General features: G+C 32.8%; 60 protein-coding genes, 1 riboswitch and 1 other annotated feature (1 of these 62 running past the window's edge). Of the genes, 18 read left to right on the forward strand and 42 right to left on the reverse strand.

What is annotated here, in order from left to right; translation table 11 throughout:
* Positions 1-137: 137 nt before the first annotated feature.
* Together J2Z35_RS06365 and J2Z35_RS14785 are read right to left on the reverse strand one after the other, a co-directional pair.
* Entirely contained in the window at positions 138-713 is a 576-nt protein-coding gene (locus tag J2Z35_RS06365) for a hypothetical protein (protein WP_209660551.1), read from the reverse strand.
* 180 nt (positions 714-893) lie between these two features.
* Positions 894-1,028, reverse strand: a complete 135-nt coding sequence (locus J2Z35_RS14785) for a hypothetical protein (protein ID WP_281063625.1) — start codon at positions 1,026-1,028, stop codon at positions 894-896.
* Positions 1,029-1,171: 143 nt separating this feature from the next.
* On the opposite strand from J2Z35_RS14785, the gene J2Z35_RS06370 reads away from it, so the two are divergent.
* Both J2Z35_RS06370 and J2Z35_RS06375 read left to right on the forward strand, forming a co-directional pair.
* Entirely contained in the window at positions 1,172-1,855 is a 684-nt protein-coding gene (locus tag J2Z35_RS06370; RefSeq protein ID WP_209660552.1) for an MgtC/SapB family protein, read from the forward strand.
* A gap of 9 nt (positions 1,856-1,864) precedes the next feature.
* Positions 1,865-2,602, forward strand: a complete 738-nt coding sequence (locus J2Z35_RS06375; protein ID WP_209660553.1) for a TraX family protein — start codon at positions 1,865-1,867, stop codon at positions 2,600-2,602.
* Positions 2,603-2,704: 102 nt separating this feature from the next.
* Here the strand turns inward: J2Z35_RS06375 and J2Z35_RS06380 are convergent, their stop codons facing one another.
* Complete coding sequence (locus J2Z35_RS06380; RefSeq protein WP_209660554.1) at positions 2,705-3,376, reverse strand: ATP-binding protein; 672 nt, start codon at positions 3,374-3,376, stop codon at positions 2,705-2,707.
* Positions 3,377-3,634: 258 nt separating this feature from the next.
* On the opposite strand from J2Z35_RS06380, the gene J2Z35_RS06385 reads away from it, so the two are divergent.
* On the forward strand, positions 3,635-4,144 hold the full coding sequence (locus J2Z35_RS06385) for a C-GCAxxG-C-C family protein (RefSeq protein ID WP_209660555.1): 510 nt from the start codon (positions 3,635-3,637) through the stop codon (positions 4,142-4,144).
* A gap of 38 nt (positions 4,145-4,182) precedes the next feature.
* On the opposite strand, the gene J2Z35_RS06390 is transcribed toward J2Z35_RS06385, so the two are convergent.
* The 7 genes from J2Z35_RS06390 to J2Z35_RS06420 all read right to left on the reverse strand — a co-directional run bounded on the left by J2Z35_RS06390 (position 4,183) and on the right by J2Z35_RS06420 (position 11,613).
* Positions 4,183-5,100: a DUF523 domain-containing protein gene (locus J2Z35_RS06390; protein ID WP_209660556.1), complete on the reverse strand. Its 918-nt coding sequence runs from the start codon at positions 5,098-5,100 to the stop codon at positions 4,183-4,185.
* Positions 5,101-5,123: 23 nt separating this feature from the next.
* Positions 5,124-7,061 carry a diguanylate cyclase gene (locus J2Z35_RS06395; protein WP_209660557.1) on the reverse strand — a complete coding sequence of 646 codons (1,938 nt, stop codon included), beginning with the start codon at positions 7,059-7,061 and terminating at the stop codon, positions 5,124-5,126.
* Between the two features lie 165 nt (positions 7,062-7,226).
* Positions 7,227-7,622 carry an RrF2 family transcriptional regulator gene (locus J2Z35_RS06400; RefSeq protein ID WP_209660558.1) on the reverse strand — a complete coding sequence of 132 codons (396 nt, stop codon included), beginning with the start codon at positions 7,620-7,622 and terminating at the stop codon, positions 7,227-7,229.
* 49 nt (positions 7,623-7,671) lie between these two features.
* Positions 7,672-9,096: a cardiolipin synthase gene (gene cls / locus J2Z35_RS06405; protein WP_209660559.1), complete on the reverse strand. Its 1,425-nt coding sequence runs from the start codon at positions 9,094-9,096 to the stop codon at positions 7,672-7,674.
* A 195-nt stretch (positions 9,097-9,291) separates the two neighbouring features.
* Positions 9,292-9,942, reverse strand: a complete 651-nt coding sequence (locus J2Z35_RS06410; protein ID WP_209660560.1) for an acetate uptake transporter — start codon at positions 9,940-9,942, stop codon at positions 9,292-9,294.
* An 85-nt stretch (positions 9,943-10,027) separates the two neighbouring features.
* Positions 10,028-11,026 carry a PTS transporter subunit IIC gene (locus J2Z35_RS06415; protein ID WP_330623402.1) on the reverse strand — a complete coding sequence of 333 codons (999 nt, stop codon included), beginning with the start codon at positions 11,024-11,026 and terminating at the stop codon, positions 10,028-10,030.
* A gap of 65 nt (positions 11,027-11,091) precedes the next feature.
* Positions 11,092-11,613 (reverse strand): transcription repressor NadR, encoded by a 522-nt coding sequence (locus J2Z35_RS06420; RefSeq protein WP_209660561.1) that lies wholly within the window; start codon positions 11,611-11,613, stop codon positions 11,092-11,094.
* 118 nt (positions 11,614-11,731) lie between these two features.
* Here J2Z35_RS06420 and J2Z35_RS06425 point away from each other — a divergent pair, with 118 nt between their 5' ends.
* Positions 11,732-12,112 (forward strand): VOC family protein, encoded by a 381-nt coding sequence (locus tag J2Z35_RS06425; RefSeq protein ID WP_209660562.1) that lies wholly within the window; start codon positions 11,732-11,734, stop codon positions 12,110-12,112.
* Positions 12,113-12,209: 97 nt separating this feature from the next.
* Here the strand turns inward: J2Z35_RS06425 and J2Z35_RS06430 are convergent, their stop codons facing one another.
* From J2Z35_RS06430 to J2Z35_RS06440, 3 genes are all read right to left on the reverse strand, one after another.
* The gene (locus tag J2Z35_RS06430) at positions 12,210-12,584 is read right to left on the reverse strand and encodes a response regulator (protein ID WP_209660563.1); all 375 of its coding nucleotides are present in this window, start codon (positions 12,582-12,584) and stop codon (positions 12,210-12,212) included.
* Positions 12,568-14,250, reverse strand: a complete 1,683-nt coding sequence (locus tag J2Z35_RS06435; RefSeq protein ID WP_209660564.1) for a transporter substrate-binding domain-containing protein — start codon at positions 14,248-14,250, stop codon at positions 12,568-12,570. Before J2Z35_RS06435 ends, J2Z35_RS06430 begins: the two co-directional genes overlap by 17 nt.
* Positions 14,251-14,330: 80 nt before the next feature.
* Positions 14,331-15,632 (reverse strand): DUF2254 domain-containing protein, encoded by a 1,302-nt coding sequence (locus tag J2Z35_RS06440; protein WP_209660565.1) that lies wholly within the window; start codon positions 15,630-15,632, stop codon positions 14,331-14,333.
* Positions 15,633-15,779: 147 nt separating this feature from the next.
* Here J2Z35_RS06440 and J2Z35_RS06445 point away from each other — a divergent pair, with 147 nt between their 5' ends.
* A complete protein-coding gene (locus J2Z35_RS06445) occupies positions 15,780-16,193 on the forward strand; it encodes a VOC family protein (RefSeq protein WP_209660566.1) in 414 nt (137 codons plus the stop codon).
* Positions 16,194-16,288: 95 nt separating this feature from the next.
* On the opposite strand, the gene thiC is transcribed toward J2Z35_RS06445, so the two are convergent.
* The 5 genes from thiC to J2Z35_RS06475 all read right to left on the reverse strand — a co-directional run bounded on the left by thiC (position 16,289) and on the right by J2Z35_RS06475 (position 21,920).
* Positions 16,289-17,593 carry a phosphomethylpyrimidine synthase ThiC gene (thiC, locus tag J2Z35_RS06450; protein WP_209660628.1) on the reverse strand — a complete coding sequence of 435 codons (1,305 nt, stop codon included), beginning with the start codon at positions 17,591-17,593 and terminating at the stop codon, positions 16,289-16,291.
* 83 nt (positions 17,594-17,676) lie between these two features.
* Positions 17,677-18,303: a thiamine phosphate synthase gene (gene thiE / locus J2Z35_RS06455; RefSeq protein WP_209660567.1), complete on the reverse strand. Its 627-nt coding sequence runs from the start codon at positions 18,301-18,303 to the stop codon at positions 17,677-17,679.
* Entirely contained in the window at positions 18,296-19,930 is a 1,635-nt protein-coding gene (gene thiM, locus J2Z35_RS14890; RefSeq protein WP_330623403.1) for a hydroxyethylthiazole kinase, read from the reverse strand. Before thiM ends, thiE begins: the two co-directional genes overlap by 8 nt.
* A gap of 25 nt (positions 19,931-19,955) precedes the next feature.
* The gene (thiW, locus tag J2Z35_RS06470) at positions 19,956-20,453 is read right to left on the reverse strand and encodes an energy coupling factor transporter S component ThiW (RefSeq protein ID WP_209660568.1); all 498 of its coding nucleotides are present in this window, start codon (positions 20,451-20,453) and stop codon (positions 19,956-19,958) included.
* A gap of 119 nt (positions 20,454-20,572) precedes the next feature.
* Positions 20,573-20,679, reverse strand: a riboswitch (TPP riboswitch).
* Positions 20,680-20,738: 59 nt separating this feature from the next.
* The gene (locus J2Z35_RS06475; protein ID WP_209660569.1) at positions 20,739-21,920 is read right to left on the reverse strand and encodes a GNAT family N-acetyltransferase; all 1,182 of its coding nucleotides are present in this window, start codon (positions 21,918-21,920) and stop codon (positions 20,739-20,741) included.
* 221 nt (positions 21,921-22,141) lie between these two features.
* Positions 22,142-22,377 (forward strand) — a binding site (T-box leader).
* Between the two features lie 77 nt (positions 22,378-22,454).
* Between J2Z35_RS06475 and J2Z35_RS06480 the strand changes: the two genes are divergently transcribed.
* From J2Z35_RS06480 to ilvB, 4 genes are all read left to right on the forward strand, one after another.
* Positions 22,455-22,655, forward strand: a complete 201-nt coding sequence (locus J2Z35_RS06480) for an ACT domain-containing protein (protein WP_209660570.1) — start codon at positions 22,455-22,457, stop codon at positions 22,653-22,655.
* A 76-nt stretch (positions 22,656-22,731) separates the two neighbouring features.
* Entirely contained in the window at positions 22,732-23,715 is a 984-nt protein-coding gene (ilvC, locus tag J2Z35_RS06485) for a ketol-acid reductoisomerase (protein ID WP_209660571.1), read from the forward strand.
* Between the two features lie 2 nt (positions 23,716-23,717).
* Positions 23,718-25,364, forward strand: a complete 1,647-nt coding sequence (gene ilvD / locus J2Z35_RS06490) for a dihydroxy-acid dehydratase (protein ID WP_209660572.1) — start codon at positions 23,718-23,720, stop codon at positions 25,362-25,364.
* Positions 25,365-25,391: 27 nt separating this feature from the next.
* Complete coding sequence (gene ilvB, locus J2Z35_RS06495) at positions 25,392-27,026, forward strand: biosynthetic-type acetolactate synthase large subunit (protein WP_209660630.1); 1,635 nt, start codon at positions 25,392-25,394, stop codon at positions 27,024-27,026.
* An 87-nt stretch (positions 27,027-27,113) separates the two neighbouring features.
* Here ilvB and J2Z35_RS06500 read toward each other — a convergent pair whose 3' ends face one another.
* Genes J2Z35_RS06500 through J2Z35_RS06515 form a run of 4 tightly spaced genes read right to left on the reverse strand, consistent with a single transcriptional unit; the run spans position 27,114 to position 32,784 of the window.
* The gene (locus J2Z35_RS06500) at positions 27,114-28,460 is read right to left on the reverse strand and encodes an MBL fold metallo-hydrolase (protein WP_209660573.1); all 1,347 of its coding nucleotides are present in this window, start codon (positions 28,458-28,460) and stop codon (positions 27,114-27,116) included.
* 18 nt (positions 28,461-28,478) lie between these two features.
* Positions 28,479-30,674, reverse strand: coding sequence for a transglutaminase-like domain-containing protein (locus J2Z35_RS06505; protein ID WP_209660574.1), 2,196 nt, complete (start codon positions 30,672-30,674; stop codon positions 28,479-28,481).
* Between the two features lie 5 nt (positions 30,675-30,679).
* Complete coding sequence (locus tag J2Z35_RS06510) at positions 30,680-31,867, reverse strand: DUF58 domain-containing protein (protein WP_209660575.1); 1,188 nt, start codon at positions 31,865-31,867, stop codon at positions 30,680-30,682.
* Positions 31,868-31,869: 2 nt separating this feature from the next.
* Positions 31,870-32,784, reverse strand: a complete 915-nt coding sequence (locus tag J2Z35_RS06515) for an AAA family ATPase (RefSeq protein WP_209660576.1) — start codon at positions 32,782-32,784, stop codon at positions 31,870-31,872.
* A gap of 214 nt (positions 32,785-32,998) precedes the next feature.
* Between J2Z35_RS06515 and J2Z35_RS06520 the strand changes: the two genes are divergently transcribed.
* A complete protein-coding gene (locus tag J2Z35_RS06520; RefSeq protein WP_209660577.1) occupies positions 32,999-33,229 on the forward strand; it encodes a glutaredoxin family protein in 231 nt (76 codons plus the stop codon).
* Positions 33,230-33,271: 42 nt separating this feature from the next.
* On the opposite strand, the gene J2Z35_RS06525 is transcribed toward J2Z35_RS06520, so the two are convergent.
* The 3 genes from J2Z35_RS06525 to J2Z35_RS06535 form a co-directional block, all read right to left on the reverse strand.
* The gene (locus tag J2Z35_RS06525; protein WP_209660578.1) at positions 33,272-33,778 is read right to left on the reverse strand and encodes an SEC-C metal-binding domain-containing protein; all 507 of its coding nucleotides are present in this window, start codon (positions 33,776-33,778) and stop codon (positions 33,272-33,274) included.
* A 155-nt stretch (positions 33,779-33,933) separates the two neighbouring features.
* A complete protein-coding gene (gene thiT, locus J2Z35_RS06530; protein ID WP_209660579.1) occupies positions 33,934-34,470 on the reverse strand; it encodes an energy-coupled thiamine transporter ThiT in 537 nt (178 codons plus the stop codon).
* 285 nt (positions 34,471-34,755) lie between these two features.
* The gene (locus J2Z35_RS06535) at positions 34,756-35,025 is read right to left on the reverse strand and encodes a hypothetical protein (protein WP_209660580.1); all 270 of its coding nucleotides are present in this window, start codon (positions 35,023-35,025) and stop codon (positions 34,756-34,758) included.
* A gap of 297 nt (positions 35,026-35,322) precedes the next feature.
* On the opposite strand from J2Z35_RS06535, the gene J2Z35_RS06540 reads away from it, so the two are divergent.
* The gene (locus tag J2Z35_RS06540; protein ID WP_209660581.1) at positions 35,323-36,681 is read left to right on the forward strand and encodes a sodium-dependent transporter; all 1,359 of its coding nucleotides are present in this window, start codon (positions 35,323-35,325) and stop codon (positions 36,679-36,681) included.
* A gap of 218 nt (positions 36,682-36,899) precedes the next feature.
* A complete protein-coding gene (locus tag J2Z35_RS06545; RefSeq protein ID WP_209660582.1) occupies positions 36,900-37,544 on the forward strand; it encodes a hypothetical protein in 645 nt (214 codons plus the stop codon).
* Between the two features lie 94 nt (positions 37,545-37,638).
* Here the strand turns inward: J2Z35_RS06545 and J2Z35_RS06550 are convergent, their stop codons facing one another.
* The 9 genes from J2Z35_RS06550 to J2Z35_RS06590 all read right to left on the reverse strand — a co-directional run bounded on the left by J2Z35_RS06550 (position 37,639) and on the right by J2Z35_RS06590 (position 45,028).
* On the reverse strand, positions 37,639-39,147 hold the full coding sequence (locus tag J2Z35_RS06550) for a DUF1846 domain-containing protein (protein WP_209660583.1): 1,509 nt from the start codon (positions 39,145-39,147) through the stop codon (positions 37,639-37,641).
* Between the two features lie 29 nt (positions 39,148-39,176).
* The gene (locus J2Z35_RS06555; RefSeq protein WP_209660584.1) at positions 39,177-40,619 is read right to left on the reverse strand and encodes an aminotransferase class I/II-fold pyridoxal phosphate-dependent enzyme; all 1,443 of its coding nucleotides are present in this window, start codon (positions 40,617-40,619) and stop codon (positions 39,177-39,179) included.
* Entirely contained in the window at positions 40,616-41,995 is a 1,380-nt protein-coding gene (gene scfB / locus J2Z35_RS06560; RefSeq protein WP_281063626.1) for a thioether cross-link-forming SCIFF peptide maturase, read from the reverse strand. Before scfB ends, J2Z35_RS06555 begins: the two co-directional genes overlap by 4 nt.
* Before the next feature lie 114 nt (positions 41,996-42,109).
* Positions 42,110-42,256 (reverse strand): six-cysteine ranthipeptide SCIFF, encoded by a 147-nt coding sequence (scfA, locus tag J2Z35_RS06565; RefSeq protein ID WP_209660585.1) that lies wholly within the window; start codon positions 42,254-42,256, stop codon positions 42,110-42,112.
* An 89-nt stretch (positions 42,257-42,345) separates the two neighbouring features.
* Positions 42,346-42,672, reverse strand: coding sequence for a DUF1904 family protein (locus J2Z35_RS06570; RefSeq protein WP_209660586.1), 327 nt, complete (start codon positions 42,670-42,672; stop codon positions 42,346-42,348).
* A gap of 138 nt (positions 42,673-42,810) precedes the next feature.
* A complete protein-coding gene (locus J2Z35_RS06575; RefSeq protein WP_209660587.1) occupies positions 42,811-43,062 on the reverse strand; it encodes a GlsB/YeaQ/YmgE family stress response membrane protein in 252 nt (83 codons plus the stop codon).
* Positions 43,063-43,245: 183 nt separating this feature from the next.
* Positions 43,246-43,881 (reverse strand): cyclase family protein, encoded by a 636-nt coding sequence (locus tag J2Z35_RS06580; protein ID WP_209660588.1) that lies wholly within the window; start codon positions 43,879-43,881, stop codon positions 43,246-43,248.
* A 107-nt stretch (positions 43,882-43,988) separates the two neighbouring features.
* On the reverse strand, positions 43,989-44,546 hold the full coding sequence (locus tag J2Z35_RS06585; RefSeq protein WP_209660589.1) for a permease: 558 nt from the start codon (positions 44,544-44,546) through the stop codon (positions 43,989-43,991).
* Positions 44,546-45,028, reverse strand: a complete 483-nt coding sequence (locus J2Z35_RS06590) for a permease (protein ID WP_209660590.1) — start codon at positions 45,026-45,028, stop codon at positions 44,546-44,548. The genes J2Z35_RS06585 and J2Z35_RS06590 overlap by 1 nt, the downstream gene beginning before the upstream one ends.
* 164 nt (positions 45,029-45,192) lie before the next feature.
* On the opposite strand from J2Z35_RS06590, the gene msrA reads away from it, so the two are divergent.
* Entirely contained in the window at positions 45,193-45,759 is a 567-nt protein-coding gene (gene msrA / locus J2Z35_RS06595; protein ID WP_245330791.1) for a peptide-methionine (S)-S-oxide reductase MsrA, read from the forward strand.
* A gap of 215 nt (positions 45,760-45,974) precedes the next feature.
* Positions 45,975-47,363 carry a rhodanese-like domain-containing protein gene (locus J2Z35_RS06600; RefSeq protein ID WP_209660591.1) on the forward strand — a complete coding sequence of 463 codons (1,389 nt, stop codon included), beginning with the start codon at positions 45,975-45,977 and terminating at the stop codon, positions 47,361-47,363.
* Positions 47,364-47,832: 469 nt separating this feature from the next.
* Here J2Z35_RS06600 and J2Z35_RS06605 read toward each other — a convergent pair whose 3' ends face one another.
* Positions 47,833-48,519 carry a cyclic nucleotide-binding domain-containing protein gene (locus tag J2Z35_RS06605; protein ID WP_245330792.1) on the reverse strand — a complete coding sequence of 229 codons (687 nt, stop codon included), beginning with the start codon at positions 48,517-48,519 and terminating at the stop codon, positions 47,833-47,835.
* Positions 48,520-48,688: 169 nt separating this feature from the next.
* Between J2Z35_RS06605 and J2Z35_RS06610 the strand changes: the two genes are divergently transcribed.
* The 4 genes from J2Z35_RS06610 (at position 48,689) to J2Z35_RS06625 (ending at position 51,288) form a co-directional block, all read left to right on the forward strand.
* Positions 48,689-49,111 (forward strand): DMT family transporter, encoded by a 423-nt coding sequence (locus J2Z35_RS06610; RefSeq protein ID WP_209660592.1) that lies wholly within the window; start codon positions 48,689-48,691, stop codon positions 49,109-49,111.
* Between the two features lie 24 nt (positions 49,112-49,135).
* Positions 49,136-49,612 carry a DMT family transporter gene (locus tag J2Z35_RS06615; protein ID WP_209660593.1) on the forward strand — a complete coding sequence of 159 codons (477 nt, stop codon included), beginning with the start codon at positions 49,136-49,138 and terminating at the stop codon, positions 49,610-49,612.
* A 68-nt stretch (positions 49,613-49,680) separates the two neighbouring features.
* Positions 49,681-50,199, forward strand: a complete 519-nt coding sequence (locus J2Z35_RS06620) for a nitroreductase family protein (RefSeq protein ID WP_209660594.1) — start codon at positions 49,681-49,683, stop codon at positions 50,197-50,199.
* Between the two features lie 363 nt (positions 50,200-50,562).
* Positions 50,563-51,288, forward strand: a complete 726-nt coding sequence (locus J2Z35_RS06625; RefSeq protein ID WP_209660595.1) for an outer membrane lipoprotein-sorting protein — start codon at positions 50,563-50,565, stop codon at positions 51,286-51,288.
* 124 nt (positions 51,289-51,412) lie between these two features.
* On the opposite strand, the gene J2Z35_RS06630 is transcribed toward J2Z35_RS06625, so the two are convergent.
* The 7 genes from J2Z35_RS06630 to rnr all read right to left on the reverse strand — a co-directional run.
* The gene (locus J2Z35_RS06630; protein ID WP_209660596.1) at positions 51,413-51,814 is read right to left on the reverse strand and encodes a thioesterase family protein; all 402 of its coding nucleotides are present in this window, start codon (positions 51,812-51,814) and stop codon (positions 51,413-51,415) included.
* A 31-nt stretch (positions 51,815-51,845) separates the two neighbouring features.
* A complete protein-coding gene (locus J2Z35_RS06635; RefSeq protein ID WP_209660597.1) occupies positions 51,846-52,310 on the reverse strand; it encodes a YbaK/EbsC family protein in 465 nt (154 codons plus the stop codon).
* On the reverse strand, positions 52,292-53,242 hold the full coding sequence (locus J2Z35_RS06640) for a DMT family transporter (protein WP_209660598.1): 951 nt from the start codon (positions 53,240-53,242) through the stop codon (positions 52,292-52,294). Before J2Z35_RS06640 ends, J2Z35_RS06635 begins: the two co-directional genes overlap by 19 nt.
* Before the next feature lie 146 nt (positions 53,243-53,388).
* Positions 53,389-55,509 (reverse strand): beta-propeller domain-containing protein, encoded by a 2,121-nt coding sequence (locus J2Z35_RS06645; RefSeq protein WP_209660599.1) that lies wholly within the window; start codon positions 55,507-55,509, stop codon positions 53,389-53,391.
* Positions 55,510-55,668: 159 nt separating this feature from the next.
* Positions 55,669-56,121 carry an SsrA-binding protein SmpB gene (gene smpB / locus J2Z35_RS06650; protein ID WP_209660600.1) on the reverse strand — a complete coding sequence of 151 codons (453 nt, stop codon included), beginning with the start codon at positions 56,119-56,121 and terminating at the stop codon, positions 55,669-55,671.
* Positions 56,122-56,138: 17 nt separating this feature from the next.
* Positions 56,139-57,332: an FprA family A-type flavoprotein gene (locus J2Z35_RS06655; RefSeq protein ID WP_209660601.1), complete on the reverse strand. Its 1,194-nt coding sequence runs from the start codon at positions 57,330-57,332 to the stop codon at positions 56,139-56,141.
* 87 nt (positions 57,333-57,419) lie between these two features.
* Positions 57,420-57,671, reverse strand: the 3' end of a protein-coding gene (gene rnr, locus J2Z35_RS06660; protein WP_245330793.1) for a ribonuclease R. It continues 1,872 nt past the right edge of the window; the window shows 252 of its 2,124 coding nt (coding positions 1,873-2,124); its start codon lies off the right edge, out of view — the gene reads right to left on this strand; the stop codon is at positions 57,420-57,422.

The following is a 57,671-nucleotide window of genomic DNA, read 5'->3' on the forward strand; positions in this document are numbered from 1 at the left end:
TACTTTTTTAAAGTCATTGACTAGGTTATACTAGTTTTATAGAGGGGGTCAAATTTATTCGTAATTGGGGGTCAATATTAAGTGTAAATCAACACCAGTTTTAAAATTTGGGTAGTTTTTTATATATTTATAGTTTTTTAAGTTTTTAAAGAACCTTCTAAATGATTTTCTATTATCCTATTGACCTGATCAGCTACCTTCATATCATTGATTTTGTATGCAAGTCTAAAATTCAGCATAAGTATATTATATTGATAATGAATAGTTAACTCTCCCATATCCTTTTCCACTTTTTTTACTTCACGCCAATTGAAGGCCAATTTGTCACTTACAATTCCCTTTGTTGTGATTCTTTCCTTTGATAAATAGGACAGACCTATCAATACCATAATCAAAAGTGGTGCAAGGTTTAAAAAAAGCTTTAGAAACAAATAGCTTTTCTGTATATCATAATAACCATAAAAAACAGCCTTTGTTATTTGAAATTTTATATCTATGATTATTGTAACAAGATAAGCAGATGCAATAATTAGATTAATAAAAAAAAATAATTTAGAGTATTTTTTTTGAAATGTTTTTTCCCTTATATAGATTATGGGATTGCCAAAAAATAGTATTCTGTATATTTGTTTTATTATTAAAATTATTATAGTTGTATAAAAAATTATAAGGATAAGACTAAGAAAAATATCTCCAAACTTAAAGTTCTCCATTAATTCCTCCACGGACATTCATCCAAAATAATATTTCAAACTTTAGTTTCTCCATATATTAGATTACAATCTATGAATATCAAAAGAACCAACCCGATTAAGTTCGAGTTGGTCCCCTCTTTGATAAATCCCGATCAAAGATCCCCCTGGTGAATTCTCTATCTTACCCCATTAAAAACCTTAAAAATCAACTCTTTCGCTATAAATTCTAGGTATGTCCTCAGGTGCTGCAAAGCCTATTGCTGGATTAAGTAAAATTATAGAGCATGCTAATAAAAGTGTCAGAACGGTAACCTTAAACGATTTTTTGACCATTTCTCATCACTCCCTTACATTTATTTATAGTTTAATGGATAATATGAAAATATAAAAGCCGCATGAATGTCGCATTAATGAATATTGACTTTTTGATATTTTTTATTTCTAAAATGATATAATATATCAAAAGGAGGTGCTTCATGGATGCTTATATTATAATACAGAGGCTTTCATATGCATTTTTGTTTGGACTTATAATAGGATTAGAAAGGCAGTTTAGACATAGAATGTCAGCTGTAATAACTAATGTCCTTGTAGCACTTGGTGCCTGCCTTTTTCTTATGTTTGGATTTAATGAGGGTGCAAACGAAAGGGCAAGACTAGCTTCTCAGGTAATCTCAGGAATAGGATTTCTTGGCGGAGGAGTAATAATTAGAGACGGCTTTACAATAAGGGGATTAAATACAGCTGCAACTCTTTGGTGCTCTGCTGCTGTTGGAGTCCTTACAAGTCAAGGCTATATAGTTTGGGCTTTTATAGGTAGTCTTTTTATAGTTGGAACAAATCTTCTTTTAAAGCCCTTGGCTCTTAGGGTAGAACATAGTAAATATGGAAATAGAGATACAGAGTATAATTACAAAATAAAACTAGTATGTTCGATTGACCAAGAGGATATAATTGTACAGGGTTTTAGAGATGCTATTAGTAATAAGACTATAACTATCAAAGGTCTTGAAAGCAGATCGTCTGATGAAAAGGATACTGCAAATATCAAAATATATATAATAACCTTTGGTCAAAAAGAAGAGGATATTGGAAAAATATTGGGAAGCCTTAAAAGCCAGTTCCATATAACCTCATATAGCTACGATCTTGAAAACTAAGGAGATAATATGTTAAAACTAACTGCTGTTTTACTTATGCTTATAGACCATATAGGTGCAAGTCTTTATCCTGAAATCTTTTGGCTGAGGCTAATAGGGCGACTTTCTTTTCCTATATTTGCTTTTCTTATAGCCCAAGGAGCAAAAAAAACCAGAGACATATCAAAGTACCAAAATAGACTTCTTATATTTTCAATAGTTTCCCAGCCTCCGTTTGTATATTTTTCAAGACGAGTATCTTTAACGACTGTAGGTAATCTTGAATTTATCTTAAAATCCTACATTCCAAATATAGATATGCTCGCTGAATATTCCTTACAGGGACATCCAGGATTTAATGTTGGATTTACTTTTTTATTTGCGCTTATCTCCATCAGACTTTTAAAAACTGTATATGGAGAAAAAGGCTCTTCAAACTCAGGTTCAAACATACTTGCTCATTTATTTATATTTCTATTAATGGCTTTTTCTATTATAGTTAACACCGATTACTCAGCTTATGGCATTGCTATGGTTATAATATTTTATGTGACAGATATTTATAACAATAAAATATTTTTAAGACTTCTTGGGATTCTATTATTTTTATTAAACCCGTTTTCAATGATAATTCAAAGCCTCACGATTTTTTCTGTTTTAATAATTCGTAAGATAAAAGATAAGAAGCCATTCATTCTTCCCAAATTCTTTTTTTATGGCTTCTATCCGATACACCTTCTGATTTTGGGCTATATCATGAGGCTTTAAAACTTAAAGAAAATATAAAAAGTCCCTAATGATAAATAAAATGAATCCTATATAAAGGACATTTTAAATATCTCTTGGGACTTTTTTTGAAAATGGTAGTAGTTATTTTATTAATCTTCCATCTGTAGTTACTGTTATTTCACTATAAGGAACTATATTTTCTGATTTTAGCATTGCCTCTTTAACCGCATAAGTAATTCCACTACAACATGGTACTTCCATTCTTACTACAGTTATACTCTTGAAGGTGTTGATTTTGAACATTTCTGTGAGCTTTTCTATATAGTAGTTTGTATTGTCAAGCTTTGGACATCCTACAAGTACTACCCTTCCTTTAATAAAATCTTCATGAAATCTTGAGTATGCAAATGCAGTACAATCAGCTGCAACCAACAGGTCTGACCCTTCAAGATAAGGTGCTCTTGTATGCACAAGACTTAGCTGTACAGGCCATTGTCTGAGTTCTGAACCCGTATTTAGTGATATATCCTTAAACTGAGGAGGAGTATTTTTTAAATCTAATTTTTCTTTGGCAATTTCCTTCATTCTTTCTTCTACTAGCTCCTTATCAAAAGCTTTAGCCTCTCTTTCGTCCATAGTTATAGCATCTGTAGGGCATTCAGGGAGACAGTCCCCTAGTCCATCACAATATTCATCTGAAAGAAGCTTTGCCTTTCCGTCTACCATTACTATGGCTCCTTCATGACAGGCATCTACACAAAGCCCACATCCGTTGCATTTTTCTTCATCTATTGTTATTATTTTTCTTATCATTTTTTTCATCCTTTCATTATTTAAATCTAATATAAACCTCTTATGACTCTATTTTATATTATAATCCTTTTAAATTCTGTAACCATTGTTACTTTTAAACATTTATTTCTAGATTTTCAGGATATTTCTATAAACAAAATCTATAAGTTCAATAAAAAATCCAAATACATCTTTTGTTGTTATTTTATAAAGTTCAGTATTTTGAACTACTAATCTTGTATAATTAATTTATAAAATAAAATTGGAGGGTGTTTAGATATGCTTGGTAAATTGTTCAAAAAACAAATAATTCCTAATAAAAGTACTAATAAAGATGAAATAAGTATAGAGAGAATCAAACAAATTTCAGAAAAATACTATAGAGATGGAGATTTCTTTTGCTCAGAGGCAGTTGTAAAAACCATACGAGATGAGTTTGAGCTAGATGTAAGTGATGACGCCATAGCTATGGCTTCAAGCTTTCCAGTTGGCGTAGGAGGAGCCGAATGCATCTGCGGGGCTGTTGTTGGAGGCAGCATGGCTATAGGAATGGTATTTGGGAGGACAAAGGCTAAAGACAAATCTGTTCAAAAAAGCATGAGCTTATCTAAAGAGCTTCATGATACATTTAAAGAGAGAAATAAAACTCTATGTTGCAGAATCCTAACCAAAGGCATGAAAAAAGGTGATAAGGAGCATATGAAGCAGTGCATCAGATTTACAGGAGAGGTCGCAGCTGATACTGCAAGAATAATGGCAAGGGAAATGAATCTCAAAATCATAGATTAGTACATAAAAAATCGGCTAGTAATATAGCCGATTTTTACTTATCTTCCTTTATAAAGAATTGGTGCAGCTCCAAAGAGTATTCCCGCTTCAAGGGATTTTCTTTCCATCATGATTAGCTCGTCGGCTATATGATTCATATTCCTCATATCTGTTGGCTCCATGATGTTTTCTATCTCTTCATTTGTATTTCTTTTAAGGAAGATATAATGTTTCCATAATCTATTTTTTATTTTTTCCAAGCTAGATGGTTTTCTTAAAATAAGGAGAGCTTCATTTCTTATGACTTCTGTAAAATCTCTATCAAATCCTTTAGGTGACTCTGCAATTTTTTTACCTATTTCTCTTGCTTTTATTTCATCTATTTCTTGGCATAAAAATTTTATAATATGCCACATTTCAAATAAATCATTTTTTGTATTTATCTCAACTTCTTTTAGCCATGCAAAAGCATGAAGCCTTCTTCTCCAGTCCCATCTTCTTACAGGGCTCTGAAGATCTGCAGCCGGAATCAAAAAGAATCCCTCTTCAAGAAGCATTGCTCCAAAAACCCCTGGTGGCTTTCCAAGCCTTTTATTTTTGAGAGTGGTTCTATAAACGCCACAAGAAGGACTTCCTTCCATGTAAACATATGCATATACTCCAGCTCTTTTTAGGGTATCCATACAAGAATTACATCCTGCAAGGAGACTTTCTGTAACATCCTTTCCCTCTCTGTTTTTTATTACCGCATTTTTAGTTAGTACATCTGCACCACTGTCTCCAACTACTCTTATAGGACTTCTAGGGATTCCCATTCCTGACATGGTCTCTGGACACACAGGGTGCCAAGTGAAATAAGTCTGCTCTCTACCAAAGAGATCCGCCATATTCCACCCTTTTTTATTATATCTAACTTTACATCCAAACATACATGCGCTTATGCCCAGCTGTATTTTTTCCTTCAAAATCGTCTCCATAATATTTCCCCCAATTTCATAAGTTAAATTTTTATTTTAATATTATTTCGCCCAGAAGTCTTAGCTTCATATAAAGCCTCATCAGCTTTTTTCACTAATTCCTCCAATGTGTTCTCCTGACTTAATCCTGCTATTCCAACACTTACAGTATATGTGATTTTTTTGCCATCAGACACCACTTCTTGAGACTGTACTTCTACTCTTATTCTTTCTGATACTTTACAAGCTCCTTCTAAAGAAGTATTTTCAAGTATAAGGAGAAATTCTTCACCACCTATTCTTCCTACTACATCATTTGACCTTACAGACCTTTTGAGAATTTTAGAAAAGTTTCTTAGTACATCATCTCCAGCAGCATGGCCATAAATATCATTGATGGATTTAAAATGGTCTATATCTATCATCATAGCACAGACAAGCTCTGGACTCTCGTCTTTTTTATCAATAAAAATCTTTGTGCCCTCTTCCATAGCCTTTCGCCTATTATAGACCCCGGTAAGGAAATCTGTATATGACATTTCTTCAAACTTTTTGGCTAACTCTCTTTCTTTAGTTATATCCTCTCTTATTGCAACAAAATTGATGATTTTATCCATTTCATTAAATATTGGTGATATTGAGGCTCTCTCCCAATATAGAGTGCCATCCTTTTTTTTGTTTAAAAACTCACCTTTCCATGTTAATCCAGAGTTTATTGTATCCCATAGATTTTTATAAAAAGCATCATCATGATGTCCGCTTTTAAATATTTTTCCGCTTTTGCCCTTTACCTCTTCAAAATCATATCCTGTAACCCTAGTAAAAGCTGGATTTACTTTTTCTATAAGTCCATTTACATCAGTAATTAGGACCACAAAATTGCTAGCTTCAAAGGCACTTTTATATTTTTTTAGCTCAGTTGTTAGAGTATATTTTTCAGTAACGTTGTTTATTGATATCAAGTGATCTTTGGATTTTGTTTTCTCAGATTCCCTTGTAGTATTTCCTATTTCAATAATCATTTCCCTGCCTGATTTTCCTTCAATCTTATAAATTGCAGATTTGTCAGTAATATTTTCAATATTTCCTGATGGAAAATATGTTGAAATTGTCTTTTCTATATCTTTGCCAATAACATTACAATCACTTCCACCTATTTCATTAAATATAGAAATTGCAGTCTTATTTAAATCAAGTATTCTTCCTTTCACGCTTACGGAAATAATTCCATAATCCACAAGGTCCATAATTTTGTCTCTATCCGAAGGAAGTATATTTAAAATGTCATATTTTTTAACTCCAAATAAAAAAAATATATTCGCTAAAAGGAGTAAATAAGCCATAAGATCTATATACATTAAAAAAGGTGAAATTTTTAAGGTTTCAAATACTATGAAAAAGCTCCCTACAAAGGGACTAAGTACCATAAGGAGTACAAGTAATACCCCTTTTCTCTCCTCATCTCTTGATTTGAAAATTTTGGGTAATAAAATCAGCATCCCAGAAATAGCAAATATATAGTTTATAAAATACGTTATATTAAGCAATAAACCTGGACGGACTGCATAAAAACTATATCCGTTTATTTTTAATAAACTATATTCCCTAAAAACAAGGTTAGGATTTATTTTTAACCACATTACAAATCCTATATTTATTATTGGCCAAATTATTAAAAATTTCAAAAGATGTTTATGAGTCCAATCGATGGAGTCTGTATATTTTACTATGTATAAAAATATCCCAACTATAATAATACTAATAGCAAGATATTTCATTGCTCCGAAAAAAAGCCCCACGCTTATTGTATTTGACCGAATTTCAAAATAATAAAAAACTGCCCAAAGAAATTGTCCAATTATAGCTATTGATATCTCAGGAATCTGTATGTTTTTAATATTTTTATATATATAGTTGCCCACATATATACTTATACTAATGGATAGAAAAAGTATAAAGAAAATTATATTCGTTATTTCCAAGCTAATTCCTCTTCTTTCTTCATTAAATCATAGTTCGCTTTGTAGAATATTATTTATTTAAAAATTATTTACTTTTATATTATATCCGATAATTTGAATTTATAAATACTAAATTAGTGTTTTTTTAAAAAAGCATCCTGTTATTTTAAGACAGGATGCTTTTTCTTAATTGTCCCCAAATTTGGCACTTTCTAATTCCTTATCCAAAAGTTGTTGTATTTTAACTAATTTTTTATGCATAGGGCATTTTTCAGACGCATCTCTTGTACATCCACTTTTATCCGCTATACATTTATTTAAATATATATCTCCTTCTATTGCTACAATTACATCCTTATATGAAATAGTTTCAGGTTTTTTTGCCAAAGAATACCCTCCGGATACTCCTCTATAAGCTTTTGTAATCCCTGCAGCATTTAATTTTCTTAATATTTTAAGTGCAAATCTTAGTGGAACCTTTTGCTTCTCAGCGATTATTGATGCTCCTACTGTACTTTCTTCACTAATAGATAAAAATTGAATTATTCTAAGTGCATAATCCGATTCTTGAGTTATTTTCATATATTCTCCTCCTATATTACTCCTTTAGGACTTTGGCTAGACTTTATAATTACATTACTGGAGATAAAAGCCTACATATAGATTCTCCTGCTTTTTGTAAAAATCCTCTTCTCATAAATTCATCATACTTTATTTCGTCAGATAATTCCATGTCTTTTCTAAAAATTTCTCCGTACTTTCTAGAAGATTCAGTATCGTATATAAAAGCATTCACTTCAAAATTAAGGCTAAAGCTTCTTATATCTATATTTGTTGTTCCAATAGAAAGTACTGCATCATCTATAACTAAAGTTTTGGCATGTAAAAATCCTCTATAGGTGTATACTTTAATTCCACATTTAAGTAAATATTCAACATAGGAAATACTACCCATATAAACAAATTTTTTGTCTGGTATTTTAGGTATCATTATTCTAACATCCACACCTGACATAGCTGATATTTTTAATGCCTCTAAAAAGGCGTCATCCGGTATAAAATATGGTGTTTGAATATATACATAATCCCTTGCTTCATTTATCATCTTAATATATCCATATTTCACCTGTTCATCTAATGAATCTGGTCCACTTGAAACTATTTGGACTCCAATATCACCTGCTGGTTTTTTTATTTCAGGATAGTGTCTTTCTAGGGAGTAATCTGCCCCCTTAAAGGAATGCCTAAAATCCATCATAAATCTAAGCTCTAGAGCATAAACACTACTGCCTTCAAGTTTAAGGTGTGTATCTCTCCATGGGCTCATTTTTTTGTTTTTTCCAAGATATTCATCACCTATATTAATCCCACCTACATATCCTATATTTCCATCTATAACAACTATTTTCCTATGATTTCTATAGTTGGCTCTCCATATCTTTCCTTGAAAAAATCTGCTTACATTTCCTCCAGAGTCTATTAATGGCTGAAATATTTTATATGAGGTTCCAAAGCTTCCAATTGGGTCATAAAGAAGATTGACCTCTACTCCTTCCTTAGCTTTTTGAGATAGCGCTTTTATTATTTCATTGGAAATTTCGTCATTTCTTATTATAAAATACGCAATATGTATATATTTCTTTGCATTTTTTATATCATTTAATAAGTTCTCGAATTTGGTTTTAGCATCTGTAAATATTTTTATTTTATTGTCTTGGCTAAAAGGAGCATTATCAGAAACCAAATTCATAGTAACAATACTTTTGTATTTTTCAATATTTTTATCTTTAAACTTTATTTCCTTATTTTCAAGACTTTTCCTTTGACTTGATACAAATTCTCTAAGCTTTCTATCCTCATCTTCTTTTAACTCGAAGAGTTTTTTTCTGCTGAGATTTTGACCTAACAGAAGATATAATAAAAATCCTACTACAGGTAAAAATGTAACTGCAAAAATCCATGCTATTGTATTGATTGGTCTTTTTCGTTCAATAAAAATAAGTGTAATTATTAGAATCATGTTTATAATAAGTGCAATATTGATTTCAAATGCCATAGCTTCTTCTCTCCTTTCTTTATTTAAGCAATGTAGTATATATATTATCCTCTAATATTTATTATTACTCAATATATTTAGAAACTTAAGCAATTTTTCATTTTATTCTAATTTAAAATATAATATTTCAGAAAAAAAAATCGGGCAAATGCCCGATTTTTATATATTTAAGTTATTTAAATGTATGTTTAGTTTCTATGCTGCTTTGTTAGAAACAGCAGAAGCATTTTGTTTTTTGAATATTCCCATAGGCTTTCCAAGTGGAAGGAACTCTCTTCCAAAGTGACCATTTGCTAAATGAGCTATCGCACCGTAAAATCCTAGTATTGATATTATAAGCTCTGTCCATGCAGCCATCATGTGCATAGTATGAGTCATAATCCCAAGTGTAGATAATGTAAGTCCTAAAAATAGGAAATCTATAAAAACAAGTATTATAAATAAGTGCTTATTTGTTTCTGTCGCTACGAGTGTAGCGCCAAGACTGAATATCAAATACCCTAAAAATGCAAATCCAAGCTGGCGTACGTCAGCGTTTTTAGCCATAGCTTCGCCAAACATTCCGTTTTGTATCATCCATGTCATAGCAACTGATAACCAAAAGAGTCCATAAGCTCCAAAGACTGTAGTACCAAAAACATTATTTTTTTGAGCATCCTTTACAGCTGCAAAAAGCTGTGCGATTGCTCCAAGAAAAATAGCCCAAGGTATAATTAGTGCAGACCCTTCTGTAATTCCTAATTTTTGTGATGCCGCAACTAAGGTTACCATAGCAAGCCCAAACTGACCTAATGCAGTAGGATCCGCTGTTACAATTTTACTTTCTGACACCTGACTTGTTTCCATTTCATCCTCCAAGATTTGATAAAATAATTAAACACCCGTCTTCTAAAGTATCAAATTGTAAACTTATTGTCAACATATTTTTGATTTATTCCCCCAATTTCATATCTCCTTTTTTTATGTATCCTTTTTTCTCCATGAATCTACAGATAAAATAAGATATAATTCCTGGAAGGATAAAATGAAGGAGAGCTATACCCATTAAAGCTGAAGATCCCATAGCATCGATTGTAGAGAACTGTCCCACAAGCCCACTAGTTCCCATTCCAGCTCCAACGCTTGTTGCCCTCATCTTAAAAATTGTAGTTCCAATAGGTCCAAGTATTGCACTTGATATAATGGGTGGAATCCAAATCAGAGGATTTTTAATGATGTTTGAAATCTGAAGCATTGATGTCCCTAGCCCTTGAGAAATAAGTCCTCCCATTTTATTTTCTCTATATGACATCACAGCAAATCCAACCATCTGACTACAGCATCCTATAAGTGCTGCCCCTGCTGCTAGTCCTTCAAGTCCTAATGAGATAGATATTGCTGCAGAGCTTATAGGAAGAGTAAGTATCATTCCCATTACTATAGAAAGTACTATTCCCATAGGTATAGGTTGAAGCTCTGTTGCCAGATTGATAAACGCTCCAATATTTTTCATTATAACTGAAACAAAAGGTCCTACAATGATTCCAGCAAGTCCTCCAGCTATTATTGTAGTTGCTGGTACAAGGACTATATCAACTTTAGTCTTTCCTGCTATTCTTCTTCCTATCTCAGCTCCTGCAAGTGAAGCTATAAATGCACCTACAGGTTCACCAACAGCAAGAGTCGCTCCAACATCTGTTATCATAATGCTTCCAGCTCCTATTGCACCTGTAGCTAAAGATGCAAATACTACAAGAGGGCCTGCACCAATTGAATTTGCTACCGCTGCACCTATAGCTGGTCCCATAAGAAGCTGAGCTGTCCTTCCAAATGTTGAAAGCTGAGATATGGAGCTTATATCTCCTATTTGTTTGAGAATCAGCCCTATTATTAAAGAAGCAAATAACCCAAAAGCCATCCCATTTAATGTTTTAACAAAATAATTTTTCACTTATTCATACCTCCATAGAAGTGTATATTCAGGTGTCTTGTCACCCTAAGTGGTAGTATACTACTTTATTCTGTTTCAATCAAGTATCCTTTTTCTTTTAAATTCCTTATTATGTCATTCATATCTTCTTCGCTGTCTGCTTCTATAGTATGAAAATGAATCCCATCAGTAATTTGGGAAAGGGGCTTGGATGTACTTTTCTTGAGATTTTTCACAAGATTTTTCACTTCTTTTCTAGATGAGAGGTTTAGAATTACTTTTATATCGCCATAGACCTCATGCTCTACAATAACATCAAGGACCTTTCCGCCATTATCTATAATGATATTTAATTCTTCTTCAAGCTCTTTTAACTTTCCATGCTTTGAAGCAATTACCTTTCGATATGAATTTTGATTCTCCTCTGATATCATATATCCTTGGGGAGTAGCGATTATATTTATGCCTTTAGCTCTAAGTATAGCTATATCTTGTACTATAACCTGTCTACTCACATCAAACTCTTTTGCAAGTTCTGATCCACTAATATATTTTACTGCTTCCTTGAGTCTTTTTTCTATTTCTATTCGTCTTAGATTCGTCTGCATAAATAAACCTCCAGATTCTATATAATTAAATCAATTTTCTTATATATTATTTTTACCATATAAAACTGATTGTATACCACTATATTTCGGTAAATATTTAATAAAGGAGGGGGATTTAATGCAAAATAATTATGATGGATTAATCGTATTTCTTGGAACTATGGATCTTGAGGCAACCGACAGATTTTATAAAGAAGTCCTAGGTCTTACTTTATACAAAGACCAAGGTCTGTGTAAGATTTATGACGTTCCCGGAGGAGGAAAGATAGGTTTTTGTTCTCATCTTTCAATATGCAAATCTAGTGATGAACCTATTATTACCCTTGTGACCAAAGATGTGGACTTAGCTTATGTTAATCTTACAACAAGTGGAATGCATCCTCATGGAGAGCCTCAAGTAAATACTCAGTTCAATATTAAAAACTTTTTTACAACAGACCCTAACGGATATATCGTAGAGATTCAATCTTTTCTTGATGAAGGTGGAATAGACATTTAGAATTTAAAAAAGGGCTAAAGGAAAAATCCTATACTGACTCCCTAATATAATCATCAGTACAGGGAATTCATTTTTTTCCTTTGGCCCTTATATATTTTTATTTTTTTATTTTTTTGAAATCCTCTATTTTATTAATCAAAAGCTGAGGATCCGACCCTTTTACAAAATAACCGTCAGCCCCTTTTTCTATAGCTTCATTTTGGATTCCTTTATTGTCATTTCCTGAAATCATGAGAAATTTCAAATCTGAAAACTTATCTTTTATTTTTTCTAATAGCTCTATACCTGACATTTTATCCATTAGATAATCACTTATTATAAGATCGAACTTCTTATTTTTTAGAGCTTCAAGTCCTTTTTCTCCGTCATCAACTGCCATAGATTCATATCCTAAAGTCTGAAAAATCATCTCCAGAACTTCTATATAATCTTTATTATCATCCACTATAAGAATTCTATACTGTTCCCTCATATTTATCCTCCACAGGCAATTTTACTATTACTGTTGTCCCTACTCCCTTTTCACTCTCTATATTTATCTCTCCAGACATATTAAGAATCTCGCTATAAACAATATATAACCCTAAACCTGTTCCCTTACCTATTGGTTTTGTGGTATAAAAAGGATTAAAAATATCTTCTATAATCTCTTGGTCAATTCCTTCTCCACTATCTCTTATGCTAATAAAAATCTCTTTTTCCTCTAAAAAGAATTCTATGTCTATTTTTCCTTGTTTAGAAATAGCATACATACTGTTGTTTAATATATTATTAAATATATGGTCCAGTACATCTTCATATGCCTTTATATAAATACTTTCATCTCCACTTACATTAAATTCGATGTCTTTTTTTTCATTTCTCAAGCTATCCATACTCTTAGATTCAATCAGACTATCAAAGTAATTTTTAAGATTAATCTTCGTTTTCACAGAATCATTATTCCTAGAGAAGCTCAAAAGCTCATCAATTATTCCGCTAGCTTTATCTAGCTGTTTTTCTATTGATTCAATTGACTTTATAGTCTTAGTTTCATAGTCATTATTTAATTTCATCAAATAAGTATAATTCCTTATAACTCCAATTGGATTTCTCATTTCATGGGATATTCCAGCTGCAAGCTGTCCTATCGCCGCCATTTTTTGAGCTTGAAATATATCTTTTTCTTTTTTAAGAAGCTCATCTGTCTTTTCTCTAACCTTAAGCTGAAGCTCTTTATTATTAAAATGAATTCCATAAGCAGTTAAAATTATTAAAAGTGTAAGAAGAGCTCCTAGAAAGTATCTGTTTCCATAATAATATTTTTCTTCTGTTATTGGTGTTGATATTCCAAACCATTTTTGCTGAATTTTTTCCATGCTATTTTTTGTTTTAAGACTATAAATTCCTTTATTTATAATATTAAGAAGAGTCTCCTCACCTTTTGGAAGTGCAAGCATTACAGGATGTTCGTATACTGGTGTTTCAGCTATATTGGCTTCTAAGCTTCTCTCTTGTAGAAAATAAAAAACCACAGGCTCATCCCCTATAATTAAGTCTACCTTTCCTTCCTTCAATAGCTCTACTGATTCACCTAAATCTTTGGTATATATATAGTTTATATCTGTATAATTAGTTTTTAAGTATTCCTCTGCATAATCCCCTTTTTGAACTGCAATTGTTGAAGAACTGATGTCATCTGCACTTTCATATGCATAATCAGTATAAGCAAACACGCCTCTAAGATTATATATAGGAATCGAAAAAATAAGATTTTTTCTTCTTTCCTGACTTGAAAACATATCGCATATATCAGTTTCCTTGTTGACGAGTGCCTCTATCGCTTCTTCCCAGGGGAGAGGTCTATACTCTATTGTAGATTCGATTTCTACAGACAGAAGGTTAATATAATCTATTACTATTCCCTTATACTGATTATCTACAGGATCTACAAATCTAAGAGGCGGCGCATTTTTATCTGCTCCATATACTATACTTCCATGCTCTTGAAGATACTCTATTTCCTTTTGAGTAATTCCTTTTGAGTGTCTCATATATTCAACTATAGATACTCCCGTATTCAAAAGTCCCAAAAACATCCACAGTGTTGGTACGGAAAGAAAAAAAATAAAAGCTAATATAATAATTCTTTTTTTCAAATCAATCTTCCTTTTCTTAGCAATTAATATTAATTGCTCTAAGTCTTATTCACTATATTATAGTATATAATTAATACTTATTATCCTCTTTTTGAGAAAATACTATATATTTCTTCCCTTTCAGATTTAATCATTTCATAATCTATTCCTTTTCTCAAATTAGGCTCAATCTTATCCATAATATAGTTAACAAATTTTAATGTAATTACTCTATTCTCTTTTGAAGCTTTTTCCATAACGAATCTTAAAGATTTTAATATAGATAGAACTACTGATATATCTCCATTTCCATAATAAATTATTTGATAGAAAGTAAAGTATAGTTCTTTATTAAAATCTATCGCTTCAAAGATAGCTCTACCTTCTTTATTATCATCTTCGAATACCAAGTACCCTTTTTCTAAATCAGAAAGTTTCCCTAAAATCACCCCCAGCATAAGTATGCAATGATTAGCAGTGTTGGGGTCATTAATTCCAGGAGAAATTGCCCTTAGAGCGATTTCTACAATTTTTTGTATAGAAAAATTAAAGTCCTGTAGGTCAGTTTTTTCACTTCCAATAGTTATAAATGAGAGCACTTGATTAATATTTTTTTCTTCAAATTTAGAGATTTCTTTCACATGAATAGACATTATCTGTGTGTCATCAGTAATAAATTGTCCAATTACTTTTTCTAAAATTATAGTACTTTTTGTTTCCTGTGCAACTTCATATATACCCTCATAGTCTATAAGCTGAATATATCCATTTTCTTTACTTGTAATACTTAAAACTACTCCATATTCATAAATATCTAATTCCCTTGTGATTCCCCATTTATTTACCATGTTTTTATATTCGCTAACCTTTTCAAATGAGCTTTCATTAAGCCTTTGTATAAGGTTACTTGCCTGTATATAATTGCCCACATGGTGAACGAAAACCGCAAAATAAACCAAGCAAATTATCGCATATATTACCCCAATTGTTGCAGATATTACCATCATTTCAGAGAGAGATTGTCTCATAAACAATAATGAAAATATGGAGTATACAAAGCCTCCCATAAATACTCCTAATATCTGCATTGTAATTTTATTCGTTAAAAAATTTTCCACTGTCCGAGGAGAAAATTGTGAGGAATACATTGTAAGTACCACCATAGTTGTTGAAAAGGTAAATATGGTCATAGAAAGAAGTGCTCCTGCGATAGTAGCTAATACAGTTTCAGCTAAATCTACAGATGTAAAAAAAATTTCAGGCATATAATTTTCTATATCCAAAATCCATCTAGAATCCAGAGTTATAATAAAAATGGAAAGAATAAGAGAAGTTATACTATAAAAAATTGGATATACCCATATACTTTTTCTAAGCTTTAACAGCCATCTCATTAACCTCATATTCTCGTCCCTCCATTCATCAAGTATCTTCTCTTACTTTTATCCACAATACATAATGATTAATCACTTCTCAATATTCATTTTTCTCTTTTTCATCTTATAAATCTATGATACTATTTCATAGTAAACATTATTAGGAGGTAAGATATGAAATATAATAAACTGATTCCTGAAATCACAGTGACATCTATAGAAAAAAGCATTGAATTTTATTGTAATATACTAGGCTTTGAAAAAAAATATGTAGGAGAAGACAAAGACTTTGCCTTCATATCTTTTAATGGTTCTCAGATGCTTCTTCAGGAAAACTCGAATGAGGCTTGGAAAAAAGCTGAACTTGAGTATCCTTTTGGCCGAGGAGTAAATTTTTCAATAGAAGCCCTTTCTGTTGAAGAGCTTGTACAAAAACTAGAGGAAAAGGGTCATCCTTTACTATCAAAACTTGATGAAAAATGGTATAAAAAAGACGGGGAACTTCATGGTGAAAAGCATTTTATGTTGATGGATCCTGATGGTTATCTTCTTAGATTTATGGAAGATTTAGGAAGCAAACCTCTTTAATACACAAAAAACTTCCAAAGTAGATAATCTAATTTTTTGACTATCTATCTTTGGAATTTTTTTATTATTGTTCTAATAGAGTTATTTTTTAAGGTTTATTCTGAAAGAGTGAGGCTTTCATTTGCCATCACTTTGTTCATGGTCCTCATTGCACATATTTTTCCGCACATTGTACAGCTATCCTCATGCTCTGGTGAAGATTCCTCTCTATATCTTTTTGCTTTTTCGCTATCGAGTGCAAGATCAAACATTTTGTTCCAGTCTATTTCTTTTCTTGCCTTGCTCATTTCATTATCCCAATCTCTAGCTCCTTTTACATTCTTAGCTATATCTGCAGCATGGGCAGCTATTCTCGATGCTATAATCCCTTCTTTCATATCATCAAGTGTAGGTAGCCTAAGGTGTTCAGCTGGAGTAACATAACATAAAAAGTCTGCTCCATGTGTAGCAGCTATAGCTCCTCCAATTGCAGAGGTTATATGATCATATCCAGGAGCTATGTCTGTAACTATAGGCCCTAGTACATAAAAAGGAGCTCCATGACAAAGCTTTTTCTGAAGTATCATATTAGCTTCTATCTCATCTATAGACATATGTCCCGGTCCTTCAATTATAATCTGTACATCCTTTTCCCATGCTCTTAGGGTTAGTTCTCCAAGGGTCATCAGCTCTTTTATCTGACATATATCTGTGCTATCATTAATGCTTCCAGGTCTAAGTGCATCTCCAAGGCTAAGTGTGACATCGTACTCTCTACATATATCAAGCAGCTGATCATAATATTCATAAAATGGATTTTCCCTGTTGTTTAGCTCCATCCATGCATAAAGAAGAGATCCTCCTCTTGACACTATATTTGTAAGCCTCTTATTTCTTTTGAATATTTCAACCGTTTCTCTATTTAGCCCAGCATGGATAGTCATAAAATCCACTCCATCCTCTGCATGCTTTTTAACTACATCCAAAAACTCTTTTGGAGTGATATCCTTTATATCTCTATCATAAAAGCCCATTGCATCATAAATAGGCACAGTACCTATCATTGCTGTTGATGTCTGCACAAGCCTTTCTCTAAATTCATGGGTTTTTCCATATGAACTTAAATCCATTATTGCATGCGCCTTCATGTCTATTGCTGTCTTTACTTTCTCCATCTCCTTGTCAACATCTGCGCAGTCTCTTGATATTCCAAGATTTACATTTATTTTTGTACTAAGCCCTTTTCCTACCCCTTCTGGGTCCAGCATTTTATGATTTTTATTAGCAGGTATTGCAACTTTCCCGGTTGCAACAAGTTCCATTAAAACTTTCTCATCTATTTTCTCTTTTTCTGCCACCCTCTTGATTTCCTTTGTTACGATACCTTTTTTTGCAGCTTCCATTTGAGTACTATACATAATTTCATCTCCTAATATAATATTGTCATAGTCACTTATGACTATGCAGTCTGATTTTATTTGAAAATTTCAAAAAAGATATAACTCTACAAACTCATAAATTTTTCCACTAAGATATTTGCAGCTTCTTTTGGATTTTTATCTCTTAATATCCCAGATGATATACATATTCCATCAAGATTCAGCATTTTTACTATATGGATATTGTCTTTATTTATTCCTCCTATCCCAAGAACAGGAATATCCACACTACTTTTTATTTTTTTAATATCATCAAAGTGAATTTTTCTAGCATCTGATTTTGTATCTGTCTCAAAAATTGCTCCAACTCCTATATAATCAGCACCATTTATTTCAGCCTTAGTAGCTTCATCTATATTTCTTGTAGAAATTCCTATAAGCTTCTCAGTTCCCATAATCCTCCTTGCTATATCAAGAGGCATATCTTCTTGTCCAAGATGAATCCCTGAAGCATCTATAGCCAAAGCCACATCGATTCTATCGTTTACTATAAGTGGTATGTTGTATGAATCAGTTAATGCCTTCACTCTTTTTCCAATCTCTATATATTCTAAGGTAGAGCAGTTTTTTTCTCTAAGCTGAACTATTTTTACTCCCCCTAAAATGCTTTGCTCTATTTTATATAAAAATTCATCTAGAGATTCGTTTCTATCAGATATAAGATAGAGGGAATAATTTATTTTTTTACACATATTCCACTTTCCCCTTTGTTTTAAGTGTTCTTGAATCTATACTATGAACATAATCCATCATCCTTACTTTGAAGGTACCTATCCCTTCGTTGTTTCTAAGGCTAGATTCAGCCATCTCTCCAGCTATTCCTATTGACAAAAGTCCAAGTATAGCAGCTTCAAAGTTACTCTTTGAAATAGAGCAAAAATTCGCAATAAGTGAGGCCCCCATGCAACCTGTTCCTGTGACATCTCCCATCATAGATGTTCCATTTTTTATTTTTGCAACTCTATCTCCATCAGTTACTATATCTACATCTCCGCTTACAGCAATTACAGAGCTGTATTTTTTTGCAAGTTCTTTAGCTATGATTAGAGCCTCAGTACTTTTGTGAAGAGAGTCAACTCCCCTACCTTTCTTATCTTCCTCTATAAGACTCATTATTTCAGAGGAATTTCCTTTTATTACAGCAAACCTTACTTCTCTTAGAAGGTTATTTAAAGTATTTTTTCGAAGACTCGTTGCTCCCGCCCCAACTGGATCAAGTATTACAGGAATTCCCATCTCATTTGCCATCTTACCTGCCTTTATCATAGACTCTATAGTTCTTGAGTTTAGAGTTCCAACGTTTATGACAAGAGCCGATGCTATTGAAGCCATTTCTTCAACCTCATTTATATCATCAGCCATCACTGGACTTCCTCCAATTGCAAGAGTTATATTTGCACAATCATTTATAGTTACGCTATTTGTAATGTGATGTATTAAAGGTTTTTTCCCTCTTAGAGATTCAATCAAGTCATAAAATTCATCTGTTTCTTTCATAAAACTATCCTCCTTTGATATTTTCTCAGGACTATATGGTTTCAAAAAAAATAGAGGATTTGTAGGACCTGAGCCCTTTCCTATGTCAATACCGCTCTCTATAGCCGATGTGATAAAATCTTTTGCATCTCTTACAGCTTCAACCTTTGATTTCCCGTTGGCAAGGTTTGCTGCTATAGCTGAGGATAATGTGCATCCTGTTCCATGAGTATTTGAAGAATCTACCCTTTTAGATATAAAGCTATGTATATTTCCATCTGAATAAAATATATCAACAGCATCTTCTTTATCTAAATGTCCACCTTTTATAAGAATATCTCCCTTTGTATATTCCCTTAGTTTTTTAGCAGCTTTTTCCATGGATTCTTCATTTTTTATTTCAAACCCAACCAAAAGTTCTGCTTCTTTGATATTTGGAGTGATTATATCAGCTATTGGAAATAGCTGTTCAATCAGAGTATTTATTGCATCATCTTTAATTAGCTTATGCCCTGTTGTTGATACCATAACTGGGTCTAGAACTATATTTGTCAAATTTAGCTCTTTAAGAGTTTTAGATACGGTGAGTATAGTTTCTTTGTTTGATAGCATTCCTATTTTTACTGAATCCGCTCCAATGTCATTTACAACAGCCTCAATTTGAAGCTTTATAGACTCCATTGAAAGCTCCTCAATATGACTAACTCCTACTGTGTTTTGAGCAGTTATTGCAGTTATTGCAGTAAGAGGATATACTCCGTGGGCTACAAATGTCTTAAGATCAGTTTGTATTCCCGCTCCACACGATGAGTCTGAGCCTGCTATTGTAAGAGTTTTTTTCATTTATTTCATCTCCATTCACTTTATATTAACTTTCCAAACCCGTGCTTTTAAATGCATTAAGCATATTTGCAGACTTTAATATAAGAACGGCTATAATACTTCCCCCTGATGAACTTACAAGAAAAGGTACTACAAAAAAGAATGCCGCAGCCTGACTTCCAAGAAAAATCTTTGCAAGTGGAAACGCTACAAGTGCTCCGATTATTCCTGTTCCTATTATTTCTCCAAAGGCAGCCGAAGCAATATTTTTAGTTTTTTTATACAAAAACGACGCTAAAAGCGCTCCAAATATGCTTCCTGGAAAAGCAAGTATAGATCCTGTTCCAAGAATATTTCGAAGTAGAGAGATTGAAAAAGCGTTTAAAATTGCAAAGTAGGGACCAAGAAGCACGGCCGAGATTACATTGATTGTGTGCTGGATAGGAAAGCATTTTGCAACTCCAACTGGTATATATATAACATGTCCCAGAAGAGTTCCAATTGCTATTAGCATTGAAGAAAATACAAGTTTTTTAGTATTCATATGAAAAACCTCCCTTAAAATATTGTGTATATCAAATACCAAATGGTATGAAAACTGTTGGGAGGAAGTCTTGGAGACGAAAAAAGAGCATAATCCCGTAAAGGTTTATGCTCAATAAATTACATCAGCCTAAACTTCCCTACGCTGGCATTATCCAGATCAGGTTAAAGGGTCAAAGAATACATCTTTATCTCAGCCGATTGCTTCGGCACCCCTAGTTCGTTTATTAAGTTATGAGTTGATAATATCATGAAGCTAATTTTTTTACAAGTCAGGTTTAAGTTTCTAAAAATAATCCAAAAATGAACTATACTTATTATAAGTTAAAGCTTCGAGGATCTTTACTTTATCATTATCTCCCTTTACTTTTCCAGCATCCTTCAAAAAACTGATTTTTTGAAATCCTAAAAGAACCACTGTAAGAGTATTGATATCAGTTAGGATTTCTTTATTAAAATCAATATCCTCTTCCCTTATCTCATCATATTGCTCAAATTTTATTTCATTATTTAAAAGCTCATATCTCCCTTGATTCCAAAGGGCCTTATCATCTTTAACCCATATTACGATTTTTTCCTCAAACTTTTTATTTTTAAAATATTTTTCTAAAAAAGCTTTTAAAAGTATAATTCTTCCCATAAAATATGGAATTATTTCTGTCTTTACAGATGGATTGTCAAATAAAAAATACATATTTTCATCATCTGTTGTCATTATGTCTGCTTTTTTAACCATCGAATCATGATTAGATATAAAATTAAAAAGTCCCTTTCTTGATTCTTCATCAAGGTATATATATTCAGCTATCTCCATTACATCTTCTGTGATTTTATAAAATATATATCCTCTTGGAATTTTATTTTCATCGTAATATATAGCTGGACAGTAATTTTCGTCATACTTTGTTTCAATCCACCACTGTTTAGCTCTTGTCATCATTGCATTATAGTTTTTTATATAAGCATTATAAATATCATCTATGTCTGAAAGTCTCTCAAATCCTTCAGGTCTTACAACCTCTCCCTTAATAGTCTTGTCATAAGAAAAGTCTATAGCCTCAACAGTAGTCTTCTTTAAGTTAGATATAAGCTCCCATCCATACTTTCTATAAAAGCCTATATCAAAGGGGTGAAGATAACTAACTAAATGACCCTTTTCTTTCATAAACTCTAATGACATATCCATAAGCTTATTAACTATACCTTTTCTTCGATACTCAGGGTAAGTAGCAACACCATATATTCCACCCATATCATATTTTTCGTCATTTATGATTATTTCAAATGGAATAATATGTGTCTTTGCTATCATCTTATCTTTTTCAAAAACACCTATTATATCGTGTCTAGTCATAAAATCAGCTCTTTTTTCTCTTTCTTCCCCTTTAAGTATATATTTAAAAGAGTATTCAGATAATTTTATGGCATCATCTATTTCATTATGATTTATTAATCTAAAATTAATCATCTCATCCCTCCATTTTTTTGTATCTTTTTAATAAAAGTATATTCAATTTGTTTAAAAATCTTAAAAAAATTTGCTACAGAATAATCTCCATGAAATCGTTGTCTTAAATTATTGTACCATTTTCAAATAATTTAAGTAAATGTATAGGAAAATTTATCTGAAAAAAGTATATTGACTTATTATTCTGAATATATTAAACTTACTGAAAATGAATGTTAAAAATATACGCTTAGATGGAGACAAAGATATCTTTAAAGGTTATGTACAGAGAGCCGGGGTTGGTGAGAGCCGGACTTAACTTGATATGTAATGATCACTCCTGAGCTTTTCCTTCAAAAAATCCTTTGATTCAGTAGATGGAAACGACTGCCCTCGTTAGCGGGCTAAGGTTGAATGACCTGATAAGTGATGGCAATTGCCATAAATAGGGTGGTACCGCGAATCCTTCGTCCCTATAAGTTTACCTATCTTAGGTGAGTTTATAGAGATGAAGGATTTTTTTATTTCAATCAAAAATATATGGAGGTAATGATTATGAAAAAAACAGTTAATGCTAGACTAACTTCTGGAATGGATTCTTTTTTAAGAGCTATGGGAGTAATAAGAAGAAAAGAAATATACCTTCATGGAATATCTATGTCAGACGATTTTTTGACGATTACCGTAAGGGAAGAAGATTTAGATAACGTTTTAGCTCATCTTTCTAAACTTGCTGATATTTCAGTCTCAGCATAATTGCCTTGAAATTTTATCGCTAAAGTAAAAAACTTATAATCTTTTAAAAAAATTACTATAAAAGGGGAGAATATATATGTTTTATGAAAATGATGGAAATCTAGATTTTTTTAAAAATAAGAAAGTGGCGGTTCTTGGATATGGAAGCCAAGGCCATGCCCATGCTCTTAACCTTAGAGACTCAGGAGTAGAAGTACTAGTAGGACTTGAATCTCAAAGTAAGAGTAGAGTTAGAGCAGAAAAAGAAGGATTTACTGTAAAAACAGCCAGCGAATGCGCAAAAGAGGCAGATGTACTTATGATGCTAATACCAGATGAAAAACAAAAAATGGTATTCGAAAATGATATAAGAGAAAATCTAAAAAAGGGTCAGGCCCTCGGCTTTGCCCATGGATTTAATATCAATTACTGTCAAATTACGCCCCCGGATTTTGTGGATGTATTTATGGTGGCACCAAAAGGGCCAGGTCATTTAGTAAGACGAGTCTATGAAGATGGTAAAGGTGTTCCTGCACTTTTCGCAGTTGAACAGGATTTTAGTGGGAATGCTCAGACTCTTGCCCTCTCATATGCAAAGGCTCTTGGTGCTTTAAGAGCTGGTGTTATAAAAACTACCTTTAAAGAAGAGACAGAAACAGACTTGTTTGGTGAACAGGCTGTACTTTGCGGTGGAATCACTGAGCTTATAAAGGCTGGATTTGATACTCTTGTAGAAAGCGGATATCAAAAGGAAATAGCATATTTTGAGTGTCTTCACGAAATGAAGCTTATAGTCGACCTTTTGTATGAAGGTGGCTTTGAAAATATGAGATATAGCGTTAGTGATACAGCAGAATTTGGAGATTACAAGGTGGGAAAAAGAATTGTAACCGAAAACACTCGAATGGAGATGAAAAAAGTTTTAAAGGAAGTCCAAGATGGTACTTTCGCAAAGGAGTGGATAGAAGAAAATCAAAATGGAAGACCTTTTTATTCTAAAGTCAAAGAGGAGGAGCTTAATCATCCTTTAGTTGAAACTGGAAAAAAACTAAGAAGTATGATGAGCTTTGTAGGTGAATAATTATGAAAAGCGACAATATAAAATCAGGCTATAAAAGAGCGCCCCATAGATCTCTTCTAAAATCTCTAGGGCTTGACAATGAAGACCTTAAAAAGCCATTTATTGGAGTTGTAAACTCCTTTAACGAAATCGTACCTGGTCATATCCACCTTAGAGGAATTTGTGATGAGGTAAAAAAAGGAATTCTAATGGAAGGAGGAATTCCATTTGAATTCCCTACAATTGCAGTGTGTGATGGCCTTGCTATGAATCATGAAGGAATGCATTACTCTCTCCCAAGTAGAGAGCTTATTGTAGATACTATAGAGGTTATGGTAAAGGCTCATAGCTTTGATGCTCTTGTGCTTATTCCCAATTGTGATAAATCTGTTCCAGCTATGATGATGGCGGCGGCAAGACTCAATATCCCTTCCATAATAGTAAGTGGGGGCCCTATGCTAAAAGGTAATCTTATGGGCAAATCACTTGACCTTATAAGTGCCTTTGAAGCTGTTGGTAGCTATAAAAATAATCTTTTAAGGGAAAATGAGTTTAATGAAATAGAAGAAAACTCCTGCCCTACCTGTGGTAGTTGTGCTGGTATGTTTACAGCAAATTCTATGAACTGCCTTAGTGAAGCATTAGGACTAGCTCTTGAAGGAAATGGAACTATTCCAGCAGTATATTCAAAACGAAAAACACTGGCAAAGCAATCAGGCAAGCAGATAATGAATCTTCTAAAAAATAATATACTTCCTAGAGATATCCTTACAAAAAAATCATTTGAAAATGCTCTAGCTGTGGACATGGCTCTAGGATGCTCCACAAATACAGTGCTTCATCTTACAGCAATCGCCAAAGAAGCAAAAATAAACCTGGACCTTAACCTAATTGATGATGTAAGTAAGAAAACACCCCAACTTTGTAAACTCTCTCCAGGTGGAGATTATCATATTGAAGATCTCTATTTTAGCGGTGGTATATATGCAGTTATGGAGGAGCTTGCAAAAAATGATTTAATTCATAAAGACTCTATCACTGTTGGTGGGAAATTAGGACCTTTAATAGAAGGAAAAATAAAAGATGGTATTATTCGTCCTATATCTAACCCTTACTCTAAGACTGGTGGAATTAAAGTTCTTTATGGTAATCTCGCTCCCCTTGGGTGCGTAGTAAAAAAATCTGCAGTATCAGAAGCTATGATGAAAAAAACACTAATATCTAGAGTATTCAACAGTGAAGAGGATGCATCAGAGGCTATTCTTTCTGGAAAAATAAAAATGGATGAAGCTGTAGTCATAAGATACGAAGGCCCAAAAGGTGGACCAGGGATGAGAGAGATGCTCACCCCAACATCTTCCCTTTGTGGAATGGGACTTGATGAAAGTGTTTCTCTAATTACAGACGGAAGATTTTCCGGGGGAAGCAGAGGCGCTGCTATAGGTCATGTATCCCCAGAAGCTGCACAGGGAGGACCTATTGCAATTGTAGAGGATGGAGATATTATTGAAATTGATATAGATGCTGGGCTCATAGATTTAAAGGTTTCTGATGAAGAAATCAGTTTAAGACTTTCAAAGCTTGAGCCATTAAAGAAAGATACAGCTAACTATCTAACAAGATATTCACATTTTATTTCTTCATCAAACGAAGGAGCAATATATAAATAAATATATGTAGGAAGGGAGGTAATTTTTATTAACGGAGCTGAATTTCTTTTGAAATGTTTAAAAGAAGAAGGGGTTGATACTCTATTTGGATACCCCGGTGGAGCAGTAATCCCACTTTATGATGCACTTTATGACTGTGATGATTTTTTAAATATAAGAACATGTCATGAGCAAGGGGCTGTCCATAGTGCAGATGGATATGCAAGAAGCAGCGGAAAAGTAGGAGTATGCATTGCAACCTCTGGACCAGGTGCTACAAATACAATAACAGGGATAGCCACAGCATATATGGACTCCATACCCCTTATTGTAATTACAGGACAGGTAGGTACATCTCTTTTAGGAAAAGACTCCTTTCAAGAGATTGATGTAACAGGACTTACAATGGGAATCACAAAACACAACTATCTTGTAAAAAAATCATCAGATATTGGAAAAGTAATTAGTGAAGCTTTTTTTGTAGCAAAAGACAAAAGACCTGGCCCAGTTCTTATAGACATATCAAAGGACGCATTTTTAGAAGAGATTCATGACACTACCTATGAAAAATTATATCAAACTGAGGATTTACGTCATTTTAATTATGAAGCTGAAATTGAAAGTCTAGCAACAGCAATAAAAAAATCAAAAAACCCTGTAATATACGCAGGTGGTGGAGTCTTAAAAAGCTCTGCTTCTTATAATCTTAGACTTTTTGCAAAAAAACTTAACATACCAGTTGTAAATTCTATAATGGGATTAGGTTCATTTGATAGAAACTCCCCTCTTTCTTATGGAATAGTTGGAATGCATGGAGACAGTAATGCTAATCTACTATGTTATGAAAGTGACCTCATTATAGCAATTGGAGTCAGATTTTCTGACCGTGCAATAGGAAATAGAAATGGTTTCTGTAGAAATGGTGATATAGCACATATAGACGTTGATGCTACTGAACTTAAGAAAAATATAGATAGTAAATATAATATACTTGGAGACTTTAACCTTATCCTTGAGTCTCTTATGAAAAAGCTTAAAAATCACAAGCCTTATAAAAATTTAGAGGAAAATAGTGATACAAAAGAATTTATGGGATTTCATCCTAAAAAAATACTTGAAACTATTCAAGAAAATTTGCCTCAAAATACAATTGTGGCAACCGATGTAGGTCAGCATCAGATATGGACCTCAAAATATTGGAAATTTCATAGCCCTTTGACATTCATTACATCTGGTGGCCTTGGTACCATGGGTTTTGGGATGGGAGGAGCATTAGGAGCTAAAGTAGCAAACCCAGATTCTAATGTAGTATTAATAACTGGAGACGGCTCTTTTAGAATGAATCACAACGAACTTTTGACATTGAGGCATTATAATATTCCTGTTACAGTTGTTTTATTCAACAACAGCTCACTTGGTATGGTAAGGCAGTGGCAAGGTTTATTTTGCAATAAAAAATATTCAAGTACATCAATAAATGATGCCTTAGACGTTGAAAGCCTATGCAAGGCTTACGGCGTTAATTATCATAGGGCAGATGATCTAGATTCTCTAAAAACATCTCTATCAGGTATAAATCCAATGAAAGATATAAACTTGATAGAGTGCATAATAGACAAAGACACAGGAGTATACCCTATAGTTCCTCCTGGAAAGAGTATTGATAATGTCATAGAATGCTGATTAGACTTATAATTTTATGTTCTTTATAATAAAAATACTAAAAAGCTCGATTTAAAGGAAATTGACATCCAATAAATCGAGCTTTTTTTATCTTAAAGAATTAAGACCTTGTATTCCACCTGCAATAACCTTTGAATCTATATTGTATTTTTTAAGATACGAAGAGGCTATTGTCGCTCTTTCTCCCGAGCCACAAAGAATCACTATATTCTCCTTGCCCTTTAGTTTGCCCATATTTTCATTTAGTAGCTGAAGAGGAATATGAATTCTATTTTCCACTGGATCCTCATCTAAAAGTTCTTCATCTTTACGAACATCAAGCACTGTAATATTAGTTTGTTGACAAAGCTCAAAATAATCCTTTGCACTAATCTCATCTATAGAGGCTAAAGCTTGTCCAGAATTCTCAAGCTTATCAATTGTTCCACTCCCTAAAACTCCTCCTATATTTTCAAAGCCTATTCTCCTCGTAGTTAAATATGCGAATTTGACTATATCATCAGGTAAATTGTCAGCCATAAAATATATAGTTTCTTCGGTTCCAATAAGCCAACCTAAATATGCACTTAGATTATCTACCCCGAAATATATACTATTTGGCATATGCTTACCTACAAATGCAGCATTATCCCTTATATCTATTATAGTTTTATCTTTTATATCAGATAAAGACTCTATGGTAAAAGGGTTGAGAATTATTTCATTTAAATCTTCATACCCTTTAACATTATAAATTTCCATTTTTTCAAAATAAGGAGGCTTTAACCTCATGTAACCGTGTTTTTTTATAAATTCTTCCTTTGAACTCACATTTAAAGCTTGATTTGTCAGTCTTTCATAACCAAGTGTAGAAAACTCTCTTTCTTCTATAGAACCTCCACAGGCTGAGCCTGCTCCATGGGCTGGAAATAAAAGCACATGATTTCCAAGGGGAAAAAGCTTTTCAAATATGCTATCATAAAGTTTTCCTGTCATCTCTTCAAGATTTTCTTCTCCATAGAAGTCAGTCCTTCCAATATCTCCAAAAAATAATGCATCTCCTGTAAAAAACATGTAATTTTCATCTTTTAGAGTTACTAGAAAGGCTAAATGCCCTTTGGTATGACCTGGTGTATGGATAGGTTTTATTTTTATATCCCCTATCTCAAAAATATCTTCTTCTCCTATTTTCGTTCCATATTCATATCCCAAATTTTCATATTTGGAAATATATATATCTGCATTTGTTTTTTTAGAAAGATTGAGAGAGCCTACAATATAATCTTCATTTCTATGGGTCTCAAAGATATGGGTGATCTTCATATTTGCTTTTCTCGCTTGCTCTACATAAATACTTACATCTGTCATAGGATCTATAACGACTAGACTGTCGCCATCACCTATCATATATGAATAATGGGCAAGTCCTTTTGTAAAAAACCTTTTAAAAAACATAAAATCCCCCCTCAAATTCTAGTTTCCTATTCCTTTTATATAAACTTTTGTATAATATACCCATTTTCCTTTATATTTTTTATATTCCTCCAAAGATTTTTGGAAAATACTATTCATAATCTCAGCTTCATCCTCATCTATAGGTTTTTGAGAATATGCAATTTTATTAATATATTCACCTAGGTTATATTCAGAAAGACTATAATAATAATTTATATTGTTCATTTTCCCCATAGGAGACATGTTTTTCAAGTCAGGCCTTATCTCATAAAAAAGCTCCATAGCTTCTTTATACTTTAATAGCAGACCTCTTCTTGTTTTATCCTCTTCTAAAAGTCTTAGCTTCATTTTAATATTTTTATATCTAAGTGAAGCAATCAATATTCCTGCAAATAAACCTGCTATTATAAAAATAAAAAATCGGTTTTTTGTTTTTGTATCAGGATATATATTACCTCCACCATCCTCTATATTTGCAATTAAAATATCTTCTCCCTGCTCCTCTGCCTCATATTGTATATCCATATAAACCTCATCATCTAAAACCCCTTGGTTTAGATAAAAGCTATCTTGAGATTCTTCTCCATTTGACGCTCCACCTGATGAGCTCCCTGTAGGCTCAAATGTAAGCCAACCGCTTCCAGGTACAAACGCCTCTACCCAAGCATGTGCTCTATCCTCTCTTACTACGTAAGCACCAGTTTCATCCTTTTCGCTGTTCATTCTAAATCCTTCTACATATCTGGTTGCTATCCCAAGACTTCTCCCCATTACAGCCATCGCAGATGCATAATAGGTACAATACCCTTGTTGTTCCTCAAATAGGAAATAATCTACAAAATCTCTTCCCTGCGGCAGTGTGCTAGTCTGAAGAGTATATGGATATGTGGTTTTTAGATAACTCTCTATGGCCTTTAGCTTCTGATGTACCCCATTTGCTCCTTCAGTAATTTGCTGTGCAAGCTCTATTGTTCTTTCGGTTATAGAATCTGGAAGCTCTAAATAAGGCTCTATATAGATGATTTCATCACTTGTATACTCTCTTTCCCATACAAAAGATGGTTCAAAGGTGTGAAGAGTATATGATGTCTTTTGATTACCAGAACCAGAATCCTTCTCTACCTGTATTGAGTCATCATAGATAAGCTTGCCATTAAAACCTTCAAATTCATAGGTAAAATAAGGATGAAATATGGTTCTTGTATTAATATAGGTAGGATATATCGTGACTTTACTGCTTTCATATCCTAATGTCTCAGGATTTATATCAAATCTATTATCTCTCATAAAATATCTTTGGATATCCCCTTTTTCCCAACTTTCACCTGTATATATTTCTTTAATTATACCTCTTAGGTATTTGGGACTATCTGCCTGCACATAAAAAAGCTTTTGATCAGAAAGCTCTACACTTCCTCCAAGTCTTTTTGTTGAAGGCTGGTATGGCATACTTGAAAACCTAAACTCGCTTCCACCCATAGAATCCTCTAAAGTACTTCTCATGGATTCAAGGACTGGAAATCTGTCTGTAAGCTCTCTAGATACTCCATCAAGCTCAATCACAGGTAAAGAAAATGGTATCATAAGACCATTTAATGCTATTACTCCAGCCAGAATCGGACCATAGCTTCCAAGGTGCATGTTTCCTGTTGCATCTTTAACCCTTTCATTATTTGAAGATATAAAATACATCATTATTCCAAGGGTATAAATCAATGAATTTCCATAAGCACTCTCTACATAAAGATGCCACTGAAAAATAAAGAAACTATATATTAATAAAAGTAGCTTTGTGTTTTTTCTAATTAAAAATATGCTTATAATCGAACTAGATAATATTAAGCCCAAGTATTTATTTGCATTTTCATATGCATTTGATTCAGTAATAAAGCTTCCATTTATTCTTTCTCCTAGCCAGTAAAAGTAATTATTAGTAGAATCAAAACCAAAATATAAAATAATAGAAATTAAAACCCCATAAAGCAGTATTTCCTTTTGAATAAGACTAAGTTTCGATAAAAAATTATATACAATTACCCTTCCCATTAAAAATGAGTTCCACAATATATACGGTATTGTGGATATTCCAATAAACAGTAGCCTGTTAAAAAATGGAGCCTCAATTGCAAGAGAGTCCATTAGCATAGTAAACAAACTAAAGTTCAATAAAAATAAAGCCAATATTTCATAAAATAACCCTTTTTTATAACTCAATATTATCACCTTCTATTGCTAAACACTTCAGAAACCGGTTGATTAAGCCCTATATTTATAGGCCATATACTTTCCTTTATAAGCATGCTTTCATATTTTGCTCTATTTTCATAATCTCCTACTGTGACTGGAATTATCTTGTATCCCTTTTTTTTGAGAATAAAAAATCTGCTTATCTTTTCTTTGTCTAATTCTTTAGAAAAAATAAAAATGACTTTTCTATCTAAAAAATCCTTGGATGCAATTTCCAAAACTCGACTCGAATGAAGGTCTCCATCTGGGTTAAACCCTGCTAATTCTTTTAAAAGACCTTTAAAATCATATTCATTTTTCATTTCAAGATATCTCTTTTTAGATGTAGAGTCCATATATAATAAGGGGATTTTTTTGATTAAAAAAAGCTTGGTCATTGAAGCAATAAGCTCAATAAGCTTATCTTCTCCTTTTCTTCCTTCATCATTTGAATACTCTAACTTAAAACCATCCATAAAAAAAACCGCACTTGCTCTTGAAGAGCTTTCAAATTCATTTATAAAAATTTCTGAAAACCTAGCTGTAAGCTTATGGTTTATCTTTTTGTGAGAATCTCCTACTACATATTTGCGAATCTTGTCGATATTTGTATAGTCTTCTGAAAAAGAAATCTTATTTGCCTCTGAGCCAAAGCTTTCTGAGGGAAGCAAAGCTACTTCTTTAATATCAACTACTTTAGGAAAAACAATCAATTTCTTTTGTGGATCAAAGCGTCTTTGGATTTCAAAAATTCCAAATATATCCCGTGTCTTCAGTACACACTTTCCTAAGTCATAAATACCCCTCCTTTTTACATTAACTTCTTTTTCAAAAAGATATTCATCTAAAGGGGGTATCGATACGATCTTTGGATTATTGTCTTTTTTAGTATCTAAATCATTTAACTCAATAATTTCCGCATAATTCGCAGGAATAGCCTTGCTGTGATTGAAAAATCTATGTCTCATTTTTATAGATTCTTCCGATTTTATCTCTTCTTTGTCTACATAAAACGTATATTTTATTTTAAAAGTATAGGATAAGAGTGTTGCAATAGCTAAAGCTCCAGCTACTACCCATATCCTAAAAAGCATATTTGGAATATCTCCGCCCAAAACAAGAGAAAATAGAAATGCAAAAATTCCTATCAAAAAATATTTTGAAGAAATAATTTTTATCATTATTAATCACCAACTGGCACTGGAGTAGAGTTTAATATGTCTTTGAGTATCGCTTTTCCATCTCTTCCTTGATATCTTGTTTCCGCAGTTACAAATATCCTATGGGATAAAGTATCTATATAGAGAAACTGTATATCTTCTGGAGTTACAAAATCTCTTCCTTTTATATACCCTAGAGCCTTAGTTGCACTATATAGAGCTAAAGTTGCCCTTGGGCTAGCTCCAAGCTCTATCCCAGAATGATTTCTAGTTTTTCTACAAAGCTTAACTATATAGCTTTTGATAGCTTCTGATACATACACTTTTTCAACTTCTTTTCTTGCGTTTATTATATCCTCTCCACTCAATACAGGCTTTAAACTATTATTTTCAAAATCTTCATTAAGTAGGAGAAGCTCTTCATTTTCATTGGGATAGCCTAGAGAAAGTTTCATAAAAAATCTGTCTAACTGAGATTCTGGGAGTGGAAAAGTACCTTCGTGCTCTATGGGATTTTGAGTAGCTATAACCATAAATGGGTCATTCAATTTATATGTATGATTATCCACTGTAATTTGCTGTTCCTGCATTACTTCTAAAAGACTAGATTGAGTCTTTGGAGATGTCCTATTTATTTCATCAGCTAATACTATTTGAGAGTGAAGAGGCCCTTTTTGGAAATGAAATTTCCCATCTTTAGGGTTAAAAATAGATACTCCAAGCAAATCTGCTGGAAGTAAATCTGGAGTGAACTGTATTCTACTAAAACTGACATCTATGGATCTAGCAATTGCTCTTACTAGAGTAGTTTTTCCGACTCCAGGTACATCCTCAAGAAGTATATGCCCCTTACAAAGCAGGGCTATAATAACCTTCTCTATTATCTCTCTTTTTCCTATGACTTCTTTTTCTATATTTTTAAGTAATTTGTCCATCATAATTAATCACCGCCTATATTTAATTCTCTTAAATTATATCATATATATATTTACATTTTTTGGAGAAAATGCTACTTTAATATTAATTTTCATTTACAATACTACAAGGGATTTATTTCTGAAAATTAGAACTTTAAAATTGGGTAATTAAAACTTAAAAATAGGGGTATATAACTTTTAGAAAATAATAAACATATTGAGAGGAGTTTTTTCAATGAAAACTGTTGTAGTTTACACAAGCAGTACTTGCCCACATTGCCATACTGCAAAGGATTATCTTAAAGGCAAAGGAGTAGAGTACTCTGAAAAAAATGTGAGTGAGGACCCAGAAGCAAGAAAAGAACTAATACAGAAAAAAATAATGGGAGTACCTGCCATATTTATAGATGAAGAAGTTGTGGTAGGTTTTGATAAAGAAAGAATCGACCAGCTTTTAGGTTTATAAACCAAAAGAGTCCATGCTCTGAGCATAGACTCTTTTTTAGTTTTACTGTTCTTTTAAAGCACAGCATTTTTTATATTTTTTCCCACTTCCACAGATACATGGGTCATTTCTTCCTACTTTATCGTCTTTTACTATAGTCTTACTTTTTTTATACTCTTTTGTGATTTCTGCAATTTTTTCTTCTGATAATATGCTTTCCCACTGAGGAAGATTATAAAGCCAGTCTGCCTTAGCCTCAAGCATATTGAAGTATAGCTTTTCCATATCAAGTTCAAGAGTTATCACAGTATCTTCTTTAAGCTCTTCTACCTCATATTGGTTTGTAAGGCTAGTATTAATTCCATCCATAAAACCCACAAAGGTAACCATATCTAACTCAAATTTTTCAGATAGATCCTTTACAGTTCCTGATACTACCTCATCTTTATTATCTAAAAGATATTCGTAAATTTTTTGCTCCTTTGGAAGATACTCCTTCCAAAAAGCTTCATATTCAGCCTCTGAAGCTGGTTCATAGGCATCAGTTTTCCATGATTCATAAAGTGACATCTATTATTTCATCCTTTCTTTACCAAGTTATTTTAGCCAAGGTATATCATTGCTTCTTGGCTTTTAATCATCCATTTAAATATTATATATGATATACCATAATAATGAAACAAAAAAATAAGGCTAGAGCTATTAGCCTTATTTAAAAATATCTTTTATATTGCTGGAGATGCTTTTTGAAGTGGTGCATAAAGCACGCTTACAATTAATACGGATATAAAAAGCTCTGGAAGAAGGTATCCTGCATTATAAGCCGCAGAATATACAAACGGATTCATATTCTCTGGCGCATATATTCCAAAAACTATTGCTCCAGATATAAAATGTCCTATAAATCTTAAAAATACCGCCAAGGAGGTTCCAATGATACTTCCAGTTCTTGTATTTTTAAATAATCCTGCAAGTCCTAATACTCCGAATGCAAATAAATAATCAAAAAATATGGATAGTATATGATAGCTGTATTTTGGTCCTAAAACAAACTGCAATATACCATATGCTATGGCTGCAACAAGTCCATGCTTATACCCCCATCTTAATGAAAATATTATTATGGGAACCATACTCCCCGCTGTTACAGATCCGCCGTATGGAGCTTCAAAAATTTTCACATAGCTTAATATTTGGGCAAGAGCTATCATTATCCCAGCTTCAACCATTATCCTTGTGCTCATTTTTCTTTTGTTTTCCATGAAATTTCATCCTCCAATTCCCTATAGATAAATTCTAGTTATAGCTAGAATCGAATATTATGGCATAAAAAATACTGCATATATAATGCAGTAGTAGGTTCTTTTATATATAAGAAAAATATATATGGGCAAATACACTACGCTGGCATTATCCAGAATCAGTTTTCGGGTCGAAATTTTAGTAATTTCCTCTCAGCCTAGCTCACCAAGCTCCCCCACTGCCTAACATTCAATTTTTTAAAGTATACCATAATACTAAGGATTTTGCAATAGACTCTAGTCCTACTAGTTTCCAATTATTTTAACTGCACCTACTATAGCTCCTAATATTACCATGCTCAAACTAGCAAGCTTTATAAGCTCTATTACAACCTGTTGCCATGAATCTACTGCCTGACTTCTTCCGCTAGCTTCTCCCCTTGTTTTAATTTCCCTTATATTTTGCCTTATATCCCGAATATCCTCTTGTATCATCTTTACATATGCTTTTGTCTCTGCCTGTTCTTTTTCAAGCTCTCTAAGTCTTTCATCTCTTTGTATTAAATTTGCTTCCATATCTTTATCCCCCTTTCCACTAAATTGTTTGTATTTTATTGATAAAAAGTATTTAAATATTTATATGGTGATATTAAGAAAAAAGATAGGTTTTTACTAGAAAAATCACAATTGCTTTTATCGTTATTTTTATATCAAACCCTAGTTTTCATCACGTTTTCATCTTGTGAACATTTTTACATATAAATAAAATAAAAGACTTGATTTTTCTAGTAAATACCCTTATTATTATAATATTCTAAAAATTCCATACATTGGACTAGTTTTAGAAAAAATTTAACAAAAGGAGATGATGCAATGAGTTCCAACAACGAAGTTAAGCCAAGAGACCAGTGGGGGTCAAAAATTGGATTTATACTAGCCGCATCTGGTTCTGCAGTTGGATTGGGTAATTTATGGAAATTCCCTTTCATGGCAGGACAAAACGGCGGGGGAGCATTTGTTTTAATTTATTTTGCAATCTTATTTATAGTTGGTTTTACCCTGATGCTGGCTGAGCTTACTATCGGTAGAAAGACTCAACTTAGCCCTGTAGGTGCTTACCGTTCACTAGACAAGAGATTTACATGGGTTGGAGCAATAGGTGTTTTAGCAGGATTTTTGATACTTTCATTCTATAGTGTAGTTGGTGGTTGGGTAATCAGATATATAGTAAAGGCTGTAACAGGCGCATTTACTATAGCTGATCCTGAAGTCTTAGGTGGACTGTTTGTAAGCTTTATTACAAATCCAATTGAACCTATAATATATCATCTTATATTCATGATTTTAACTCTTGGTATAGTAATAGGAGGTATCAGTGGTGGTATTGAAAAATACTCAAAAATCCTTATGCCTTCTCTATTTGTAATGATGATTCTTATAATGATAAGATCTCTTACTCTTCCAAATGCAATGGAGGGAGTTAGATTCTTACTTGTACCTGATTTTTCTAAGATTACTGGGGATGTAGTGCTTGCTGCTCTTGGACAGGTATTTTTCTCTCTAAGTCTTGGTATGGGTGCTATGATTACCTATGGTAGTTACTTAAGCAAGGATGAAGACCTAATTAGCAGTTCTGTACAGATTCCTCTTATAGATACTGCTATAGCACTAATAGCTGGTCTTGCTATACTTCCTGCAGTATTTTCTTTCGGATTTGACCCTGAGGGAGGTCCTGGACTTCTATTTATTACTCTACCTGCAGTATTCTCTCAAATGCCACTTGGTTCTGTATTTGGGGTTATATTCTTTACTCTTGTACTATTTGCAGCCCTTACTTCATCGATTTCACTTCTTGAGGTTGTTGTTTCTTACGTGGTTGATGAATGGAAATGGAATCGTAAAATGGCAAGTATTGTTCTAGGTGGAATAATATTCCTAATGGGCGTTCCTTCATCACTTGGAATGGGCTTATGGTCAGATATTAGACCAATAATGGGTAAAGATATCTTTGATTCTGTAGATTTCATTGCAAGTAATGTGTTCCTTCCTCTAGGAGGAATGATGCTTTGTATATTCATTGGATGGTTCTGGGGGATTGATAAAGCACTTGCAGAAATCACAAATAACGGAAAGCTTAATTTTGCACTTGCGGGAGCTTGGAGCTTCCTAATTAAATTTATTGCTCCTGTAGCTATACTAGTAGTATTTATCCAAGGTCTTGGAATATTTTAACTAATGAAATCTAGACATAAGAAATTTTCTTATGAATTCTAAGTACTTTGCTTAATTTAAATTAATCATTAAAAATCCTCTAAAGATTCTTTAGAGGATTTTTAACGCTCATATATATAAACTTTATCTATCACCTGTCTAAATTTAGATATGCAATCTTCTAAAAATTAGTTATAATCTTAGATGTATAAATAAAATTATATCGAGGAGGGATATTTTTGAAAAAAGGAGATTTATATTGGGCTATTGTAATAGCTCTTTTTACTGGATTTGTAGTTTTTCCAGCAACTCATGAGATATTTGTAAACCTAACTACTAATCATCCCTATATAGGTGGATTTGTAAAGTTTGCACTTCTTGCTACTATGGGTGAGCTTCTTGCGATAAGGATTTCTACAGGCGACTGGAAAATGCCAAGTGGAGTGCCTTATAGAGCATTTATTTGGGGATTTTTAGGTATTATAATAACTCTTATGTTTCAGGTATTTGCAGTGGGAGTTGGCGGTGCCTTAAAAAGCGGATATCTACCAGGAGGAGATTCCAGTTTCTTATTTGCATTTTTCGTAAGTTCAATTATGAACCTTACCTTTGCACCAACTTTTATGGCTTTTCATAGATATACTGATACATACATAGATATGTACTACGAAGGAAAAAGAAATATACGAGCTACAGACGTTGTTTCTCGTATAGACTGGAATGGATTTGTTTCATTTGTACTTATAAAGACGATTCCTTTATTTTGGATTCCAGCCCATACTATAACATTTCTTCTCCCACCCCAATACAGAGTACTTGTTGCAGCATACTTATCAGTAGCACTTGGTATTCTTCTTGCCTTAGGAAAGAGAAAAAAGAAATAAAATTTAAAAAATGCACTGTTATCAATCCTTTATATCCAAATAAAAAGGTTATTGATAACAGTGCATTTTATATTTTATAAAAGTCATAGACTTATTAACTATTATAATATAAGCTCTCTGTAGCAAACTCTGGATCAGATGTCACATCTATTCCAAGCTGTCTAAATATCTGTTCGTCGTTGAGGCTAAGCATAGCAGTAGAGTGTGCCTGACAGTTTTTAAGATACTGAAGCTTTTCCATAGCTACCTGAGCCATCGGGTTTGTAGCAGCACAAATACTAAGAGCTATTAGTATTTCTTCACAGTTTAGAGATGAGTTATGTCCTCCAAGTGTATCTGTCTTAAGGCTTCTTATAGGGTCAAGTATCACTGGAGAAATAAGATGTATTTCATCTGAGATATTTGCAAGATGCTTTACTGCATTGAGTATAGCAGCAGCCGCAGCATCCATAACTTCTGAGGTCTTGCCAGTATGAATACTTCCATCATGGAGCTGAATAGCCATAGCCGGACGTATTTCATTGTTTTCAGATAGCTCTCTTAATTTTATAGACTTTTCTCTGGAAGGTCTTACAACCTTTCTATCCTCTTCTTTTAGTCCTAATTCCTCCATTATAAGCTTGGATCTTTCAAGAGAATCAATTTCGCAATAACCTTTTTTGTATTCACATGCAGTTTTGAAGTATCTTCTTATAATCTCTTGTTTAGAAGCTTCCTTGATTACTTCATCATCTATTATTCCAAACTTTATCCTGTTTACCCCCATATCTGTAGGAGATTTAAACACTGATTCTGCTTTTGTAATCTTCTCTATTATTCTCTTTAAAAGAGGAAAGGACTCTATATCTCTGTTGTAATTTACAGCTATATCTCCATATGCGTCTACATGAAATGAGTCTATCATATTGCTATCTTTAAGGTCTACAGTAGCTGCCTCATATGCAATATTTAGAGGGTGCTTCAGTGGTACATTCCAAACCGGAAATGTTTCAAACTTAGAATACCCTGCCAGATTCCCTCTTTTGTATTCGTGATATAGCTGACTTAGGCAAGTAGCAAGTTTACCACTTCCAGGACCTGGACCTGTAACTACAACTATAGGTTTAGTTGTCTCTATATATGGGTTTTTTCCATATCCTTCATCACTCACTATAGTATCTACATCTGTAGGGTAGCCTTTTGTAGCTCTATGGGTGTATACTTTTATATCTCTTCTTTTTAACTTATTTATAAATAAATTAGTAGAAGGCTGGTCTTCATATCTAGTTATTACTACACTATTTACATCAAGTCCGCTAGCCCTAAGGTCATCAATAAGTCTTAGAGTATCAAGGTCATATGTGATTCCAAAATCTCCTCTTATCTTGTTTCTTTCTATATCTCCTGAGTAAAGACAAATCACCACTTCCACCTTGTCTTTAAGCTTTTGAAGAAGTTTTACTTTTGCATTTTCATCAAATCCAGGAAGTACTCTTTTGGCATGAAGGTCAAAAAGTAATTTACCTCCAAATTCCAAATACAGCTTATCATAATCGTTTACCCTTTCTAATATGTACTTGGATTGCTCTTCAAGATATTTTTTAGAATCAAAACCAATTTTCATATATCCACCTCATTTCATTTTTTTAATTGCTAAGCTATAACTCTTATTTTCCCACTTGAAAGATTGCTGCTTCTTATTACATTTTTTTCAAGGATATTGTTTTTTATTATAAAATCTATAAGCTCCCTGCTTATCTCCTCCCCCGGAAGTATAATTGGAACCCCTGGAGGATATGGAACTATTGTTTCAGCGCAGATAGTACCTTCACTAGCTTCAAGATTTATATCTATAGTTTCTTTAAAGTCTATTTCTCTTTGAGTCAGCTTTACAATTGGAGGAATATTATATAGCTTTATTTTTTCAGTTGCCGTGGTATCACTACCCTTAAAACCAGAAAAAATTTCCCTAAGTGCTACTTTTAGTCTCTCATACACTTCCTTTAGATCCAATGGGCTTCCAATAAGCACAATATTATTAGAGTAAGACATCTCTATCTGTATTTGGTATTTTTCTCTAAGAATATCACTAAGCTTTTCTCCATCTACTGGGGTATTTATTACTATCCTTGTAGGATCTATTCTTTCTTCATTAATATCATTTTCTTCTAAAAATCTGATTTGTTTAATATCTTTAAGACTTTCTTTTAAATCATTTACCATATTTACAAGATTTCCTATGAGGCGCTCTCCATCTTTATCCATTATGTATCTTGCCATATCCATAGATGCTAGAAAAAGATATGATGGACTTGTGGTTTGGAAAATCTTCATCCTCTCTTCAATTTTAGCTATCTGCTTATCTGATAGACTCTTAGATACATTTAGCACTGCGGTTTGAGTAAGGCTAGGCAGTGTTTTATGAAAGCTAGTTACACTCACATCTGCTCCTAATGAAATTGCTGAATATGGCAGCATTTTGCTAAATGAAAAATGAGCTCCATGGGCTTCATCCACTAAAAGAAGCATATCATTTTTTTTACATAGCTTTGAAATCTTTTCTATATCACTACAGGTCCCAAAATAGCTTGGTGAAGTTATTACAAGCCCCTTAGCATCCTTGTTTTTTTCCACAATCTTTTTTAAATCATTATAATTTATGCCTGATAAAATTTCAAAGTTATCAATTACCTTTGGATATATATATTCGGCTGTTAAATCTCCAAGCTCTAGGGCACTATATACAGATTTGTGGCAGTTTCTTTGAATTATTACCTTATCTCCCCTATTAAAAAGACCCAGCATCATTGAATATACTCCGCTTGTACTTCCATTTACAAGATAATAGCTTTTCTTTGACTTCATGGATTTTGCTAGAAGCTCCATCCCTTCTTTTATAATTCCATCAGGAGAATGAAGGTTGTCCGAGCCTTCTATTTCTGTAATATCAAAATCATATAAATTTTCCCTTATATATTCCAGTTCCTCTATTAAACCCTTGTTTTGCTTGTGCCCTGGCATATGAAATACAGCCATATTTCTTTCTTTATAGCTTTTAAGGCCACTTACTATAGGGATTTTGTCAAAATCTATCATAGAATCGGCTCCAGGTCTTCCTTTTCAAGCATTACCTTTGCTTCAACCATAAGAGCACACTCTACTCTCTTTTTCTGCATTTCACACCCTAGTTCATAAGGCTTAAGAATATCATCATTAAAGTTATATGCATTGGCGTGACAACCTCCAGAACAGTAAAATCTAGCCCAGCATTTGCTGCATTCCTCTTTGGAATAAACATGAGCATTTCTAAAAGTTTGTCTCATATCTTCAGGAAGATTAATCTCTTTTTCAAGGATATTTCCCATCTTAAACTCTTCCTGCCCTACAAACTGATGGCATGGATATATATCTCCCTCTGGAGTTACAGCAAGGTACTCAGTCCCAGCACCACATCCTGTAAGTCTTTTTATAGCACATGGCCCTTGGGCAAGGTCTACCATAAAATGAAAGAATCTAAACTCTTCATCATTAACCCTCATATCAGCGTATTTTATGGCTAAGTCTTCATATTCCTTTAATATCTTTGGAATATCTTCATCTCTAAGGGCATATGGGTTTGACTCATCTCCCACAACAGGCTCTACAGAAGTAAGATCGAATCCTAAATCTTTAAAATGAAGTACATCTTTTCCAAAATCCATATTATCTCTTGTAAATGTACCTCTTAGGTAGTAATATTTATTCTTTCTTTCCTTTACAAGCTTTTGAAATTTTGGAACTATAATATCATAGCTACCCTTGTCATTAAGTGTAGGTCTCATATCATCATTGATATCTTTTCTTCCGTCAAGGCTAAGAACAACGTTATGCATATGTTCATTTATGTAAGCTATCTTTTCATCATCAAGTAAGACTCCATTTGTAGTTATTGTAAATCTAAAGTTCTTTCCCTTTTGAGGAGCTATCTCATTTCCATAGGAAACAAGCTGTTTTACAACCTCAAAATTCATAAGAGGCTCCCCTCCAAAGAAGTCAACTTCAAGATTTCTTCTGCTGCCTGAGTTTGCAACAAGATAATCAAGTGCTTTTTTTCCAACCTCAAGACTCATATGGGATTTTTGTCCTCCAAAATCTCCTTGAGAAGCAAAGCAATATTTGCACTTTAGGTTACAATCATGAGCTATATGAAGACACATAGCCTTAACCACAGGTTCTCTGTTTTTGAACCCTTCAATATCAAGATAATTGTCCTGTGAATATAAAAGTCCATTCTCTTCAAGTTCTAAAATCTCTTTGTAGGCTTCTTCTATTTCATCTGATGAAAAATTAGTCAGATTTTCTTTAATAAAATCTATGTCCTTTTCTTTATAGAAATCAAGTACTTCATATGTAACCTTATCGACAACATGAACTGCCCCAGAGTTGACATCAAGGACTATATTAAGGCCGTTCATAGCAAATTTATGTATCAAAATTTTTCCTCCTAAATTATATCTCCATAGCTTTAAATGAAACTTAGCAATTAGAAAAGGGAAAGAAAGTTTCGCACTTTCATTTCCCCTCTAGTCCAGCTCTTTTTCGAAATATTATTTTTCTCTTTCGCACTCTTGATTAGCTACTGTACAAGAAGTCTTGCAAGCAGATTGACAAGAAGTTTGGCATTCTCCGCATCCGCCTTTTTCAGCGCTTTTTTTAAGCGTGCTTCCAGAAAGAGTTTTTATATGCTTTTTCATGGTATCCCTCCATCAAAATTTATGTATTCAACTATAGTATTATATCATAGTTGAAGTATTTCCAGAAGATAGGTTTTTATAAAAGATATTTAAAAATGTTTTCCATTTTCATAGTAATCATTTTCATTTAGATTGGTAAAGAATATGTCCGTATTATCGTACCCTTCACTCTTTAATGCATCATCTATAGATTTTGCTACTTTATCCTTGACCTCTTGTCCTCTATCAAACCATTTCACCTCAATAAAAGGATAGCCCGGCACTTCTCTTTCATCAAATATATTTAAGGACTCTATATACTCAAGAGTAAAATAATCCCTTGGACACTCTACTATAGCCTCTAAATCATCTACAAGTTTTGTACTTATCTTTTTTATATCCTCTATTTCTACCCCTCTAAATATTAGCTGTGGCATTATATCATCTCCTTATCATATTTTTCATATCAATATTATACTCCTCATATCCATGTTTTTCTACAATAGAAAAGCTCTTCCATGTGATATTCTAATAATCACCAAAAGAAAGAGCTTTAAATCAACTTATTAACTTTATTATCTCTTTTTTAGTAGGTTTATTATAGTCAAGAGGACTATAGCTCCAATCACAGCCACAAATAAACTGTAAATATTAAACCCAGTAACTCCGCTACCACCTGTTAGTCCAAATATGAATCCACCTATTGAAGCTCCAACTATTCCCACTACAATATTAGCGAGAGCTCCCATCTGTGCATCATTTCCTGTAAATTTGCTTGCTATCCAGCCAGCAAGTGCTCCAAAAATAATCCAAGTAATTATTCCCATAATAGCCTCCTTTAAGCTTTATTTTAGACATTAGAAAATATCTAAGATTTTCAAGAATTAAAACTTATAATATTATTCTAATACATATATACCTTTTTTTATGAAGCTTAAACTTGAATCAGATGGGGTTTCAAAGCCTACTGGATACTTAGTTATGCATAGGATAAAATATATTTTTTTAATTTAAATATTCTTAATCGCAACAGCTCTTACAGGAGAGCCATCTGCCTCTTTTGTCTTGAGAGGAAGAACGCTAAGTACAAATTCATTATCTCCCACTTCACCTAGATTAGTGAGGTTTTCAATGATTAAAAGACCTTTATTCATCAATATATGATGCACATCAAATGATGGATTTTCCATATAATCAATAGATATTGCATCTATTCCAATCCCTTTAAGATCCATTTCACATAGCCATTTTGCACTATCAATAGTTAATGCTGGGAATCCGCCAAAATATTCTTCATGTCCCCAGAATTTACTATGACCTGTATTTAGAATTACAAATTCAGAGTTTTTTATTTTAGATTCATAGGGCTTTAATATATCAATATCAATTTTTGACAAACCTTTTACGTCTATTATAATAGCTCTACCTACAAAATTAGACACATCCATATCATCTAAATTTTTCCCCTCTTTTAACATATGAGATGGTGCATCTATATGAGTTCCGGTATGTGAATACATATTCATTATATGCTCAGCAAATCCATCAGCTTCTATTGTATTAGCCCTCTTAAAAATTGGTTTTTCAGTTCCTGGAAATACAGGCATTTCTTCATGTAATTCATGGGATAAATCTATAATATTCATCTTTTCCCCCTTGTTATACTAAAAGTATTAGAAGTTTTTATAAAAACTTATTATAATATCTCAGCTCAAATAAACTTCATTAATAATTATAACCTAAGGGAATCTATCTAAAACATATCATTAGCATTTTTATAAACTGCTTTTATATCTTGATCATTTAAAAAAGTATTTACAATAGCTGCTATTATAAATATTCCAACCATACTTGCTGCAAGTCTTGTCATCGCAAATCTTATACCAAGTGAGTTTATTTCAAAAAGTACCATTGGTATCTTCGTAGTTGACCATGCTCCAATAAAAAGAACTATATTTGAAAATTTTACCCCTTTTTTCATAAAAACTCCAGCTACTGGAAAAGCACCATAAAGAGGTCCTGCGGCTGCAGATCCAAGAAATATTGCAAGTATCTTACCTTTTAGCCCAGAATCCTCCCCCAAGTATTTGACCATAGTTTCTTTTGGAACCCAAATATCAAGAAGTCCTAGTAAAATAAAGACAGGTGGAATTATCAAAATCATTTCTTTAAAACTAAATAAAGTCACATCAACGGCCTTCATCCCAATTTCTACTTTTATAAGAAACAATACTCCCATAACTATAAGAGTGCCTATAAACAATCTATATCTTTTTAATTGAAGTAAACTTCCTCTAATATTTTTATTCATTATCTCCCTACCACCTTTCCAATAAGAAGGGCCACTGCAAAAGAAAATACAAAGGCAGCAATATTCCTAATTATAGTTGCTTTTTTACCAAAATACTGAATTTCTACAGGTGTAGTCACAAGCCCCACCATCATAAGTGAAGATACAAATCCCCCTATTTGCATATATCCTGCCCCATTATCTAAGAGCATTGCTGCTGTTGGAAAAGCAATAAACCCTGGGATTAAAGTAATAGCTCCAACTGAAGTAGCCAAAATAACTCCAAGCCAACCTGAAGAGCTTCCTATAAGACTGCTTATCATTTGGGGATTAAGTATCCCAAGCATTATTCCCACCAATGTTATTATTCCAAGCATCTGAGGAAGAATATTATCAAATGCTTTCCAAGCTTTTTTTAGAGCCATTTTTGTTTTTTTCTTGTCTTTGGTAAATGATAAAATCATCAATATAAAAGTTAGTGAATATAATATTACGTTTTGCATTTTAATCCTCCCATATAAATAGTTTAATAATCAGAAATAATTATATCACAATATCTAGATATGTAAATATATCATTATTGATAGACTCTGGGTATTTATTATTTGTATAATGAAGACTAAGGATATTAAGGCATTTATTAAGTATTTACTGGGAGGTATTTCATTTGGAAAATCAAAATAATAATTCAAATTTTGAGATTGCAATTTTTGCTGGTGGTTGCTTTTGGTGCATGGTTTCTCCTTTTCATGTGCTTGATGGAATAATAGAAGTAAAATCAGGATATATTGGCGGAAATTTAGATAATCCTACTTATGAAGATGTTAAAGCTCAGACTTCTGGCCACTATGAAGCAGTAAAAATAGTATATAATCCTTCTTTAATTACCTATGAAAAGCTTTTAAAGGCATTTTGGGTACAGATAGACCCTACAGATGATAACGGACAATTTCACGATAGAGGCCCATCCTATAGAAGTGCTATATTTTATACTACAGATGAACAAAAAGCTCTGGCAGAAAAATCAAAGAAAGAGCTTGCTGATTCAAAAAGATTTGAAGATGATATAGTGACTGAAATATTGCCTGCATCTACGTTTTATGATGCTGAAGAATACCATCAAGACTTTTATAAAAAAAGTCCTGTCAAATATAAGGAAGACAGAAAGATATCAGGAAGAGATGAATTTATAAAAAAATACTGGGGAGAAGAATACTGGAATATATTTGACTAAAAAATCTATTTAGTGAGTTAAAGAGAGTGATTATCCATTATAATTGGATAACCACTCTCTTTTTAAATACAAGCTATAGAATTTTTTTATTTTTATTATAAGTAATATCAATCATAAAAAGAAATTTATATTTTGCTTATTTGATATTAAGTTTGTATAATTATCCGGTAGAGCTATATATATTGGCTTATAAACTTAATATAAGGAGTGTTAAAATGAAAAAAAGCTTTAAGATATCAATATTTGCCATTCTAACTCTAGTGCTTTCAAGTGTTTTGTTCGCTGGATGCACCACTCAAAATGAGGAATCTCAGCCAAGTAATTCAGAGATAGAGACTTCCAGCAATTTTGAAGTAATTAGCACAGAGGATTTAAAAGCTGCACTTGAGGATGATAGCTATGTTATCGTAGATACTCGACTAAACGACGCCTTTAATGGATGGGCTTTAGACGGAGTATCAAGAGGTGGTCATATCAAAGGAGCTGTAGATTTTTCTGCAAACTGGCTTAATGTAGACGTTGAAAATAAAGAATCAATTTTAGAAGAGGCATTAAAAACAAAAGGGATAGCTTCAGAAAAAAATATTGTTTTATATGATGCTAATGATGAGGATGCAAAAGCTGTAGCTAAATACTTATCTGAAAAAGGTTATGAAAATATACTTATATACAATGTAAGAGAATGGGCCGATGATTCTAGCCTTCCTATGGTTAAATACGAAAACTATCATCTAATAGTTCCAGCATCTATAGTAAATGATGTACTTGATGGTAAAAAGCCTGAGACATTTGAAAGTGCAAGTAATATAAAAATAGTTGAAGCAAGCTGGGGAGAAGAAGATTCTTCTTATGCAAACGGACATATTCCAACTGCATTTCATATAAATACAGACCTAGTTGAGCCACCTCCAACTTGGATGCTTGGTTCTTCTGAAGAGCTAACCGAGTTTGCCTTAACTCATGGATTTACAAAAGATGATACAGTAATAGTAACAAGCGAATACCAAATGCCAGCATATAGAGTTGCTGTAGTACTTAGATATATGGGAGTGAAAGATGTTAGAGTTCTTAACGGAGGACTTGATGCTTGGAAAGCAGCTGGATACGAAGTCGAGACTACTAGCAATGCTCCAGTTCCTGTAGAGGATTTTGGTATAGCTATCCCTGCAAACCCTCAAATAATAACAACTTTGGATCAGGTTAAACAAAATCTTGAAAACCCAAGCTTTACTCTTGTAGACAATAGAACTTGGGATGAACATATAGGAGTTTCTTCAGGATATTCTTACCACGATGCAAAAGGAAGAATTCCTGGTTCAAAATTCGGCCATGCCGGTCTTTCAGATTCAAATTCATTGGATTTCTTTAGGAACATTGACAACACTATGAGGAATCAAAATGAAATAATGTCTCTTTGGAAAGAGCAAAATATAGATTTAGATAGTCCTCTTGCATTTATGTGCGGAAGCGGATGGAGAGCTGCAGAAGTACTTACCTATGCTCAGGTTATGGGACTTGAAAACACTTCCCTTTATAGTGATGGATGGATTGGTTGGACTCTTGAAGAAGGAAACCCTATAGAAACTGGGGAACCTACTAACTAAGATGTCTGAAAAACTTATCTACAAGATATTTTATGGTTTAATGCTTATGATCCAGGGATTGCTAATCTCTGGATCTTTTATGCTAAGCCATCTTGCAAAATCAAAAGCTGGAGTAATGCGCCATATTTATACTAAAAGATTGGTTTATGAAACAGGATTTCTGTATTCTGACATTTTCAATCTTTTTATATATGTGTTTTTGTTCATCAGCATTTTGATTTTAACTATATATCTATATAATAAAAAAACAACCAATCTTTTTGAAAAATTTCAAGCTTTCATTTACTTTATTACCTCTTTATTTACTTTATCAGTAATGAAAAATGACTTTTTTATATCATTTCTCTCCCATCCATATATATTAATTGCTTGTTTTTTATCATGTGTTATTCAATTTTTATTTCTAATTCTTTTGTTGTTTGAACAAAAGAAGTCTCCTCAAAAATAAATATATTCATTTCATAAATACCTATCTATAAAGGTCTGCTGAGAGGCTTCTAAGTTTATCTTCATCTAAGATAAAGAAGGAGCCTTTTCTTTTTTCTAAAATCTTTTCTTTGGAAAATTTTTCAAAAGTTCTAAGTAAATGCCTATAGCTTGTACCTAATAATTCAGATACTTCCATAAGATTGCCACTAAACTCTAAGCTATCATTAGTCCTCTTTGATGCCATAATTATGTAGCTTGCTAACCTATCTTCAAGTGGATAAAGAAGATTTATGGTACTGTTGTTAGAAGACTGCCTTAGCTTTTCACTCAGTGAATTGCATATATATCTTAAAAAAACTGAATCATCCATAAAGTTTTTTTGTATCTCATTAAATGATATTCCTATGCAAAGAGAATCTTCCAAAACCTGTACATTTGTGGACGCTGGACTATCTGTCGTAAGCTCAAGATCACCAAGTATCTTGAACCTGTCATAAAATCCTATGAGAAGAGATTTTCCATTTTTTAAGGTTATATAAACTTTAGCTTTTCCTGATACAAAAAAATATATTTCATCTATATTTTCACCATCTCTGTATATTAGGTCATTTTTTTTAAACTCTACAAGCCTCATCTTTGGAGCTGTATTTTTAGAAAAAATTTCCTTAATTCTATGTTTTTCAATATAATAATTTTTCAGTCCTTCATTCACTATCTCAATCATCATATTTTCCTTTCTCTTTTGATTAGAACTCATATTTTATTATTCAAAAAAACTTATACAACATAATAACAAAATTGCTGTATTTATAATATATCCTTGTTTTAATATGACATATGTCATATTTACTTTCAAGTATTTGTGATAAAATTTAAGCCGATAAGGAGGTCTTTATATGAATAACTTAATATCAGTATTAATAGGAGCCCTTATAGCTCTTATGGTTCTTTTCAATGGAAGCTTATCAAGCTTTTTTGGAAATTACCAAGCAGGAGTTATAATTCATTTCGTTGGACTTGTAGCCACATGTTTATTTATGTTTACTCGTAAAATAAAACTAAAAACAAAGAAAAACATACCATTTTATATGTATATGGCTGGTGTGATAGGAGTCATTACAGTAATGTTTAACAATATTGGCTTCGTGAATTTAGGAGCATCCTTGACTTTAGCAATAGGTCTACTTGGGCAAACTATTGCATCAATAGTTTGTGATCACTTTGGTCTACTTGGGACAAACAAATTCAAGTTCGAAAAGAAAAAATTTATTGGCCTTGCATTTATAGTAATAGGAATAGGGATTATGAATTATTTCTAGTTTTATCTGAAAAGGAGGTTTTCTATGTTTTATTTTATATTTCCGGCTATCGCAGGAATTTCTATAGTTATAGCAAGAATATTGAATTCCAATCTTGCAAAAATAATAGGGATTTTCCCTGGAACTTTTTTTAACTTTTTAACTGGACTTACAGTTTCATCAATGCTTCTTCTATTTAGTGGTCAAAGTTTTTTTGAAAACACATCTTCATTTAATCAAATCCCAGTTTGGGTATATTTTGGTGGTATCCTAGGATTATTTATTGTATCCCTTTCAAATTATATCACCCCCAAAATTTCAGCATTTTATCTAACAATACTTATGTTTATCGGTCAGCTTTTTACTGGAATCATAATTGATTTTATTTCCATGGGAAGCCTTTCAGTTGGAAAAATCGCTGGAGGGTTATTCGTATTATTTGGTCTTTCATTTAATCTATATATGGACAAAAAGAAAGAGGCTCAAAATGTTACTAATCCTGCCTATTCCCCTTTAGATTAATATTTTAATGAAAAAAACCTCTTATATCTGTTAAAATCATAGTTAAAAGAATAGATTGGAGGAATATTATGTTAGAACTGTTAAAATCTAGAAGAAGCATAAGAAAATACGAGAACAAATCTATTGAAAAGAATCAAATTGAAGAGCTCATGAAATGTGCCCTTCTTTCTCCTACTTCTAAAAACTCAAGACCTTGGGAGTTTATAGTTGTACAGGACAAAGACACTCTTGAAAAACTTTCACATTCAAAAGGTCATGGAGGTGCTTTTTTAAAGGATGCTCCCCTTGGGATTGTAGTTTTAGCCGACCCTTCAAAGAGCGAGGTTTGGATTGAAGATGCATCTATTGCTTCGACTATAATTCATATTTCAGCCCACTCTATGGGTCTTGGCTCTTGCTGGATTCAGATAAGAGGCCGAAATCACAGTGATAGCCTAACTGCAAGTGAATATGTAAAAGAGACACTAAATATCCCTTCTAACCTAGAAGTAGACGCAATAATAGCAATCGGATATCCTGCTGAAGAAAAGAGAAGCAGAAATGAAGATGAGCTTCTATCTGAAAAAATTCATTATGAAGTATATTAATTGAAAATAAGGATGGAGCTTATGAAAGCTCCATCCTTATTTTAATTCTGACAAATTTTTTATTCTACATGGGAAAACCAAATAGAAATTTCTCTTTCTGCATTTTCCATCAGAAATCTCCTCACTCTTATAAATATTTACATCTTAAGCCTTAACCTAGTTTAAAATTCAGTAGCTTTTTTATATAAAAATACCCTTTCATTAATAAGGATATACCCCTAATTATGAAACCTAGCTATATTAAATTAAACTTTATACTATATTTAAGACCTATGTGGATATATATATTATAAGTATCTATATTTTTTGAATTATTCTAGGAGAATTTTTGCATAATTTTTTTAGTACGTAGGAGGGATTTTAATGAAAAGAATCATCAACCTGATTTTTATTGTATTTGTCATAATATCTCTTGTATTTGTAGGTTGTAATAGTGCACCTGACTCTCCTCAGCCTGCTCCAGAATCTCAATCTGAGGACCAATCTCCTGATGAAGTTGAGACAGATGAAGAACCGTCTGAGTCTATAAGCAATTTGGAAATGCTATTTATGAGAACTCAAAACTATATGGACGAGGGTATATCATATGACCAGACTATGACGATGGGTGATGAAATTCACGTAATGAGAATATGGATGAAAAATGATTTTTATAAGACTCAGTCTACCTTTGAAGGGCTGGAAATGGTGAGCCTTGTTAATGTAGAAGATGATGAATTTATAGTATATTATCCTCAGCAAAAAAGAGGTACTGTATTTGGCTCTTCATATCATAGTACTCCAATGATGGAAGACTCCCTTGGCGCCGACGCCTTTGAAGATCAAGTAGATAATGAAGATTTCGAATATCTCGGAAAAGAAACAATAAATGGAGAATCATGTCATGTTGTAATTACAACAGATAGAGAAACCTCAAATACAATCAAAATGTGGATTAGCGAGACATATGGAATTCCAATGAGAATAGAAATGAGGGATTTGGAATTTGGAGAAGATGTGATTATAGAAGTAAGCAATATAAATACAGATATATCTGATAGAGAGTTTGAAGTTCCATCTGATATAGTTCTTGAAATCATTGGTGGATAGTATATCTGTTTAATTCTCTTAGACTCTAAAAGTTTAGGGCTACGTGAAATCAAGTAAATATAATAATTTTAAATTAGAGATATTATATTTTATTTCAGGCTTTCAGGGTAGCCCATTTCTTTTTTTAATTAGCTTTCCCTTTTGAATTTACTTTTTCCATAAATCTATCTTTTTGGATAATAAACCTTTCATGAGTTCCTTCTCCAATTTTTCCAGATTCATCATGAGCCTCAACTTCAAATGTAAGTTTTTTGCCTTCTATTTTAATTAATTTAGCAAGTGCATAGGCTTTCATTCCAAGTGGAGTAGCTCCGATGTGGCTGACATTTAGATGGGTGCCTACAGTGCTATATCCCTCTGGCAAATATTCCTCAACTGCCTTTAAAGCAGCCCCTTCCATCAATGCTATCATCATAGGTGTTGCAAAAACCTTTACTCCTCCGCTTCCAAGAGTCTCTGCAGTATGTTTTTGCTCTACAGTGATTTCAATTTTAAAATCCATTCCCTCTTTTAAATTAAACTCCATTTTTATCTCTCCTCTTATAATAAATTTATTTTTAATCTCTTTTGCAAACATCTATCCATTTTCCTGAAACTAAATCTGCAAGGCTCGAAGGACTTATTTTCACTGAGGAATTAGTAGAGCCAGCAGCTGGATATACATATTCATATTTTTTTAATCCTTCATCCATATATACTTCCATTTCCTCATTTAGAGCAAAAGGACATACTCCTCCAACTGGATGGCCTGTAACTGATTGGACATCATCAAATTTCACCATCTGGCACTTTGCCTTGAAAATTTCTTTAAATTTTTTATTGTCTATTTTAGATGTTCCATCGGTTACAATAAGTATATTTTTTTCTGGAAGTGTAATTGCCATTGTCTTAGCTATAAGAGATGGCTCTACATTATGAGCCTTGGCTGCAAGCTCTACAGTAGCTGTACTTTCTTGCATTTCGAATATCTGAAAATCTATATTTTTTTCCTTGAAATATTTTCTTACCCTCTCTGTTGACATTGTTTTTCCCCCTTTAAATTTATATTTTTATAATTAAGAACTATCATTCCTGTGACCACAAGTAAAAGACCCATAATAGTCTCTATAGTAAATTTGTCCTCAGGTAAAAAGATTGCTGAAAGAATCGTCCCAAATACAGGAATAAAGAATCTATAAAGGCTAATTTCCCCAGGTTTGTTGTAAGTAAGGAGCATATACCAAATCAAAAATGCTACAGCTGATATGAAAATAGCGTAAATAAGCAAATAAAGAGCCGCCCCTTCAAATCTAAGGCTTCTCCCATTACTTCCATATCTTCCTATCCCTAAAAGAATAAGAGAACCAACTAACATCTGGCTACCAGTAAGCATAAGAGGGTTTATCGATTTTGCAATCTTTCTCACTATAATAGTGGCTATAGCACTAATTATTGCAGATATAAGCAAAAATCCTTCTCCTGTAATATTAAATGCAAGGTCAAAATCCGAGTTTATATTAATCACAATTATACCTAAGAAACCAAAAAACATACTTATTATTTTTTGCCTACTCATTTTATCGTCTATAAAGATAAAATGAGAAAAAATAACTATAAAAAAAGCCCCACTAGATTGAAGTATTGAGCTTTTGATTCCAGAGGTATTTCCTACTCCAACATAAAAAAAGAAATACTGAACTGCAGTTTGTAAAAATCCAAGAACAACAATTGGTATTAAATCTTCTCTTTTTAGTGATATCTTCACATTAAAAATAAATCTTGATATTAAAAATACTAGTATTGATGCCCAAAAGAACCTAATCCCAGCAAAGTATATCTTGGGATACACCTCAAAAGATTCTATTTGCAATAGTTCATAGCTAAGCTTTAATACAGGAAAAGCACTCCCCCATAAAAACATAGCACAAATAGAAAGGAAAAACACATTGATTTTTTTTGTCAAAAACTTTTCCAAGCTGTTCATCTCCCTAATATGTTAATCAAACTAACCTAAAGTTTTTAATTCATCCTCTATAAATAATCTAACATAACTCTCAAAAAAACACCAATCATTAAGCCTGATTGGTGTTTTTAATAGATTCTTTAATTTAGATATTTATTTTAATAAACTGATATATTTACTTTGGAAAGATTTTTCATGGAGTTAATATCTGTAGCCATTATCCAGTTGTTAGATATAGTATATATAGTATCTCCAATATAAATTACTCTTCTTATTTCGTTATTATAAAGATAGTTATATGGATTGAAGTTTTCTATATGAGTTATGGTTCCTCTAAGGTCTATTCCATTTTCAGCAGATATATTATATATATATGCCCCTTGAAATACCTGCTCTCCATAAGGAGGGAAACCATGGATATCTGACTTTGCATTCACAGGTAGTCTTGCAAGGGTCACTGGGAACCCCATAAGACTTCTGTTTTTATCATACATAAGAGCCTTATGATTATATAAAAGTTCAGATTCTGTCCCTCTATCGCCTATTATCTCTACGTCTTTTTCCACTGGATTGGCAAAATCAGTAACATCAAATAAGGATATTTTCATACCTAGCTGAAACGCATTTCCTCCCATTTCCATAGTATCTTTACCAAACCCTATTATATGATTTTCGTCAAATGGGTGCAGATAATCACTATAGCCTGGAATCTTAAGATATCCTAGCATCTTTGGCTCACTTGGACGGCTCATATCCATAACAAAAAATGGATCTATGGTTTTGAATGTAACCATATATGCTCTATCTCCCATAAATCTCACAGAATATATTCTCTCTCCCTTTGCTATTCCATCGATTGAACCTACTCTATTCATGTCCTTGTCAAATACAGTGATTGAAGATCCGTTTTCAAAGTTCCAGTTATCTCTTGTATAAGCTACTCTAAAGTAACCATTGTGTTCATCCATTGAAAACTGATTTAGTACATTTCCCTGTATTTTATTTTGGGCTTTAAAAACTATACTTTCATTTTCTATAGCAAACTTTTTGATATTTGTAGTTATCTTAGGGTTATAAGGCATTATAGGTCTGCCTGGTGGCCATATGTCAGGAGCTATCTTGGACTCTATTTCTTGATTTTCAATGTCTTCTTCACTCATAGGTTGCTCTGGTCCATCAATTATTGGCATAGGAAATGGCATTATATAATATGGCATTTCTTGGTATGTCAGATACATACTATCTGATGTCATATATACATTATCTGCATTTCCAACAAAGGAAGTTACTTTAGTCTCCTTATTATCCAAAATATCTGTACTAGATATAAGCACTATTGAGCTTGAAGGATATCTTGGGTATATCATTATTTTTCCTGGATCGATAGTTTTATATTCTTCACCTGCAATACTATCTTTATATCTTGGAAATGGAACCCCTTCCCATGGATAATAAACATAATGACTGCTTATTATATGAATATCAGAGCCTATCTTTCTTGATGATACATAGTTTCCTTCTTGCTCAATCACTCTTTTTAAAACTGGTTTTTGTCTATCTGTCACATCATATATTACGGCTTTTGCAAAGCTGCCCTTAGGTCCATAGGAATTTCCAAGGACCACTAAAGTATCTTTATCAATGTATAGCTCTGTAGGATAAAGGGCTTCATGAAGGTATCCTATTGTAGACATTAACTTCATACTTTCCTTTGCTGCACTTACTATTACTACTTGATTGTCCTTTAGATAGTATATATACTGACCGTCTGTCTTTACTATATCAGATTCATCTACTCCTTCAACTTGAACATTTGTATTACTCATGCCTCCCATATCAGAGCCATTTCCTGATCCTTTTGCAGCTTCATCTGCAACTGTCATCTCAGGAACTGCCTCTCTATAATATGAGCCCTGAATTTGAGAAATCCTCTTTAGATTTTCCTCTGAGTTTAAAAACAGTTCTCCACTATATTTTGATAACTCATAGGTTCCAAGATTAGTCTTGATACTAACCTTTGTTTCACTCAAGTCGTAAAGAGGAATAATAACTGCCTCACGCTTAGTCTTTAGATTTATGAGAATCGGTATCTCGTTGCTTTTCTCATCATATACCTTGATGTCTGTGTAGATGCTCTGTTCATTAATGTCTTTCGAAAACTTCATTAATAAAGGTTCACTAAAATCGATACTATCCTGTGCATATGACGTATACCTATAAGAGCCTATAAGTACAAGCATCATACAGCTTACCAGAAAAAGACTAACAAGCCTTTTCATTTTCCATTCCTCCTTTTAATTGACCTATTATATTTATATCACTTTTTTAGTTAAACGTATCACAGTGTTACCACACTGTAAACTTTGTTATCAAAATTTAACACTCTGGGATATATATGCGCAAAAAACCTCTGCACTAGTTTGTGCAGAGGTCTCTTTTTAATAGTTTTTCATTTCTCTTTGCATTCTTCTTTCAGCATCTTTTTTTGCAAGGGATTGTCTCTTATCATAGGTCTTCTTACCCTTTGCAAGAGCCAGTTGAAGCTTAACCTTCCCTCTTTTGAGATACATAGAAAGAGGAATTAAGGAATATCCCTTTTGAGTAGTCTCTCCTATAAGCTTTCTGATTTCATATTTATGAAGAAGTAATCTTCTAACTCTAAGAGGATCAACATTAAAGATGTTTCCTTGCTCATAAGGACTTATATGAACCTGTTTTAAAAAAACCTCTCCATTGTCAACAGAAGCATATCCTTCAGAAAGATTTACTTTTCCAGCTCTTATGGATTTTACCTCTGTTCCTTTGAGCTCTATTCCAACCTCATAGGTTTCTATTATCTCATAATTAAAACGAGCTTTTCTATTTCGTGCTACAGTCTTTGTCTCTTCCATCTTACCACCTTTTATCTTTAGGCTTTAAGTCTCTTGGCCATCTCCTTAGCTATTTCTGCACACTTATCTAAATCTTCTACAGTCGGAGAGCATTTAGCTTCTACAACATTTTCTATGAAGTCATATTCGCATGTTTCTGCAAATCCTCTCAGGCTCTTCACGGCTCCACCGCTCCAGCTATATGATCCAAATACTCCAAGTATATGATTTCTCATATTATTCATTTGGATTACATTCACAAGGTGCTTCATTGGAGGGAATAATCCATTATTATATGTGCAGCTTCCTAGTATTAAACCTTTATACTTCCAAACCTCATTTATTATATGTGAAACATGAGTTTTAGATACATCATACATCTTTATATTTTTTATTCCCTCTTCAGCAAGGACTCTAGCTATGGTTTCTGCCATTATAGACGTATTTCCGTACATTGTTCCGTAAACAATTACAACACCTTCATCAGTGTCATATTTGCTCCACTTGTCGTAAAGCTCTATTATCTTTTCAGGTTTTGATCTCCAAACTGGACCGTGAACCGGACAAATCATTGATATTTCAAGCTTTTCTAGTTTTTTAATTGCCATTTGAACCTGCTTGCTGTGTTTTCCAACTATATTGGAGTAATATCTTCTTGTCTCAGATTCGTAAAAATCCCAGTTTATTTCATCATCAAATATAGGACCATCAAGTGCTCCAAATCCTCCAAAAGCATCCTGAGAGAATAATATTTTGTCTTTATCATCAAAGCTTACCATAGATTCTGGCCAGTGAACCATTGGAGTCATATAGAAGGTTAATTTTCTATCTCCAAGATCAAGAGAATCCCCTTCTTTTACCTCTAAAAAGTTCCCAGTAATACCATAGAAAGCTTCAAGAAAATCTTGAGTTTTTTTGTTTCCAACAAGTGTAACCTCTGGATACATGTCTACAACCGATTTTATGGACCCTGAGTGATCAGGCTCCATATGATGTATTACAAGATAATCAAGCTTTCTATCCCCTAATATTCCAGTTAGTTTTGAAAGAAGATTATCAACTTTAGTGATTTTTACAGTATCTAAAAGAGCAGTTTTTTCTCCATCAATAAGATATGAATTGTATGAAATTCCATTATCTAGAGGCCACATATTTTCAAATAAATGTGTCTCTCTATCATTCACCCCTATATAATGCAGATTATCTGTAATTTTGACAGACAAGGTATTCATAAATATTTAATCCCCTTTCAAATTTTAATATTGATTATTTAATTTTATATATCATCTTCATATTATAATTTTCACAATAATATATTATCATATTTTTTCAACGAGGGTGAAGTTAATTTCCCTCATACTAAGGTTTACATTATCAACTTTTATTTTTACCCTGTCTCCAATTTTAAATGTCTTTTTCGTATGCTCTCCCATTAAGGTTAGATTCTTTTCGTCATATATATAATAGTCATCTGAAAGGTCATGGAGTCTTATAAGACCTTCTATAGTATTGTAAAGCTCTATAAACATTCCAAAGGATGTTATAGAGGATATTATACCTTCAAACTCTTC

Source organism: Acetoanaerobium pronyense (assembly GCF_017874355.1).
GTDB lineage: Bacteria > Bacillota > Clostridia > Peptostreptococcales > Filifactoraceae > Acetoanaerobium > Acetoanaerobium pronyense.

Bases quoted from the DNA above. Each gene is read 5' to 3' on its own strand.
- J2Z35_RS06365 (WP_209660551.1), bottom strand. From the start codon at position 713: ATGGAGAACTTTAAGTTTGGAGATATTTTTCTTAGTCTTATCCTTATA.
- J2Z35_RS14785 (WP_281063625.1), bottom strand. From the start codon at position 1,028: ATGGTCAAAAAATCGTTTAAGGTTACCGTTCTGACACTTTTATTAGCA.
- J2Z35_RS06370 (WP_209660552.1), top strand. From the start codon at position 1,172: ATGGATGCTTATATTATAATACAGAGGCTTTCATATGCATTTTTGTTT.
- J2Z35_RS06375 (WP_209660553.1), top strand. From the start codon at position 1,865: ATGTTAAAACTAACTGCTGTTTTACTTATGCTTATAGACCATATAGGT.
- J2Z35_RS06380 (WP_209660554.1), bottom strand. From the start codon at position 3,376: ATGATAAGAAAAATAATAACAATAGATGAAGAAAAATGCAACGGATGT.
- J2Z35_RS06385 (WP_209660555.1), top strand. From the start codon at position 3,635: ATGCTTGGTAAATTGTTCAAAAAACAAATAATTCCTAATAAAAGTACT.
- J2Z35_RS06390 (WP_209660556.1), bottom strand. From the start codon at position 5,100: ATGGAGACGATTTTGAAGGAAAAAATACAGCTGGGCATAAGCGCATGT.
- J2Z35_RS06400 (WP_209660558.1), bottom strand. From the start codon at position 7,622: ATGAAAATAACTCAAGAATCGGATTATGCACTTAGAATAATTCAATTT.
- cls (WP_209660559.1), bottom strand. From the start codon at position 9,096: ATGGCATTTGAAATCAATATTGCACTTATTATAAACATGATTCTAATA.
- J2Z35_RS06410 (WP_209660560.1), bottom strand. From the start codon at position 9,942: ATGGAAACAAGTCAGGTGTCAGAAAGTAAAATTGTAACAGCGGATCCT.
- J2Z35_RS06420 (WP_209660561.1), bottom strand. From the start codon at position 11,613: ATGCAGACGAATCTAAGACGAATAGAAATAGAAAAAAGACTCAAGGAA.
- J2Z35_RS06425 (WP_209660562.1), top strand. From the start codon at position 11,732: ATGCAAAATAATTATGATGGATTAATCGTATTTCTTGGAACTATGGAT.
- J2Z35_RS06430 (WP_209660563.1), bottom strand. From the start codon at position 12,584: ATGAGGGAACAGTATAGAATTCTTATAGTGGATGATAATAAAGATTAT.
- J2Z35_RS06440 (WP_209660565.1), bottom strand. From the start codon at position 15,632: ATGAGGTTAATGAGATGGCTGTTAAAGCTTAGAAAAAGTATATGGGTA.
- J2Z35_RS06445 (WP_209660566.1), top strand. From the start codon at position 15,780: ATGAAATATAATAAACTGATTCCTGAAATCACAGTGACATCTATAGAA.
- thiE (WP_209660567.1), bottom strand. From the start codon at position 18,303: ATGTGTAAAAAAATAAATTATTCCCTCTATCTTATATCTGATAGAAAC.
- thiM (WP_330623403.1), bottom strand. From the start codon at position 19,930: ATGAAAAAAACTCTTACAATAGCAGGCTCAGACTCATCGTGTGGAGCG.
- thiW (WP_209660568.1), bottom strand. From the start codon at position 20,453: ATGAATACTAAAAAACTTGTATTTTCTTCAATGCTAATAGCAATTGGA.
- J2Z35_RS06475 (WP_209660569.1), bottom strand. From the start codon at position 21,920: ATGATTAATTTTAGATTAATAAATCATAATGAAATAGATGATGCCATA.
- J2Z35_RS06480 (WP_209660570.1), top strand. From the start codon at position 22,455: ATGAAAAAAACAGTTAATGCTAGACTAACTTCTGGAATGGATTCTTTT.
- ilvC (WP_209660571.1), top strand. From the start codon at position 22,732: ATGTTTTATGAAAATGATGGAAATCTAGATTTTTTTAAAAATAAGAAA.
- ilvD (WP_209660572.1), top strand. From the start codon at position 23,718: ATGAAAAGCGACAATATAAAATCAGGCTATAAAAGAGCGCCCCATAGA.
- J2Z35_RS06500 (WP_209660573.1), bottom strand. From the start codon at position 28,460: ATGTTTTTTAAAAGGTTTTTTACAAAAGGACTTGCCCATTATTCATAT.
- J2Z35_RS06510 (WP_209660575.1), bottom strand. From the start codon at position 31,867: ATGATAAAAATTATTTCTTCAAAATATTTTTTGATAGGAATTTTTGCA.
- J2Z35_RS06515 (WP_209660576.1), bottom strand. From the start codon at position 32,784: ATGATGGACAAATTACTTAAAAATATAGAAAAAGAAGTCATAGGAAAA.
- J2Z35_RS06520 (WP_209660577.1), top strand. From the start codon at position 32,999: ATGAAAACTGTTGTAGTTTACACAAGCAGTACTTGCCCACATTGCCAT.
- J2Z35_RS06525 (WP_209660578.1), bottom strand. From the start codon at position 33,778: ATGTCACTTTATGAATCATGGAAAACTGATGCCTATGAACCAGCTTCA.
- thiT (WP_209660579.1), bottom strand. From the start codon at position 34,470: ATGGAAAACAAAAGAAAAATGAGCACAAGGATAATGGTTGAAGCTGGG.
- J2Z35_RS06535 (WP_209660580.1), bottom strand. From the start codon at position 35,025: ATGGAAGCAAATTTAATACAAAGAGATGAAAGACTTAGAGAGCTTGAA.
- J2Z35_RS06540 (WP_209660581.1), top strand. From the start codon at position 35,323: ATGAGTTCCAACAACGAAGTTAAGCCAAGAGACCAGTGGGGGTCAAAA.
- J2Z35_RS06550 (WP_209660583.1), bottom strand. From the start codon at position 39,147: ATGAAAATTGGTTTTGATTCTAAAAAATATCTTGAAGAGCAATCCAAG.
- J2Z35_RS06555 (WP_209660584.1), bottom strand. From the start codon at position 40,619: ATGATAGATTTTGACAAAATCCCTATAGTAAGTGGCCTTAAAAGCTAT.
- scfA (WP_209660585.1), bottom strand. From the start codon at position 42,256: ATGAAAAAGCATATAAAAACTCTTTCTGGAAGCACGCTTAAAAAAAGC.
- J2Z35_RS06570 (WP_209660586.1), bottom strand. From the start codon at position 42,672: ATGCCACAGCTAATATTTAGAGGGGTAGAAATAGAGGATATAAAAAAG.
- J2Z35_RS06575 (WP_209660587.1), bottom strand. From the start codon at position 43,062: ATGGGAATAATTACTTGGATTATTTTTGGAGCACTTGCTGGCTGGATA.
- J2Z35_RS06580 (WP_209660588.1), bottom strand. From the start codon at position 43,881: ATGAATATTATAGATTTATCCCATGAATTACATGAAGAAATGCCTGTA.
- J2Z35_RS06585 (WP_209660589.1), bottom strand. From the start codon at position 44,546: ATGAATAAAAATATTAGAGGAAGTTTACTTCAATTAAAAAGATATAGA.
- J2Z35_RS06590 (WP_209660590.1), bottom strand. From the start codon at position 45,028: ATGCAAAACGTAATATTATATTCACTAACTTTTATATTGATGATTTTA.
- J2Z35_RS06600 (WP_209660591.1), top strand. From the start codon at position 45,975: ATGAAAAAAAGCTTTAAGATATCAATATTTGCCATTCTAACTCTAGTG.
- J2Z35_RS06605 (WP_245330792.1), bottom strand. From the start codon at position 48,519: ATGATGATTGAGATAGTGAATGAAGGACTGAAAAATTATTATATTGAA.
- J2Z35_RS06610 (WP_209660592.1), top strand. From the start codon at position 48,689: ATGAATAACTTAATATCAGTATTAATAGGAGCCCTTATAGCTCTTATG.
- J2Z35_RS06615 (WP_209660593.1), top strand. From the start codon at position 49,136: ATGTTTTATTTTATATTTCCGGCTATCGCAGGAATTTCTATAGTTATA.
- J2Z35_RS06620 (WP_209660594.1), top strand. From the start codon at position 49,681: ATGTTAGAACTGTTAAAATCTAGAAGAAGCATAAGAAAATACGAGAAC.
- J2Z35_RS06625 (WP_209660595.1), top strand. From the start codon at position 50,563: ATGAAAAGAATCATCAACCTGATTTTTATTGTATTTGTCATAATATCT.
- J2Z35_RS06630 (WP_209660596.1), bottom strand. From the start codon at position 51,814: ATGGAGTTTAATTTAAAAGAGGGAATGGATTTTAAAATTGAAATCACT.
- J2Z35_RS06635 (WP_209660597.1), bottom strand. From the start codon at position 52,310: ATGTCAACAGAGAGGGTAAGAAAATATTTCAAGGAAAAAAATATAGAT.
- J2Z35_RS06645 (WP_209660599.1), bottom strand. From the start codon at position 55,509: ATGAAAAGGCTTGTTAGTCTTTTTCTGGTAAGCTGTATGATGCTTGTA.
- smpB (WP_209660600.1), bottom strand. From the start codon at position 56,121: ATGGAAGAGACAAAGACTGTAGCACGAAATAGAAAAGCTCGTTTTAAT.
- J2Z35_RS06655 (WP_209660601.1), bottom strand. From the start codon at position 57,332: ATGAATACCTTGTCTGTCAAAATTACAGATAATCTGCATTATATAGGG.